Raw genomic sequence first — 56,458 nt, 5'->3', positions numbered from 1 at the left:
GCGAGCGCGACACCCGGGCCAGCGCCAGCGCCGTGCCCAGCGTGAAGCCGAACAGCGCGCCCAACACCGTGAGCAGCAGCGTGCGGCCCAGCCCAACGAGCACTGGCTCGGCGAAGAACCATTCGGCGAACACCCCCCAGCCCCAGCGCGGGTTGGTGAACACCGAGTACAGCACCAGCGCGATGACCACGGCGGCGAACGCCGTGCCCACCGCCCGTGCGCGGTAGCGCGCAGGTACCACCTTGTAGTGCGAGTAATCGCCTTTCACGGGGGGCGCCGCAGTTGGCACTGCCCCTGAGGGCGCAGGGTGGTGCTGCACGGCAGGTGCCGGGCCCGAAGGCAGCGCGTGCGATGCATCGAGCGTAGTGGTGTTGGACATGGTTGTTCTTGTGGGGCGAAGCGAAGAAGGAAGCCTCAGGCCGCGCGGGCCAGAGGTTCTAAAACGGCCGCGGCAAAGGCGGACGAAGTGGGCACGAGGGTTTTCTCGAACGGCAGCGAGCGGTAGGTGCCCTCGGGTGCCGAGCGGTCGAACAGCGCTGTATAGCCATGGCCCAGGTACAGCGCCACGGCCTCGGGCTGGCGAAAGCCCGTGGTCAGGTAGATGCGGGTGTAGCCCTGGCGCAGCGCCTGCGCCTCAAGCTCCTGCACCACCCGGCGTGCCAGGCCCTGGCGGCGCTCGGCCGAGTGCGTCCACACACGCTTGACCTCGGCCGTGCCGGGGTCCGGGTGGCGCTTGAAGGCGCCACCGCCGATGGCCACGCCATCGCGCAGCAGCAGCACGAAGTTGCCGCCCTCGGGCGGGGAGAACAGCTCGGCGGGGTATTTCTCCATCTCACGCGGGCCGCCCTCACGTTCGTAGAAGTCGCCATAGCGGCTTTCGTACTCGTAGCTCAGTTCCTCCACCAGCGGGCGCGCCAGCGGGTCCAGGGGGGTGGTGTAGACGAATAGTTCGCTCATGGTGTCGCGTCCATCAAGGCAACAGGAAAGAGGGTCATGCGGGCGCCAGGTAGCGCTCTGCCAGGCGCACCCAGTAGGTGGCCGAGGGCGCCAGGATGGCGTCATTGAAGTCGTAGTACGGGCTGTGCAGCGAGGCGCCGTCGCCATTGCCCACGAAGACATAGCTGCCAGGCCGCTGGAGCAGCATGAAGGCGAAGTCCTCGCTGGCCGTGCGCGGGCGAAAGCCGGCGTCCACGCGCGCGGCGCCGAAGGTGTCCACGGCCACGCTGCGCGCCAGCGCCGTCTCGGCATCGTGGTTCAGCACCGCGGGGTAGCCCGGGCGATACTGCACCTCGGCCGTGGCGCCAAAGCTCTCGGCCTGGGACCGCGCGATGGCCGGAATGCGCTCCTGCAGGGTCGCCCGCACCTCGGGCTTGAAGGCCCGCGCCGTGAGTTTCAGTTCCACGCTCTCGGGAATCACATTCGGGGCGGCACCGCCGTGGATCGAGCCCACGGTGACCACGCCCATGTCCAGCGGATCGACGTTGCGCGAGACCACCGTCTGCAGCGCCGTGATGATGTGCGCTGCGGCCACCACCGGGTCCACCGTCTCGTGCGGCGCAGCGCCGTGGCCGCCCTTGCCGCGCACGGTGATGGTGATCTGGTCCACCGAGGCCATCGCCGGCCCGGTGACGCAGCCGAAGTGCCCCGCGCCCACGCAGGGCCAGTTGTGCAGGCCGAACACCGCATCGCAGGGAAAGCGCTCGAACAGACCCTCGGCGATCATGCGGTTGGCGCCGCCGCCATGCTCCTCGGCGGGCTGGAAGATCAGGTTCAGCGCGCCGTCGAAGCGGCCCGACTCGGCCAGGAAGCGCGCCGCCGCGAGCAGCACCGTGGTGTGCCCGTCGTGCCCGCACGCATGCATCACGCCGGCGTTTTCGCTCGCATAGGGCAGGCCCGTGGCCTCGGTGATGGGCAGCGCGTCCATGTCGGCGCGGATGCCCAGCGACTTGCCACTGCTGCCACGAAGGAGCCGGCCCACGACGCCCGTGCCGGCAATGCCGGGGGTCACCTCGTAGCCCCAGGCCGCCAGGCGCTCGGCCACGATGGCGGCGGTGCGGTGCTCCTGGAAGGACAACTCCGGGTGGCGGTGCAGGTCCTGGCGCAGGGCCTTGAACTCGCCGATGAAGGCAGCGATGCCCTCCTCCACGCGCGCCACATCTTCAGCGCCGACCGCAGGCAGTGCGGCGCCCATCAGGCGACCTTCCTGTCGGTGGCGCCCAGCCCATCCACAGCCGTATACCGGCTGGCCTTGCGCGGCAGGCCCAGGTGGTCGCGCAGCGTGGCGCCGGGCAGCGTGCGCTCATAGCGGCCACGCGCCTCCAGCACGGGGATCACATGGGTCACGAAGTCTTCGAGCCCCTGCGACAACACCGGGAAGCCGAGGATGAAGCCATCGGCTGCACCCTCGTCCACCCAGCGGATGATCTCGTCGGCCACCCGCTCGCCCGTGCCCACGAACTGCGAGCGCGGCGTGGCCGCCTCCAGTGCCACCTGGCGCAGCGTGAGGCCGCGCTCCCTGGCATCGGCCTTGATGCGGTCGGTAGTGGAGCGGAAACTGTTGCGCCCGATCTCGCCCAGCTCGGGGAAGGGCTCGTCCAGCGGGTACTGGCTGAAATCGTGGTGGTCGAAATAGCGGCCCAGGTAGGCCAGTGCCTCTTCCACGGTGAGCAGTTCGCGGATGGCCTGGTACTTGGCCTCGGCTTCCTCCTGCGTGGCACCCACCACCGGGCCGATGCCCGGGAAGATCTTCACGTCGTCTCCCTGGCGGCCCTGCGCCACCGCGCTGGCCTTGACCTGGCGCAGGAAGGCGCGCGTGGCCTCCAGGTTGGGCGAATGCGTGAACACCGCGTCGGCGTACTTGCCCGCCAGGCCCACGCCCGCATCGGACGAGCCGGCCTGGAAGATCACCGGCTGGCCCTGCGGCGAGCGCCCGATGTTGAGGGGCCCCGCCACCTGGAAGAAGCGGCCCTTGTGGTTGAGCGTGTGCAGCTTGGCGGGGTCGAAGAACTGGCCGGTGGCACGGTTGCGCACCACGGCGTCCTCGTCCCAGCTGTCCCACAGGCCCTGGGTGACCTCCAGGTACTCGTCGGCGATCTCGTAGCGCAGCGCGTGGTCGGGGTGCTGGCGGCTGTAGTTGCTGGCCGTGCCTTCGAGCGGTGTGGTCACCACGTTCCAGCCCGCGCGGCCCTGGCTGATGAGGTCGAGCGATGCGAACTGGCGCGCCACCGTGAACGGGTCGCTGTACGAGGTGGAAATGGTGCCTGCCAGCCCGATCTTGCTCGTGGCCACGGCCAGTGCCGAGAGGATGGAGATGGGCTCGAAGCGGTTCAAAAAGTGCGGGATGGACTTCTCGTTGATGAACAGGCCATCGGCCACGAAGGCGAACGCGATGCCGTTGGCCTCGGCCTTGCGCGCGGTGTCGATGTAGAACTGCAGGTTCACGCTCGCGTCGGCCGGGCCGGCGGGGTGCTTCCATGAATTCATGTGGCCGCCTGCGCCGTGCAGCATCAGGCCGAAGCGGATGGGAGAGCGGACGGGGGTTGGGTTGCTCATGCTCTTTCCTTCTGGGGCGGGGGTCAGGCTTCTGAGGTCTGCAGGGCACCGGCGAGCAGTTCCACCGACGCGAGGCGCTCGGCAAAGCCCGTGACCGGGGTGTCAACCACGAACTCCTCGATGCCGTAGCGATCGGCCAGCGAATCGAGCGCATGGCGCACGAAGGTCTGCGAGCCCGCGATCACATGCGGGCGGGTTTCTTCGAGGCGGTAGTCGCTCACGCCGGCCTGGCGCGCGAATTCGGCAGCGGCTTTTTCATTGGACAGGTTCACACTCTGGCCGGTGGACAGGTGCAACTTGAACACGCGCAGCGCACCCACCAGGCGCTCGGCCTCCTCCTGCGTATCGGCCACAAAGGCATAGAGCGCCAGCAGCGGCGCACGGCCTGCGGCCTCGCGGTAAACCTGCACCGAGCGCTCGATGTTGACCGGGTCGCCATTGAAATGCCCGGCGTAGACGAACTGCCAGCCATGGCGCGCGGCCAGCGCGGCACTGTCGGGGCTGCCACCGAGCAGGAAGCGTTCGGGCAGGCTCGGTGGCTCGGGCAGGGCCACGGCGCCGGCCAGCGGGTGGTCGGCGGGAAGGGTGCTGGAGACAAAGGCATCGAGCTCGGCCAGTTGCACCGCAAAGTCGGCCTTGCGCACCGGGTCGCGTGCGGCCTGCAGCGCGCGGGTGGACAGCGGCAGGCCGCCGGGCGCTTTGCCCACACCCAGGTCCACACGGCCCGGTGCCAGCGCGGCCAGCAGCTTGAAGGCCTCGGCCACCTTGAAGGGACTGTAGTGCTGCAGCATGACGCCGCCTGAGCCCACGCGGATGCGCGAAGTGCGCGCCAGCAGGTGCGCGACCAGCACCTCGGGTGCCGAGCCCGCCAGGCCCGGGTTGCCATGGTGTTCGGCCACCCAAAAGCGGCGGTAGCCCAGTTGCTCGGCGCGCTGCGCCAGCGCTACGGTGCGCTGCAACGCCTGGGCCGCCGTGGCGCCTTCAGGAACAGGGCTCTTGTCGAGCAGGGACAGGGCATAGGACACGGTGGGGGCGATTCGCGCATGGATGAACAATGCTGCAAATTCTGTGGCCCCGGGCCGGCGCGCGTTGCGCTAACTTGTCATATCGATATGCGGACAAAAGGCGCCCCGGCCCTTTGCCCGCCTGGCGTGCGGAGCCGGCTGCGGGCCCGCGCACGCTGCCGTATCAAGGCCTCTGCATGGTGCAACTGTGGGGCTGCTGGGCCTTGGCTGGGGCGATCTGGCGCACCACGCGAAAGCCGTAGCCCGAGCCTTCGACGTCGAACTTGACGCCGGGCGCGCCCTTCTTGTCCATCACGCCCACCACCAATGCCTGCTGGAACTGGTGGTCCGCCGCGCGCATGCTGCCGCCCTGGCCCGAGAGCTGCACGCTGGCCTTTTCCATCTGCCGCGCCACGGCCACCGGATCGGTGCTGCCCGCGCGTTCGATGGACTGCGCCAGCGCCTCGACCATGAGCTGCATGCGCATGTGCACGTAGTCGTCCTGGGGCTTGGGAAAGCGCTCGCGGAAGGACTGGTAGAAGGCCTCGCTGGGCGCACCCGGCACGTTGGGCAGCCAGTCGGCCACGGCCACCACCTTGCCGATGCCTGCGTCGCCGATGGCGGCCGGTGCCCCGAGCGCGTTGCCGTAGAAGGTGTAGAAGCTGCCTTCGTAGCCCACCTCGCGCGCGGCCTTGACCAGCAGGGTGAGGTCGTTGCCCCAGTTGCCGGTGACGACGGCCTGCGCGCCGCTGGTCTTGATCTTCACGGCGTAGGGCGCGAAGTCCTTCACGCGGCCCACGGGGTGCAGCTCTTCGCCGACCACGGCCACGTCAGGGCGCTGGGCCGTCAGTTGCTTCTTGGCCTCGCGCAGCACGGCCTGGCCGAAGCTGTAGTCCTGGCCGATCAGGTAAACGCTCTTCAAAGCCTTGTCGTCGCGCATCACCTCCATGAGCGCGGCCATGCGCATGTCGGCATGGGCGTCGAAGCGGAAGTGCCAGAAGCTGCACTTCTCGTTGGTCAGGATGGGGTCCACCGCCGAGTAGTTGAGGAAGATCACGCGCTTGTTCGGCTCGCGCTCGTTGTGTTTGTTGATGGCCTCGATCAGCACTGCGGCCGTGGCCGAGGAGTTGCCCTGCAGGACGACCTGCGCGCCGTCATCGATGGCCGCGCGCAGGGCCGACAGGGCCTCTTCGTTCTGGCCCTTGCTGTCGTAGCGCTCCAGCGCCAGCGGGCGCGGACCGCCGGCGCTGGCCGGCAGTGCCACGCCGCCGCGCGCGTTGACGCGCTCCATGGCCCAGTAGATGTTGCGGTAGACGGCTTCGCCGGTGTTGGCAAAGGAGCCCGAGAGGCTTTCGATCAGCGCCATCTTCACGGGCTTGGCGGGTGCCGTGGCGGCAGCCGGGGCCGCTGCCTGTGCCCAGCTGCTGGAGGCCGGTTCCAGCGTGCAGGCCAGTGTGGCGGCGACGGCCAAAACGGAATGACGTAATGCCGCAGCGCCTGATTTCAAGCCCGCGAACCGCAATTTATTCATGCTCTTTTTCCCCTTGAAAACCCGCGCGGCCGTACACAAGTTCTGTCCATGCGGCGACCACGTCGAGAGCCGCGCAGTGTATAGGAGTCCTTTTCATGATCTTCGCCCCCGTCGCCCGCCGTTCCGCCTTCAACAACGCCCCCCGCTCTGCCGATGTGGCCTTGCAGCGCTTTTTGCTCGGCAGCTTTGCCAATGCAGCGCCCGCCCGCTCTGCCGGCGTGACCGTCACGCAGGACGACAAAGCCACCACCTTGCAACTCGACGTGCCCGGCCTGGCCCGTGAGCAACTGCAGATTGCCATCGAAGGCAATGTGGTGCGCCTGTCCAGCGTGGAAGGCGCCCCCCGCCAAGTGCAGCGCGCCTGGGAACTGGCCACTGACATCGATGCCGCGGCCAGCAGCGCCAAGCTCGAAAACGGCGTGCTCACGCTCACCCTGGTGCGTGTGGAACCCGTCAGCAAGGCCACCACGCTGAGCATCCAGTAAGTACACGGCGCAGTGGAGCGCGGCCTGACCGCCGCGCTCTGCCTGCCCGTGCCGGCTGTCCCCACGCGGCAAAGGCCTTCCCGGCCACAGGGCTGCATCGCCCCTCTCCTTTCTCGCGCGCCGAACCGCAACGGTTCATTCAGTTTCCGTAAGCGCGCATCCCCGACAGCACCAGCACCGCCAGCCCCAGAAGGCACGACACGGCCTGCCAGAACCGCACCGGATTGCGCTCTACCAGCGGTGGCGCGCGCAGGCGCTGGAACTGCGCGCCAGGCGATTGCAGGTCGTACAGGAACTCGGACACCGCCTCCTGGCGTTTGGATGCCTCGGGTTGCAGGGCTTTTTGCAGCACCCCATCGAGCCAGGCCGGCAGCCCGGGCCGCAGATGGCGCACGGGCACATAGCGCAATTGCTTGAGCTCTGTCGGTGAACGCAGGCGCACCACCTGCAGGCCATAGGGCAACTGGCCGGTGAGCATCTGGTAGGTCAGCACCGCCAGCGAGAACAGGTCCGAGCGCGCATCCCCCTCGCCACCCACGAAATACTCGGGCGCGGTGTACTGCAGCGTGCCGGCAATGCTGTCCGCGCGTGCGCCGGACGTGCCCTCGGCCAGGCCCGCCACGTGCGCCGATCCGAAATCGATGAGCTTCACGGTGCCGCTGCGGTCGATCATCAGGTTCTCGGGCCTGAGGTCCTGGTGCAGCATTTCGCGCGCATGGAAGGCGTGCAGCCCCTTGCCGATCTGGGCGACGAGGCTGCGCACGGCATCCAGGTCTGGCAAGGGGTGGTCGGTCATCCACTGGGTGAGGGTCTGCCCATCCACGAACTCCATGGCCACATAGACATGCTGGCGTGGCCGCTCGCTGCCGGCTGCGCGCAGCACGTGCGGGCTGTGGATGCGCCGCGCCACCCACTCCTCCAGCACAAAGCGGTCCAGGTAGTCCTTCTCGGTGGCCAGGTCCACTGAAGGGGTCTTGATCACCACCTGCTGGCCCGTGGCATCGTCCACGGCCAGGTGCACGTGGCTGCGCGAACTCGCATGCAGTTCGCGCACGATGGTGTAGCCCTCGAAGCCCATGCGCGGCGAGAGCGGCGGCGGCAGGGACAGCCCCTCGCGCTGCGGCGGCAGGTGTGCCAATGCCCGGTCCTCGGGCAGCGCGTCGATGCGCAGCAACTGCACCGTCAGGTCGTCGGTGGCCCCGCGCGCCTGGGCAGCGGCGACCAGCACCCGCGCCGCCGCATCGAAGTCATCCGCGCACTGCGCAATGGCCGCGTGCACAGCGGTCGCATCCAGGTGCATGTACGCCCCGTCGGTCGCCAGCAGGTAGACATCACCCACCTCGGCCGGCAGGCTGCGGTAGTCGATCTCCACGTTGGGCCCCATGCCGAGCGCCCGGCCCAGGAAGGATTCGACCGAGGACAGGTGCACGCGGTGGTCCTCGGTCAACTGCTCCAGGGCCGTGGCGTGCACGCGGTAGATGCGCGCATCGCCGACGTGCAGCAGATGCACCTCGCGGCCCTTGAGGATGAGCGCGCTGAAGGTGGTGACGTAGCCCCGGTCCTTGTCGAAGCGCGCATGGCTGCGCATGGTCTGCGCATGCAGCCAGGCATTGGTGGCGCCCAGCACGCGCTGGGCCGAACGGCGCACCGACCAGGCCTCGGAGGTGGCGTAGTAGTCTTCCAGGAAGCCGCGCACCGCCGCCGCACTGGCCTCCTGGCTCACGGCGCTGGAGCCTATGCCATCGGCCAGCGCCAGCGCAATGCCCTTGGTGCTGCGCAGCGGCCCCACGGGCAGCATGGCGCCATGGAAGTCCTGGTTAACGTGGTTGTCGCCCTTGCGCCCGGCCTGGGAATGCTGGCCGAGCGTGGCGCACAAGGCGCTGTTGGCCATGGCTTGGGGCTTATGCGATCTTGCGCTTGGGGCCGGTCTTGTAGTGCGTGGCGTACAGGGTCGCGCCCACGAAGGTCAGGCCGCCGACCAGGTTGCCGAGCACCGTGGGCAGCTCGTTCCAGATCAGGTAGTCCATCAGCGTGAACTTGCCGCCCAGCATCAGCCCCGTGGGGAACAGGAACATGTTGACGATGGAATGCTCGAAGCCCATGTAGAAGAAGATCATCACCGGCATCCACATGCCGATGGCCTTGCCCGAGACGGTGGTGGACATCATCGCGGCGACCACGCCGGTGGAGACCATCCAGTTGCACATCACTGCGCGCACGAACAGCGTGAGCATTCCGGCTGCGCCGTGGGCGGCGTAGCCCACCGTGCGGCCTTCGCCGATGTGGCCGAGCTTCTCGCCGACGGCATTGGGCGCCTCGCTGAAACCGAAGGTGAAGATGATGGCCATGAACACCGCCACCGTGAGCGCGCCCGCGAAGTTGCCCACGAACACCAGGCCCCAGTTGCGCAGCACGCCGGCCCAGGTGGCACCGGGGCGCTTGTCGAACACGGCCAGCGGCGCCAGCGTGAACACGCCGGTCAAAAGGTCGAAGCCCATCAGGTACAACATGATGAAGCCCACCGGGAACAGCATGGCGCCGATCAGCGGGTTGCCGGTGTTGACCGTGACGGTCACGGCGAACGCGGCCGCCAGCGCCAGGATGGCACCGGCCATGTAGGAGCGGATCAGCGTGTCGCGGGTGGACATCAGGAGCTTGGATTCACCGGAATCGACCATCTTGGTCACGAACTCGGCGGGGGCGAGGTAGGCCATTGCACTTCCTTTGGGACGGGGAGACTGGCATGCTTCCCAAGGGGTCCACCCGGGGAAGCGCGCAAGAAGAAGAGGAGGAGGAAAAAAGAAAACGGCGTCCGCTGCGCCCCCATACAGATGGGGAACGCAATGGACGCCGTTATCCTCGGATGCGCGATTCCTGGGCCTGCGGGCAACCGCAGGCGGTGGATGGCAGGCCGCCGTTAGCCCGCCATCCAGGCTATTCCATGCAAGTTCCGTACCCTCATTGGGGCAGTCCATGGCTGCCTTGTGTCCCGCATTCTGTGCACACCTGCCGCCGCGGCCAGCGGATGGCATCAAGCCGGTGCAGTCAAGGCACCAGCATGGATCAAACGGGCTTGTCGCCCTTGCGGTCGGGGTGGGCGAACGCCAGGTCGGGCAGGGACAGCGTGGCCTCAGCCACGTCGAGCAGGCGGCGGTTCTGGTCCATCGAGGTTTTTTGCAGCACGCGGAAGGCGACTTCCTCGTTCATGCCCAGGCGGGCCATCAGCACGCCCTTGGCGCGCTCGATCACCTTGCGCTCATTGAGCGTGCGGCGGGCGGCTTCGAGTTCGGCCTCCATGCTGGCCATGCGTGCCGACTGGGCCTGCAGCAGGTCCAGCAGCGATGCCGATTCACCCGCATGCGCGCTGGCGGCCTGCTCGGGCACGGCCTCGGGTGCGATGGCGATGTCGAAGAAGCGGTCCACCGCGTGCGTGCGCTGCGGCGGGTTGTCGCGCAGGCCGCGCAGCAGGCCCCTGGAATCCTGCAGGTCTTGCTGGGCTTCGAGGATGCGGGCCGCGCAATCTTCGCGCAGGCGCTGCACCAGCTCGACCTGCAGCTGCCACAACGCGTTGATGCGCTCGGTGGACACGTCGAACCAGGCGTCGCTCAGGTTGCTGTCCAGCGCCGCACCGGGGCGGGCCACGCACAGCGTGCGCCGCAGGCGCTCCAACTGGGCCATGCCCGGGGCCAGTTGCTGCTGCTCCCAGCGCGTGCGCAGGGCCGGGTCGGCAAATTCTGAAAACACGCGCAGGCTGCGCTCCTGCGCATCGATCAGGTGCAGCACCCGCTGCTGGTGCGCGTCGCTGCCCAGGCCGGACGCAAAGAGCAGCGCGCCCATGGCCCGCTCCTGGCCTGCTTCTTCCTGCGCCTGCACCAGGTGCAGCAGGGCCACGAGCTGGCGCGAGACACTGGGCAAAGCGGCCGCATCGGCCACGTGGAAGACCAGTTCGATCAGCCCGGCGATCAGGTGGCTGAACGCGGCAATCGAGTCGTGCGCCGCCATCGCCTGCTTGTCGATCTGGCTGCGCAGCGCGGGCAGCGAATCGAGCCCCAGCAGCGCCCACGCCATCAGCGACAAGGCCTTGGCCGTGGCGCCCTGGGCGGGCTCGACATGCTGGGCAAACTCCGCGCGCAGCTTGGCTTCGAGCAACACCACCTCCTGCACGATGCGGCCACGCAGGTCGGCAAAGCGCTGCGCCTTGGACGCCAGGTACACGCCCGATGCACCGCGCTCGCGCTGCAGGCCCTCGATCAGCTGGCCGACCACGTCCACCAGCGCGGCCCGGCTGGCCAGGTGGTGCACCGCATCGATCTCGAGCTGGCGCGAGCGCAGCACGAGGCTGGAAACGGACAGGGGCGCGGCGGCCAGATCGGGCATGCGGTGACTCCGGGATTCAGGATACGCAGATGCTAACCCCGCCAGACGCCGCCCAAAGCGTTCAAGCCACTGCCACGCTGATGCGACCGCCCTCAGCGCGCACGCCGTGCGCCTGCACCGAATGCTCGGGCGCCTCCAGGCATTCGCCGGTGCGCAGGTCGAAGTGGTTCTTGTACAGCGGCGAGGCGACCACGACACGCTCGCCCAGGTTGCCGATGAGCCCGCGCGACAGCACGCTGGCGCCCGACTTGGGGTCCACGTTGTCGATGGCAAAGAACTGGTCGCTGCCGGTGCGGAACACCGCCACATGGCGGTCGGCCACCAGCGCGCAGACGCCGGTGCTGGGCAGGATGTCGTCAACCGCGCAGATGTCGGTCCAGGCAAGGGGGTCGGTGCTGTTCATGGGAAGTGCGCTCATGTTCTTTGCCTTTCAGGCTGCCTGGCGGATGGGGATGACTTTGGCGCTGCGCTCGTCCGCCCGTGCCGGACGGATCTGGCCACGCTCCTCGACGAAGAGCACGTTTTCGTCGGCCTTGTCGCTGTTGACGAAGGAGCGAAAGCGCTTGCGCGTTTCGGGGTCGGTGATGGCCGTCTTCCACTCGCACTGGTAGGTGTCCGCCACGTGCTGCATCTGGGCTTCGAGCTCGGCGCACAGGCCCAGGCTGTCCTTGATCAGCACGTCGGTAAGGTAGGCCAGGCCGCCTTCGAGGTTCTCGCGCCAGGTGCTGGTGCGCTGCAGCCGATCGGCCGTGCGCACGTAGAACATCAGCACGCGGTCGATCATGCGCACCAGGTCTTCCTTGGTGAGGTCGGACGCGAACAGCTCGGCGTGGCGCGGCTTCATGCCGCCGTTGCCGCAGATGTAGAGGTTCCAGCCCTTTTCGGTGGCGATGATGCCGATGTCCTTGCCCTGCGCCTCGGCGCATTCGCGCGTGCAGCCCGACACGCCGAACTTGATCTTGTGCGGCGAGCGCAGGCCCTTGTAGCGGTGCTCCAACTCCACGGCCAGGCCCACGCTGTCGCCCACGCCATAGCGGCACCAGGTCGAACCCACGCAGCTCTTGACGGTGCGCAGCGATTTGCCGTAGGCATGGCCCGACTCGAAGCCGGCGGCGATCAGTTCCTCCCAGATGGTGGGCAGTTGCTCCACGCGCGCGCCGAACAGGTCCACGCGCTGGCCGCCCGTGACCTTGGTGTACAGGCCGTACTTCTTGGCCACCTGGCCCACGGCGATCAGGCCGTCGGGCGTGACCTCGCCGCCGGGCATGCGCGGCACCACCGAGTAGGTGCCGTCCTTCTGGATGTTGCCCAGGTAGTAGTCATTGCTGTCCTGCAGGCCGGCAAGCTCTTTTTTGAGCACGAACTCATTCCAGCAGGAGGCGAACACGCTGGCCGCCACGGGTTTGCAGATGTCACAGCCCATGCCCTTGCCGTGCTTTGCCATCAGGTCCTCGAAGCTCTTGATGTTGCCCACGCGCACCAGGTGGTAGATCTCCTGGCGCGAGTACGCAAAGTGCTCGCAGATGTGGTTGTTCACGGCCATGCCGCGGCGCGCCATCTCGGCCTTCATGACCTGGGTGACCAGGGGCACGCAGCCGCCGCAGGTGGCGCCGGCCTTGGTGCAGGCCTTCATCTCGGCGATGGTGCAGGCGCCGTTGCCCACGGCCTCGCAGATGCCGGCCTTGGTGACGTTGTTGCACGAGCAGATCTGCGCCGTGTCGGGCAGCGCGTCCACGCCGAGGCCGGGCTTGGCCTTGCCGTCGCTGGACGGGAAGATCAGGAACTCGGGGTCCTCGGGCAGCGTAATGCCGTTGAGCGCCATCTGCAACAGGGTGCCGTATTCGGTGGCGTCGCCAATCAGCACCGCGCCCAGCAGTTGCTTGCCGTCCTCGCTGATGACGATCTTCTTGTAGATCTGGCGGCGCTCGTCCACATACTGGCAGGTGCGGCTGTGCGGCGTTTTCGCATGCGCGTCGCCGATGCTGGCCACGTCCACGCCCATGAGCTTGAGCTTGGTGCTCATGTCTGCGCCGACAAAGGCGGCATCGGCATCGCCTGCGATGTGGCGGGCGGCCACACGGGCCATGTCGTAGCCGGGCGCCACCAGGCCGAAGGTCTGCTCGTTCCACGACGCGCATTCGCCGATGGCGTAGACGTCGTGGTCGCTGGTACGGCAGGCGCTGTCGATGGCCACGCCTCCGCGCGGGCCCACGGCCAGCAGGGACTGGCGCGCCAGGTCGTCGCGCGGGCGGATGCCGGCGGAGAAGACGATCATGTCGGTCTCCAGCCAGGTGCCGTCGGCAAACACCATGCGGTGGCGCGCGCGGGCGCCATCGGTGATCTCCTGGGTGTTGCGGCCGGTGTGCACCTGCACGCCCAGTTCCTCGATCTTGGCGCGCAGCACGCGGCCACCGCCTTCGTCGACCTGCACGGCCATGAGCCGCGGGGCGAACTCGACCACGTGGGTCTCAAGGCCCATGTCGCGCAGCGCCTTGGCGCATTCCAGGCCCAGCAAACCACCGCCCACGACCACGCCGGTCTTGGATTTGGCGCCTGAGGCCAGCATGGCCTCCAGGTCTTCGATGGTGCGGTAGACGAAGCAGTGCTCGCGGTCGCGCCCTGGCACCTGGGGCACGAAGGGGTTGGAGCCGGTGGCCAGCACCAGCTTGTCGTAGGGCAGGACCTCGCCCTCGGCCGTGGTCACGGTGCGCGTGCGGCGGTCCACCGAGGCGGCGCGCGCCGCGAGGCGCAGCGTGAAGCCGGTGCGCTCGAAGAAGCCGGGCTCGACCAGAGAGAGCTCATCGGCCGAGGTGCCGCTGAAGAATGCGGAGAGGTGCACCCGGTCGTAGGCAGGGCGTGGCTCTTCGCAGAGCACGGTGACTTCGACGCCGGTGATGCCGGTCTCGGCCAGGCTTTCGAGGAACTTGTGGCCGACCATGCCGTGGCCAATGAGAACGATTTTCATGCTTGCTCATCCTGCAAGGACCCGGGGAACCAGTTCGAGGGGTGCAGGATGTGCCATGCCTTGCGGCACAACGCACCCTCCGCGGAACCACGGGCGTGGGTTGGAACTACCAAGCAGCCAGCTGCGTAAGCCGCGGCTCGCTCGGGTGTTCCGCCATCATTAGCGGAGGGGTTGTTATCAGTGCGCGGGCAGCTTTACCGGCGGACAGCTCAGTTCAGCAATAAGCGTGCCGACTCTTTTTGCGGGTGCAACCCTGCCGCAGCGCTGGCGCGGCGCCGCGGGGCGCCTCGCTGCGGTGCAGCATGTCACCAATTTGGGGCGTAGATGGAGCAGTTCCCCGCCCTGCCCCGGTGCCACGGCACCGGGGAGGCACATCACTCGTGGCGCAGCGCGTCGATGGGGTCCATGCGCGCTGCCCGGCGCGCAGGGAAGTAGCCGAACACCACGCCGATGCCGGCCGAGAACACGAAGGACATCAGGTTCACGCCGGGGTTGAAGAGGTAGGGCACCCCCATCAGCACCGACAGGCCCAGCGAGGCCGCCGTGGCCAGCACGATGCCGATGAGCCCGCCCAGTGCGGCCAGCACCACCGCCTCGATCAGGAACTGCAGCAGCACCTCGCGCTCGAGCGCGCCGATGGCCAGGCGCAGCCCGATCTCGCGCGTGCGCTCGGTCACGCTCACCAGCATGATGTTCATGATGCCGATGCCGCCCACCAGCAGGCTCACGGCAGCCACCGCACCGAGCAGCGTCGTCAGGACCTTGGTGGTGCCCGAGAGCGTCTCGCCCAGCTGCTTGGTATCGAGCACGTTGAAATTGTCCTCGTCCGAATCCGAGAGCTTGCGCAGCTCGCGCAGCAGTTGGGTCAGGCTGGCCTTCACGCGTTCGGGCTCGCTGCCGTCCTTCATCGACACCAGCAGGGTGTTCACACGCGTGTTACCGGTCACGCGGCGCTGCAGGGTGCGCAGGGGCACCAGCACGGTGTCGTCCTGGTCGTTGCCGAAGGCGCCCTGGCCCTTGGAGGCCAGCACGCCCACCACCTCGCACGAGAAGGCCTTCACGCGCAGCTGCTCGCCCACGGCATCGCGCGTGCCGTAGAGCTCGCGGCGCACGGTCTCGCCGATCACGCAGACCGCAGCACCGGCACGCAGCTCATCGTCGGTGAATTCGCGGCCGATGCGCAAGGTCCAGTTGCCCGTCTGCAGCCAGGCATTGGTGCTGCCGATGATGCTGGTGGCCCAGTTGCGCCCGCCCGCCACCACGGTGGCTGCCGCGCGCGACTCGGGCGCCACGGCCAAAACGCCGCCGATCTGCTGCGCGATCGCATCGGCATCGGTGTCCTTGAACGCCGCCCCGCCCGCGCCGCCGCCCGGCCCCATGCGCTGGCCAGGGCGCACCTGCAGCAGGTTGGTGCCCAGGCCCGAGATCTGGTTCTGGATGGCCAAGGTGGCGCCGTTGCCCAGCGTGACCATGGTGATCACCGCGCTCACGCCGATCACAATGCCCAGGATGGTCAGGAACGAGCGCATGAGGTTGCGCCGTATGGAGCGCAGCGCCAGGAGAATGGTGCTCAGGAACATCAGTGCACCCCCACCAGAGGCTGCGCTGCGCCGGGCACGGCGGCCCCACCCTGCGTGCCCGTTTCACGCAACAGGCCGCGCGGATGCGGGTTGGGTACATCGCTGTCCACCACGCCATCGACGAAGCGCACGATGCGCCGCGCGTACTCGGCCATGTCGCTCTCGTGCGTGACCATGAGCACGGTGATGCCCTGGTCCACATTCAGGCGCCACAGCAGCTCCATGATCTCGTGGCTGCGCTGCGTATCGAGGTTGCCGGTGGGCTCGTCGGCCAGCAGCACGGCGGGCTCGGTGACGATGGCGCGCGCAATCGCCACGCGCTGCTGCTGCCCGCCCGACAGCTCGGCCGGCGTGTGGTGCTCCCAGCCCTTGAGGCCCACGGCAGCCAGCGCCCTGGCCGCCGCCACACGGCGCGACGCCGCAGGCTCGCCCCGGTACAGCAGGGGCAGCTCCACGTTCTCCTGTGCCGAGGTGCGTGCCAGCAGGTTGAAGCCCTGGAACACGAAGCCGAAATAGCGCCTGCGCAGCCGCGCACGCTCGTCGCGCTGCAGCGCCTCCACGTGCACACCCTTGAACAGGTAGTCACCCGTGGTGGGCCGGTCCAGGCAACCAAGGGTATTCATGGCCGTGGACTTGCCCGAGCCGCTGGGCCCCATGATGGCCACGAAGTCGCCCTGGGCGATGTCCAGGTCCACCCCCTTGAGCGCCTGAAAAGCCAGCGCGCCCTCACCGTACACCTTGGTGACGCCACGCAGGCGTATCAGCGGCATGCCGCCCGTGCCACCAGTGCTGCCTGCGGCCGTCATCGCGCCGCCCCGTTGCTGCGCTGGTCGGTGATCACGGCCATGCCGGGCGTGATGCCCTCGCCGGTCACCTCGGTCATGCGGCCGTCGCTTATGCCCACGCGCACCTGCAGCGGCTGCGCCGCGCCGTCCTTGAGCACCCACACCTGGCGCATCTTCGCTGCCGCGTCCTCACCGGGCGGCCCGCCCGCACCCGCGCCCGCACGGCGATTGCCCCCCTGGCGGGGCATGCGCGGCATGAGCTGCCCCAGGATGCCTCCACCCTGTGCCGACGCGGGCTTGGCGCCCGCCGCCGGGGGAGCGCCAGCGGCGCCGCCCGCCGCAGGGGCTGCCTGCGCCGGCGTGAAGCGCAGTGCCGTGTTGGGCACCAGCAGCACATCATTGCGCTCGGTGGACGTGATGGTGGCCGCCGCCGTCATGCCGGGGCGCAGGCTCATGTCGGTGTTGTTCACCTCCAGCCAGGTGATGTAGGTGACCACGTTGTCCGTCTTGGTCGAGCCGAAGGAAACGCGCGTGACCGTGGCTGGGTAGCGCCGCGAGGGGTAGGCGCTGACGGTGAAACTGGCCTTTTGCCCCACCTGCAGCGAGCCCACGTCGGCCTCGTCCACGCTCACGTCCAGGCGCAGCCGGGTAAGGTCTTCTGCCACGGTGAACAGCGTCACGGCCTGCAGCGAAGCGGCCACGGCATTGCCGGGTTCCACCGTGCGGGTGAGCACCACACCATCGATGGGCGAGCGGATCGAAGCCTTGGACAGGCTGGTCTCATCGGTGGACAGGGCCGCACGGGCATCGTCCACGGTGGCGCGGGCGCTGGCCTCGTCGGCGCGCGCACGCTCCAGCGTGGCGCGGCCCGTGTCCAGCTCGGCAGCCGAAGGCACCTTGCCGCCCGACAGGCGCGCCACTTCTTCCAGACGGCCCAGACTTGCCAGCGCCTCCTTGGTGGTGGCCGCGGCCTGTGCCTGCCGCGCCTGCGCGGAGGCCAGCGAGGCGCGCGAGCGCAGCACCTGCGCATCGAGCTTGGCGGTGTCCAGCTCCACCAGCACCTGGCCCTTCTTGACCTTGTCGTTCACGTCCACCATCACCTGGCGCACCGTGCCCGACAGCTCGCTGCCGATGGTCACCAGCCGCGTGGGCTGCAGCGTGCCATTTGCCGAAACGGACAGCGTGAGGTTGCCCTTCCTGACCTCCTCCGTCACATAGACCGGTGCTGCACTGGCCTGCTTTTGCACCTGCCAGGCGTAGATGCCGGCCCCCGCCAGCGCCAGCGCCGCAACGCCCAGCCACAGCGAGGTGCGCCGGTACCAGCGGCGCGGTGCATCCCCGCCCAGCAGGGCCTGCAGGTCGGCCGGGGCACTGGCCCCGGTGGTGGCAGCACGGGGCTGCGATTCCTTGGTGTTGTCGGTCATGGCAATCGGCTCGGGTGAAGACTGGAAAGAGGTCGCTGCCGGGTGTCCGTGCGCCTTGCGCAGGAACCTCCATGGGGCAGCAGGAAATGAAACGCGGTACGGCTAAGAGCGGATAACAAAACTCAGCGAAGCGGTTCCGGCTAGGCGCTACACGTCAGACACATTGCAGGCAGTACGGTAGTACGACAAGACGCAGCAACGACGCCAGAAGAGTTTTGTTAGCCGCTCTAAGGCGCTTGCCAGCCGCCGCCCAGCGCCTTGTACAGCCGCACATGGTCGGCGGACAGGTTGGCCACCGTGGTGGCCACGCCCTCCTGGGTGGACAGCAGCGTGCGCTGGGTCTCCAGTACCGACTGGAAGTCGATCAGCCCGCTGCTGTAGCGCTGGCGTGCCAGCAACTCGGCGTTGCCGGCGGCATCGGCAGCGGAGCGCAGGCGCACCAGGCGCTCGCGGTTGCCGCGCAGGGACACCAGCGCATCTTCCACATCCTTGAGCGCCGTGAGCACGGCCGCCTCGTAGGCGATGCGCGCCTGCTCCAGGCTGGCCTCCTGCGTCCGCACCTGGGCGCGCGCGGCACCGCCGTCGAGCAGCGGTACCGAGATGCTGCCCAGCAGCGAGGCGGCCACGGCACTACCGCCGCTCAAGGCCCCCAGCGTGAGGGCGCGCAGGCCCAGCGATCCACTGATGCCGAAATCCGGGTAGCGCGCCGCATCTGCCTGCGAGACGCGGGCCAGCGCGGCAGTGATGCGCTGCTCGGCGGCGCGCACGTCGGGCCGCTGGCGCAGGGTTTCGGCGGGGATCGCCATGGCCAGTTCATCGGCGGGCTGGGGCACGGCCACGCTGGCGGCCAGTTGCGCATCGAGCGCGGCCGGCGCCTGGCCCGTCAGCACGGCCAGGCTGTGGCGCGACTGGGCCAGGCTGGCTTCGAGCGCGGGGATCTGGGCTGCGGTCTGCTCCGACGCCGCACGCGCCTGCTCGGCCACGAGCGAGGTGGTCAGGCCCGCCTGCAGGCGCCACTGCGTGATCTGCAGCGTCTCACTCTGGCTGGCCAGGTTGCTGCGCGCGATCACCAGGCGCTGCTGCAGGCCGCGCAGCTCGATGTAGTTCACCGCCACCTCGGCCGCCAGCGACACCTGCACGTCGGCCAGGCTGGCCTCGGCAGCGCGGGCATCGGCCTCGCTAGCGTTGACCCCGGCGCGCACGCGGCCGAACACATCGGGCTCCCAGCTCGCATCGAAGCCCACCTGGAAGTTGTTGCCGGTACCGCTGTTGCCCGAGCGGCTGCGCTGCGCCGAGGCCGAGGCGCCCACCTGGGGCGACAGGCCGGCGGCCTGCACGTCCACCTGGGCGCGCGCCTGCCGCAGCGCGGCCTGGGCCGTGCGCACGCTGGTGTTGGCCGTGAGGGCCTGTTCGACCAGCGCGGTCAGTTGCGGGTCACCCAGGCGCTGCCACCACTGGGCCAACGAAGTGGCCGTGACGCCAGACGCAGCCGTTGTGCCGGCGGCCCATGCCGTGGGCACGGGTGTGTCGGGCAGGCGGGCGTCCTGCGGGGCCATGCTGGCGCAGCCGGACAGGGCCGCAGCCAGCGCCAGCATGGCAAAAGGCACGTCACGGCCCAGGGGCCGCGACGGCGCCCGGCCGGAGGCTGCAGGGAAAAGGAAGGACAGAAGTTTCATGGATGCTCAGGGTGCGCTCTCGCTGGTGCTGCCATTGTGCAAAACCGATCCGTCGCAATGACTGCCAACGTGTGAACCCCAGGTAAAGAATCGACACAAACCGGCGCCGCATGCATGCGCGCCCCGGCCTTCCACCCCCTATCAACCATCCCGTCGAAGCGTGCTTTTTTTGCACACAGGGGCACGCCAACAATTTTTGTACATAGACAATCAATGCACTCATTTGACAAATACAGGTGAAATCAAGAAACTGAATCACCTCAATGAACGACCTCTGAAGCCCATGCAGCGACTCACCGACTACACGCTCTACGCGGATGCCCAGGCCCATTTCTCGCCCGACCGGCTGTGGGAGCTTTTCGATGGAAATCGCGAGCGGTTCAACATCGCCCACGAGTGCGTGGACCGGCATGCGGGGGCCGGCCGCGATGCGCTGGTGGTGGTGCACGCGGGCGGGGAGGACGAGGTCATCACGTACGCGGAGCTCGCGGCGGACTCCTCGGCGTTTGCCCACTACCTGGAGTCGAGCGGCATACAGGCCGGGGACCGCGTGGCCATCATGCTGGAGCCCTCGCGCGCCTTCTACACGGCCATGTTCGGGGTGATCAAGCGCGGGGCCATCGCCGTGCCGCTGTTCACGCTGTTCGGCCCCGACGGCGTGCGACTTCGCGTCAACGACTGCAAGCCGGCCATGCTCGTCACCAACGAGCACAAGGAGGAAGTCGCCCGCTCCATCGACGGCCTGCAGGTGCTGGTCTTCGACGCGGGCTTCTTCAAGCGCCTGGCCGACTTTCCCACGGTGTACGAGGCCACATCCCGGGCCGACGACCTGGCCGTCTTCCAGTACACATCGGGTACCACGCGGGAGCTGCCCGAGGCCGTCGGGCACACACACAAGGCGCTCGTGACCCTGATGGTCGCGGCCCTCTATGGCACGGGGCTGCGGCCCGGGGACCGGTTCTTCTGCCCCTCGTCACCGGCCTGGGGCCATGGCCTGTGGCATGGCACGCTCGCGCCGCTGGCGCTGGGCCTCACGGTGGGGGCCTACAGCGGGCGCTTCAATCCCGAGCGGCTGCTGCAGGCCCTGTCGCAGCACCGCTTCACCAACATGTCGGCCGCCGCCACGCACTACCGCATGCTCAAGAACTGCGGCAAGGCGGAGCAGTACGCCTTCCATTTCGAGAAGCTGTCCTTCACGGGCGAGCCCATTGACGACGACACGGCGGACTACGTGCGCCAGAAGTTCGCCCTGGAAGTCTGCAGCATGTACGGCACCACCGAGATCGGGGTCGTGCTGGCCAGCTACCCCGGCGCTGCGGATTTCCCGGTCAAGCGTGGCTCGCTGGGCAAGGCCGTGCCCGGCACCCGGGTCGAGGTGCACGACGCACAGGGCCAGGTGTGCCCCGTGGACGTGACCGGCCAGCTGATGGTGCTGCGCCGCGGCGAATGGGTGCCCACCAAGGACCTGGGCCGCATCGACAGCGACGGCTACTTCCACCACGGCGGGCGTGCGGACGACGTGATCATCTCGGCCGGCTGGACCATGAGCGCGGTGGAGATCGAGAACGTGATCCTCATGCACGGCGACGTGCTGGAGGCCGCCGCCATCGGCGTGCCCGATGCCGTGCGCGGCCAGGTCGTCAAGGCCTTCGTGGTCAGCGCGCGGCCGGCCAGCGAGGCGTTTTCCCTGGAGATCCAGGAGCTCGTGAAGACCAAGCTGAGCCAGCACGAGTACCCGCGCCACGTCGAGTTTTCGCCCGAGCTACCCAAAACCCCCGCCGGCAAGGTGCACCGCAAGGTGCTGCGCGAGCGCGAGGCGGTAGCTGCGGCCGCTGCCCTTGCCTCTGCGGCATCCCTTTCCACAGCCCACTGATTTTTTACCACCCCAAGGAGACAACCCATGAGCAGTTCCAACCCCCGCAGTTTTCCCAAGATCACGGAGAGTGGCCTTGACGATCTGCGCCAGCGCATCGGCGTGAAGATCGGCCAGATGGCCGAGCCCTGGTGCTTCGAGGCCACGCGCGACAACATCCGCCACTATGCCCACGGCATCGGCGACGACAACCCGCTGTGGTGCGACCCCGAGTACGCCGCGAAGTCCCACTACCGCGGCATCGTCGCCCTGCCCAGCTTCCTGTTCTCCACCAGCCGCATAGTCTCGGGCTATGTCGGCGGGCTGCCTGGCGTGCATGCCATGTGGTCGGGTTCGGACTGGACCTGGCACAAGCCCCTGCACCGCAACGACGAGATCCGCACCGAGGCCTACCTCAAGGATCTGGTGGAGCACCAGACACGCTTTGCCGGGCGCGCCGTGCAGCAGATCTACCACGTCGATTTCTTCAACCAGCAGGGCGACAAGGTGGCCGAGGCCGACAGCTGGTGCTTTCGCACCGAGCGCGACCATGCGCGCGAACAGGGCACCAAGTACAAGGAGGTGCGCGCACGCGAGCCGCGCCGCTACACCGACGAAGAATTGAACGAGGCCTTCAAGCTCTACCGCAACGAAGAGATCCGCGGTGCCACGCCCCGCTACTGGGAGGACGTGAAAGAAGGCGAAGACCTGCCGGTGCTCTTCAAGGGCCCGATGACCGTGACCGGCTTCATCGCCTATGCCCAGGGCTGGGGCGGCCTGTACATCCGCGCGAACAAGCTCGCCTGGAAGCTCATCGACTCGCACCCTGGCGTGGGCATCAAGAACCGCTTCGGCATTCCCGACGTGCCAGAGCGCGTGCACTGGGAAGAAGACTTTGCGCTGGAAGTGGGCGCACCGGGTGCCTACGACTACGGCCCGGAGCGCACCTCCTGGCTCACCCACCAGTTGACCAACTGGATGGGCGACACCGGTTTCCTGCAAAAGGCGAGTTGCAAGATCCGCCGCCACAACCCCGAAGGCGACCTGCTGTTCATCAAGGGCAAGGTCAAGCGCAAGTACACCGAGAACGGCCAGCACCTGGTCGAGATCGAGCAGGAAGCGCACAACCAGGACGGCGAGCTCTCGGTGGTCGGAAGCGGCGTGGTGGCCCTGCCATCGCGGGGATGACATCCGATGCCTACGACCCCTACCGGCGCACTGCAGGGGCTGAAAGTCATCGACCTGACGCGTGTGCTCGCCGGGCCGCTGTGCACCCAGGTCCTCGCGGACCAGGGGGCCGACGTGGTGAAGATCGAGCCACCCACGGGCGATGAAACCCGCCGGCTCGGACCGCCCTTCGACAGCGCGGGCAGTGCAGCCTACTTTTCCGCACTCAACCGGGGCAAGCGGGCCATGAGCCTGGACCTGTCGATGCCGCAGGCGCAGGAGGTGCTGCACCGGCTGCTCGGCGATGCCGACGTGCTGGTGGAGAACTTCCTGCCGGGAACCATGGAGCGCTGGGGCCTGGGCTACGAACAGGCCCTGGCCGAGCGCTATCCGCGCCTGGTCTACTGCAACATCACGGGCTTCGGGGCGGACGGCCCGCTGGGCGGGCTGCCCGGGTACGACGCGGTGCTGCAGGCCCTGTGCGGGCTGATGAGCGTCAACGGCGACGAATCCTGCGGGGCCACCCGCATCGGGATTCCCGTGGTCGACCACCTGACCGGCTACGTGGCGCTCTCGGGCATCCTGATGGCGCTGCATGCACGGGCTGCGGATGGGCGCGGCCAGCGCGTGGAGGCGGCGCTCTATGACACGGCGCTCAGCCTGCTGCTGCCGCATGCCTCGAACTGGCTGGCGTCGCAGAAGGACCCCGAGCTGCTGGGCAGCGCGCACCCCAACATCGCGCCTTACGACAAGTTCAGGGCCCGTGACGGGGAACTGTTCATCGGGATCATGACCGACGTCCAGTTCCAGCGGTTCTGCAGCCACGTCGGCCTGCAGGCGCTGATCGCGGACGAGCGTTTCACCTCCAACGCCCAGCGGCTGGTGCACCGGGACGCGCTCAAGCAAGCCATCGAGACGGCCATTGCGTCCATGGACTGCGAGCCGCTGTGCGAGTCGCTGATGCGCGCGGGCGTGCCCGCCGGTGCGGTGAACTCGATCCCGCGGGCCTTGGCCCACGCGCACTGCGCGCACCGGCAGATGCTGGTGCAGCGGGACGGCTACACCGGCGTGCGCTCGCCGATGCGGCTGATGGGCACGCCGGGCGTGGCCGGGGCGAGCCCGCCCCGGTTTGCGCAGGACGCGGCGCAGATATTGGAAAGCCTGGGTTTCAGCGCCCAGGAGCGAGACCAGCTGCAGGGCAGCGGCGCAGCCCCCGCAACACGGCGATAGCGTTTCGATCAAGAATACACAAGGAGACAACAATGCGACTGATTGCTGCAGTGATGGCGGCCGCCTGTGCCATGGCGAGCCCGGCACCGGTGGGCGCCCAGACCTACCCCGCCAAGCCGATCAAGATCATCGTGGCCTACCCTGCCGGGCAGGGCACGGACATCGCCACCAGGTACCTGGCCGAGCAGATGTCCCGCGACCTGGGGCAGGCCATCGTGATCGACAACCGGCCGGGCGCCGGGGGCAACCTGGGCAAGGAGATCGCGGCCCAGGCCGCGCCCGACGGCTACACCCTGACCATGGGGACGAATGCGACCCATGCGCTCAACCAGTACCTGTATGCGCGGGTGCCGTTCGACGCGGAGCGGGACTTCGAGCCCGTCGTCCTGGTGGGCACCTTCCCCATGGTCGTGGCGGTCAACAGCCAGTCGCCCTTTCACACCCCCAAGGAACTGGTGGACACCGCCGCCCGCAGCACGCGGTCTGCCGACATCGCCATGCCCAGCACCAGTGCGCGCCTGGTGGTGGAACTGCTCAAGCAGCGCTCGGGGGCCCCGGTGTTTGGCGTGCCCTACAAGGGCTCGGGCAATGCCATGACCGATGTGCTGGGCGGGCAGTTGCCGGTGATCGTGGACACCCCCACCAGCCTCAGGCCCCACCTCGCCTCGGGCAAGGTGCGCGCGATCGCCGTCACGTCGAGCAAGCCCAGCACCCTGGTGCCGGGCGTCAAGACCATGGACGAGCAGGGCTACGCCGGCTTCGAGGTGATCGCCTGGAACGCCTTGTACGCGCCCAAGAACACCCCGGCGGCGGTGGTCGCCACACTCAACGCCGCCATGAACAAGGTGCTGCAGCGCCCCGAGGCACGGCACAAGCTGCTGGAGCTGGGCTTCGAGCCCGCGGGCGGCACCGCCGTCCATCTCCGGGAGTTCGCCCTGTCCGAGCGCAAGAAGTGGCAGCCGGTTATCCACGCGGCCGACATGAAGGTCGATTGAGCCCGACAGCCCGGCGCAGGCTCTCGTGCCAAGCCTGCAAAAGCTAGTCGGGCATGCCGCCGTCGGCGGGCAGCGGCACATACACCAGGCAGGTGCGCAGGACCTGCTCCTGCTCCAGGCCTTGAGCGCCCCGGGAGGTCCTCAGGGCCTGCACCTCCACCTTCGCGCGCTCGGCACCTGCGTCCAGCAGGCGGGCGCGAAAGGTGACGAAATCGCCCAGCCTGGGCATCGCCTCGACCTCGATGGCATCGAGCTGCACCAGCGCCACGTTGCGCCTGAAATGGCCGCCCGGCAGCACGGCGCCCGCCTGGTCGAGTTGCCCCAGCACCCAGCCGATGGGAATCTGCCCACCGATCCCCAGGTCTGCAGGCATGGGAATGGTGCGAAGAACCGTCTGGAGACCTTCGCCGGGAATGGGGTCGCTATCGAACGCCATGCCCTAACTCCGCGCCACCAGCAGGTTGCCGATGGCCTGGGCTTCGCGCAGCATCATCGCGGCCAGTTCAGTGGTTTCGGTGGCATTGAGCTGGCTGGACATGCCAGCCGCCACCAGGGTGTGCGTGAGGCTTCCGCCGGGCGAACAGATGGGCACGGCGACCACGGTGAGGCCACTCATGAAGTTGTCGCGGTCCAGGCTCCAGCCCTGCGCCCGGGCCAGCTCCACCTCGCGCCTCCAGGTGTCGAAGGCGGGCTTCTTGTCCCATTGCGTGGCATTGAACTTCTGGCGCAGCTGCGTCCAGTTCTCTCCGCTGTAGGCGGCGATCAGCCGGCCGGTGGCACTGGCCAGGTGGGAGAACTGGCTGCCCACGTCGGTGTGCAGGCGAAACGGCTGGTTCGAGCGCGACAGCGCGAGCACCACGACGGACTGCTTGGGCGTGATCTCCACACCCATGGCCGTGACCCCTCGGGTGGACGCGAGGCGGTCGAGCGCGGGCTGCACGAGCTGCGCGAAGCCGCTGCTCTCCAGCACGCTGCGGGCCAGGCTGATCATGCCGCTGCCCAGCAAGTAGCGCTTGGTGGCCGGGTCCACGCTGACCAGTTCCTCGCTGACCAGCACGCGCAGGATGTGCAGGCAGGTGCTGGGCACCAGGCCCAGCTCATCGGCGATGGCCTTGACACCCAGGCCCTGCTTGGCGTTTCCGAGGAAGCGAAGGATGGCAATGGACCGGCTGACGGCTGGCACGGGCCGCACGCGCACGGCGGGCTTTTGGGGGGTCGGCGGCGCCGGCTCGGACGTCGGTGTGCGCTTTGGAGGCATGAAAAGGGGCGAGGGCCAAATTTGCATGATAGTGCAGGGCTGCTGGGGCGAGCCCTTGGAACCCCGCGCCGTCCCTGGTGCCGGGAGGCCGGCCCTCATGCGAGTCGCTCCGCGGGCAGCACTTTTATGATCGCCTGCGCGCGCAGGACCATCTGGCCATCGACCGCCACACTGCCCTGCATGAACACCATCTGGTGGGTGCGGTGCGTGATTTGCGCCCGCGCCTGTGCAAACTGCCCCTGCCGCACGGCGGTCAAAAACTGCGAGTCGAGCTGCAGCGTGACACACGGCACCCGGCCGCTGGCCTCCCACGCCACGGTGCTGATCGCATGGTCCACCAGGGTGAGCAGCGCGCCGCCATGCACCACCCCGGCAGGATTGAGGTGCGCCGGTGCCATCAGGAAGCCATAGGCCCATCCGTCCCCTTCTCGCCGGGTCCACAGCGGTCCGGCCGTACCGGCGAAACCCGCCAGGGATCGCACCTGCCAACCACCCTCTTCCGGGGACGCGGGCGCTCCACCCGGTACTGCCTGCGCATCGGTCATGGCGATCACTCCATCTTTTGTACAAAACATCATTCAATTGTCTCCATACAATTTTATGACAAAGGCACCAACAATGGAAGGTATGGCGCTATCCGAGATCCGACCCCGCACCGCAGACAGCGCCCTGCGAAAGGGGGCATGCGGGAAGATGACGAAGTGCCGGGGATAGGGGGCGCTGCGCGCAGAAGTCCCAGGCCAGAAATGCAGCACAGTAGATGTGAGCAGCCCGGCGGGGTCGCCGGCAAGGCCCGGGAAGGCCAGGCGCACCAACGGAGCACGGCGTTGCGCCGCGCCCTCAGACCGCGTTCACCGGCTCAGTGCGTGTGCAGCGCGGGCGCGGGCAGCGATGCCCGCCCGCGGTACTCGCTCGGGCTGTAGCCCGTGTGGGCCTTGAACACGCGGCTGAAGTGGCCGCTGTTGCGAAAGCCCCAGGAGATGGCGATGTCCGTCACCGAGCGATGGGCGTGCGCCGGGTGGCGCAGCTCGCGCAGGCAAGCCTCGAGCCGGCGCTGCTGGATGGTGGCGGCCAGGGTATCGCCATCGTCGGTCATGGCGTTGTACAGGTGGCGCCGGCTGCAGTTGAGCGCCTGCGCGATGCGGTCGATGGTCAGTTCGGGGTCGGCCAGGTGGCGGTCGATGTACTGGCCGATGCGGTCGCGCAGGGCCTCGCGCTGCGATACGGCGCTGTGCTGGCCATTGCGTTCGAGCAGCGACAGCTGCACCAGGTGCGTGATCACGTCGGCCACGCCGTCCGCTGCCGCATCGGACATGCGGGGCAGCTCGGTGAAGGCGGCGCGCATGGTGTCCCAGGCCAAGCGCGAGACGCCGCTGGTGCCCGAAAAGCGCTGCACCATCAGGTCGTCGAGCTTGAGCTTGCGCTCTGGCATCTGCTCCTTGGGGATCATCAGCACCATCTGGCGCACGGCCTCGTGGTTGCTCACGGCGTAGGCGCGCGTGGTGTCGTACACGCTCCACTCGCCGGGCGAGAGCCAGACCTGGCGGCCGTTCTGCTCGAAGCAGGCGCGCCCTTCGAGCTGCGCTACCACCTTGATATAGGCCCGGTCGCTGCCGCGGATGAGGCTGGGGGTGCGCACCACGCGGTGGCGGCTCACGTCGAGCTGGCACAGGTTGACGTAGCCCGCCTGGCCCGAGGTGATGTGGCCGGCAAAGGCCTCATCGCCGAAGGCATCCGACTCCAGCCCGCCAATGAGCCGCCACACCGCGTCGCCCCACAGGTGCAGGCGGTCGCGCGGTGCCACGGTATCGGTGGATACCTCGGTCAGGGGGTGGGCCATGGTGTCTCCAGTACAGCGGCTGACGCCGCCGGTATGCCCCGGATTATCCGGCGGCTGCCTATTCCCCGGTGCAGCGCGGAAATCCGGGTAAACCCGCTGCGCCGTGCACGCTGGGACCAGCGTTTTGTGCACGCTCAGCACAGCACCCCGAAGCCCTCCTGCCTACGATCGGTCAACGGCTTGCACCATGCGGGCCGCCCCTACCAGGAGACACAAGAATGGTTCAACAATCCAAACGCCAATGGATCAAGGGCGTGGCCGCCACCGTGGGCGCCATGTCGGTCGCCCCGCACCTGCTGGCCCAGTCCGGCCCCGTGCGCGTGGGCTATGCCATCGCCCGCACGGGCCCCTGGGCTGCGGGCGCCCAGGTCAGCCAGGAGCCCAACTACCTGCTGTGGGCCGAGCAGGTGAACGCCGCTGGGGGCCTGAACATCAAGGGCGCGAAACGCCCCATCGAACTCATCGGCTACGACGACCGCAGCGAGACCGAGACCTGCGTGCGCACTTTCGAGAAGCTCATGGGCAGCGACAAGGTGGACCTGATCCTGCCGCCCTGGGGCTCGGGCGCCAACTTCGCCATTGCCCCGCTGGCCAACCGCTTCGGCTACCCGCTGCTGGCGCCCACGGCGCTGTCGCGCAAGCTGATCGACATGAACCTGCCGTACTTCTTCTCGCTGCTGCAGCAGCCCGACAAGATGATGGGCGCGCTGGTGGACATGCTGGTGGCCAACGGCGTCAAATCGATCGCTATCGTCTACATGGACGACCTGTTCGGCCTGGAAAACTTCGCCGCGCTGAACAGCGCACTCAAGAAGACCAGCATCCAGGTGGTGGAGAGGAAGAGCTACCCCCTGGGCGTGAAGGATCTGGCACCCGTGCTGCGCGGCATCAAGGACCTGAACCCCGATGCCTTCATCGGCATCACCTACCCGCCCGACACCATCCTGGCCAGCCGCCAGGCGCGCGAGGTGGGGCTGAACCCCAAGTTCTTCTACGCCTCGGTGGGCACGGCCTTCCAGCTGTACAAGAACGTGATGCAGGCCAACACCGAGGGCGTGATCGGCATGGGCTCGTGGAGCGTGAAGACCAGCCCCGATGCCAAGGCCTACTTCGACGCCCACGTGAAGAAATTCAACAAGGAGCCCGACCGCTGGGCCAGCGGCCACGCCTGGGCGGGCCTGCAGATACTGCAGCAGGCGGTGGAGAAGGCGGGGCTGGACCGCAAGGCGCTGCGCGAGCACATCGCCAAGAACGAGTTCAAGACCATCCTGGGCGGCATCCGCTTTGCGGGCAGCGAGAACGCATCCATCCCCGGCACCGTGAGCCAGTGGCAGGGCGGCGACTTCGAGGTGGTCTGGCCCAAGGACCGCGCGACGGCACAGCTGAACACCAGCAAACCTGCCTGGAAGTAAAAAGTGTCCTTGCTTTCCTGGGCCGAACTGGTCGCCAGTGGCCTCATTACCGGCGGTATCTATGCGCTGGTGGCCATGGGCCTGAACCTGCAATACGGGCTGATGCGCATCATGAACATCTCGCATGGCGAGTTTCTGATGCTCGGCGCCTTCCTGACCTGGTGGGCGCATACCGCCTGGGGCTGGTCACCGCTGGCGCTGATGCCGCTGGCCTTCATCGCGCTGTTCGTGCTGGGCGTGGCGGTGCATGCACTGTGCTTCAAACGCCTGGCGGCGCGCGCACCGAACGTGGACGTGTTCGAGGCACGCAGCCTGATGGTGGGCTTTGGCCTGATGTTCCTGGTGCAGAACACCGCCCTGCTGATCTGGGGCGGCGACCTGCGCGGCTATGAATACCTGGCCGACCCGGTGCAGGTGGCGGGCATGCGTTTCACCGAGAACAAGCTGGTGCTGTTCGGCGTGGCGCTGGCGCTGTCGGCCGCGCTGATCGCGCTGCTCAAGCTCACCTTGCTGGGCAAGGCCGTGCGGGCGCTGATGCAGTCGCCCACCGGGGCGCAGCTGGTGGGCATCAACACCCGGCGCCTGCACCCGATGATGTTCGGCATTGGCCTGGGCCTCTCGGGCGTGGCCGGTGCGCTGCTGTCGATGACCTACGAGATCTCTCCCTCGATGGGCGAGCCCTACACCGTGACCGCGCTGATCGTGATCACGCTGGGCGGTTTCGGCAGCCTGGCGGGCAGCCTGGCCGGCGGCCTGCTGCTCGGTGTGGTCGAAGCCCTGGGCATGCATTTCAGCAGCCCGTCTCTCAAGATGCTGCTGAGCTATGCGGTGTTCATCGGCGTGCTGATCTGGCGCCCCAACGGTCTATTCAGCAAAAAATGAAACTCCATTCCAACAAACCCTGGCTCGCGCTCGCAGCGGGCACGGCCGTGGTCGGCACCCTGCCCTGGCTGGTGTCCGAGTTCATGGCATCGGTGCTGCTCAGCTGCCTGATGTACATCGCGCTGGCCACCAGTTGGTCGCTGTTCTGCGGTGCCACGCGCTACCTGTCGCTGGCCACCTCGGCCTTCTTCGGCGTCGGGGCCTATGCCAGCGCCACGCTGCTGAATGTGCTGCCCTGGCCGCTGGTGGTACTGGCCGGTGCGCTGATCGCGGCCGTGGTGGCCATCGTGATGGGTGCGGCGGTGCTGCACCTGCGCGGCACCTATTTCGCGGTGCTCACCTTCGGCATGACGGAGCTGATCCGCCACGCCGTGACCTTTGTCGAAAAGCAGGTGTCGGGCACGGTGGGCCGCGTGCTCACGGTGGTGCCCAGCAACGAGACGGTGTACCTCACGGTGCTGCTGATCGCGGCGGCGGCCATTGCCACGTCGATTGCGGTAAAGCGCAGCCGCTTCGGCCTGGCGCTTGCAGGCATCGGTGCCGACGAGCAGCGCGCACAGACGCTGGGGGTGGACACGCGGCTGGCCAAGATCGCGGGCTTCGGCATCACCGCAGCGTTTGCGGGCGCCGTGGGTGCGGCCATGGCCGTGCGCTGGACCTACATCGAGCCGGCGGCCGTGTTCAGCCCCTTCATCGGCTTCCAGACGGTGCTGATCGCGCTGATCGGCGGTGCGGCCAGTATCGGCGGACCGGTGCTCGCGGCCATCGTCTTCAGCCTGCTGGCCGAGACGCTGCGGCTGCAGCTGCCCTATGGCTACATGATGGTGCTGGGCCTGCTGCTCATCCTGTGCGTGATGTATCTGCCCAACGGGCTGGCCACGCTGTGGCAGCGCAAGCGGGCGGCCACGCCTGCAGCGGAGGCGGGCCATGTCTGAGGCATTGTTGACCATCGACGCCGTGACCGTGCGCTTCGGCGGCCTGACCGCCGTGGACGGCGTAAGCGCCACGCTGCATGCGGGCGAGCTCATCGGCATCATCGGCCCCAACGGCGCGGGCAAGACCACCTTTTTCAACGCGATCTCGGGCGTGCAGCCACCGACCTCGGGCACTTTGCACTGCGGGGGCGACGACCTTACCGGCAAGGGGCCGCACCACTACGCGGCCCACGGCATTGCGCGCACCTTTCAGACGCCGCGTGTGTTCCCGGACATGACAGTGCGCGACAACGTGCGCTTCGGCATGCAGTTCGCGGGCCGCCATCGCCAGGGCCCCGTGGGCCTGCGCAATGAGGACGAGATCCTGGCCATGCTGGGCCTGTCGGCCCTGGCCGACCGGCCTGCCGCCGACGTGACGCCTTCGCAGCAGCGCCTGCTGGAGATCGGCATGGCACTGGGCACGCGCCCGCGCCTGCTGCTGCTCGACGAAGTGGCCGCCGGCCTGACCGAGGCCGAGGTGGACGCCATGGCCCAGCGCATCCGTCGCCTGCGCGACGACTGGGGGCTGACCGTGGTGTGGATCGAGCATGCGGTGACCACCCTGCTCAAGTACGTGGAGCGCGTGCTGGTGTTGCACCAGGGCCGCAAGATCGCCGACGGCACACCCGCCGAGGTGGTGCGCGACCCGCAGGTAATCGAGGCCTATCTGGGAGATGAAATGGCCACACCAGCAACGCACGAAGGAGCCACGGCATGAGCGGCACACAGCTATCGGTGCAGGGGCTGACCACGGGCTACGCGGGGTTCCAGGTGCTGCAGGACCTGTCGCTCCAGGCCCAGCCCGGCATCACCGTGATCGTGGGCCCCAACGGAGCGGGCAAGACCACGCTGCTCAAGGCGCTGGCCGGCCTGCTGCCACGCCAGGGCACGGTGCTGCTCGACGGCCAACCGGTGCCCGCGATGAATGCCACGGCCTGCGTTCAGCGCGGCCTGGCCCTGGTGGCCGAGGGCCGCCAGCTGTTTCCGCAGATGACGGTGACCGAGAACCTGGAACTCGGCGGCTGGCTGGTGCCTTCGCGCATGCGCGCCGTGCGACTGGCCCAGGCCTTCGAAGACTTTCCGCGCCTCAAGGAGCGTGCGCAGCAGCTTGCCGGCACCATGAGCGGCGGCGAGCAGCAGATGGTGGCCGTGGCCCGCGCCATGATGAGCGGCCCGCGCCTGCTGATGCTGGACGAGCCCTCGCTCGGCCTGGCGCCGCGCATGGTGGACGAGCTGCTGGCCATCGTGCAGCGCATTGCGTCGCAGGGGGTCACGGTGCTCATGGTGGAGCAGAACGTGCGCAAGGCGCTGCAGGTGGCGCAACGCGGCTATGTGCTTGAGCGCGGGCGCATCGTCGCCACGGGTGATGCATCCACCTTGTTGCAATCCGATGCGGTTCGCCAGGCTTACCTCGGCGTCGCCTGACCTCTCTTCTTCTTGTTTTTTCTTTCCTTGTTGTCCAGGAGCTATTCATGACTGCCATTTCCATGCTGATCAACGGCGAACGCGTTCAGTCCTCCGGCGGTGCCACCTTCGAGCGCCGCAACCCGCTCGACGGGTCTGTGGCCACCACGGCCCCAGCCGCCACCGTGGCCGATGCCAAGGCCGCCGCCGATGCTGCAGCCAAGGCCTTCCCCGCCTGGTCGGCCCTGGGCCCGAATGCGCGCCGTGCGCTGCTGCTCAAGGCCGCCCACGCGCTCGAAGCCAAAGGCGATGCCTTTGCCGCCGCCATGGCCGCAGAGACCGGTGCCTCGGGCCTGTGGGCCGGCTTCAACGTGCACCTGGCCGCCGGCCTGCTGCAGGAAGCCGCGGCCCTGACCACGCAGATCGCGGGTGAGGTGATCCCGTCGGACGTGCCCGGCAGCCTGGCCATGGGCGTGCGCCAGGCCGCAGGCGTGGTGCTGGGCATCGCGCCGTGGAACGCGCCCATCATCCTCGGCGTGCGCGCCATCGCCACGCCGCTGGCCTGCGGCAACACGGTGATCCTGAAAGGCTCGGAGCTGAGCCCCGCCACGCACGGCCTGATCATCGAGGCCCTGCAGGAGGCCGGCCTGCCCCCGGGCGTGGTGAACTTCGTGACCAATGCACCCGCCGACGCGGGTGCGGTCGTCGAGGCCATCGTGGCCCACCCGGCCGTGCGCCGCGTGAACTTCACGGGCTCAACCAAGGTCGGCCGCATCGTCGCGCAGACCTGCGCCAAGTACCTCAAGCCCACGGTGCTGGAGCTCGGCGGCAAGGCCCCGCTGGTGGTGCTGGACGATGCGGACGTGGACGCGGCGGTGGACGCCGCCGTGTTCGGCTCGTTCGCCAACTCGGGTCAGATCTGCATGTCCACCGAGCGCATCGTGGTCGACGCCTCCATCGCCAACGACTTCGTCGCCCGCTTCGCGGCGCGCGCGCAGGCGCTGCCGCTGGGCGACCCGCGCAAGGGCCCGGTGGTGCTCGGCTCGGTGGTGGACATGGCCACCGTGCAGCGCTGCAACGCGCTGATCGAGGACGCCCTGGCCAAGGGCGCCAAGCTGGTGTGCGGCGGCAAGAGCGAGAACACGCTGATGGCCGCGACCATCATTGACCACGTGACGCCCGAGATGGACATCTACCGCGAGGAATCCTTCGGCCCGCTCAAGCCCATCGTACGCGTGAACGGCGTGGAGGAAGCGATTGCCTGCGCCAACGACAACGAGTTCGGTCTGTCCGCCGCCGTCTTCGGCCGCGACATCGCCCGCGCCTGGAACGTGGCTGCGCGCATCGAATCGGGGATCTGCCATGTCAACGGGCCTACCGTGCATGACGAGGGGCAGATGCCGTTTGGCGGGGTGAAGAATTCTGGGTGGGGGCGGTTTGGGGGGATGGCGGGGGTGCGGGAGTTCACGGAGCTGCGCTGGATTACGGTGCAGACTACTGCGCGGCACTATCCGTTCTGAGGGCCTTTGGCTGCCTGGGCCGTCCATGGTGCATGGCCAGGCACGGTGCCATGAAGTCCCTTCCATGGCACCTGCACAACGTGCCCCAGGTCATTTCATGCTGCAGCCCACTACGTAGGGTCCACCACTGCCACTCCAGTCAGCGTGACATTGTTGCCAACGGGCGGACCGTACACATTGGCGGGATTGGACGAGTAGGCGTAAGCATCAACTACCTCCTTGTTCCATGCCACGGCGGCTGCGCTGAACGCAGCCTGATCGCCCGAGGCATTCTCCAGGCCTGACAGAAGCTGCCCCAGTTGCAGAGCAACGATACCCACATTGGCTTTGCCCACCAGCACCAGATAATTCTTCAACGTGGCTTGCAGCCCCTGATTGGGTAACAACCCCAAGTTCCCCATGAGCTTGGTGGACAGCATATCCTCCGTCAAGTGAGTGAAAGCCGCGCCAAACTGCAAGGCGTAGGCGGTGCTCCCGACCGACGTCGCCATCTCCACCTGTCTGGCATATACAGGATGCACAGGGGACTGATCGTTGAACGCCTGATTCAGGATCGTCGTGACAACGTAAGGCTCATCAAGAAAGTTCTGTGCCATCAAAAAACTCCAGAGAAAGGGCCGATCAGGCCGAGGTCCATGAGGCGTCTGCCAATGCCGACACACCGACCAGCTTGACGAGACTGTCGTTGGCGTTCAGGGTTGCCACAGCATCGTTGACCAGGATGTAGGTGTCGGCACCGTAGCGGAAGGCAATGGCTTTGTTGGCGCCTGCGGTGGTGGCGGCCAATGCCACGGCATCCAGCAGCGAGGACGCCGCCGCAATGCCGGCCAGTTGCGCAGAGGCAGGGGCTGCCTTGGCCGTTGAGTCAGAACCGAACAGACGGATCACATCGACCCCGCTTTCGAAATCCGTGACGCGAATGAACGACCGGCCCAGCGCAGCGTCCGAACTGGTGTCCAGATCGCGCGCCGTGGCGCCCGCCAAACCCACGATCGTCAACGTGTCGCTTCCACGGCCCAGGGTGACCTCGTGCGCATTGGCGGCTCCGACGATGACGGTATCGTCACCAGCACCGGCATCAATGGCCACTCTGCCACCGGAAGCCTCGTTAACGTTGATCCGGTCGCCCGCCGTGCCACCGATGATGCCCACCGGCGTGCTTCCCGTGGTGGTGAACGCCAGGTCCAGGGCCCCTGTCAGCCCGGTTGCATTGATGACCTCCACATGGGCGCCGGTCACGGTGGTGGTCAGCGCCTGGTCACCCCAGATCCGGATTTCCTCGGCAGCATCGGCCGTGATCCTGGCGGTGTTATTGGTGGTGGTTTCCACATTGCCGGCAGAGCTACGGACCAACAGTAGCTCGATGCCCGGCGCGATCACCTCGTCGAGTCCCGTCGCATCGGCCAGCAAGATGTTGGCGGAGTCCAGCGTGCCGGAGGCGCCCGCGAACTTCACGGTCAGCGGTCCGCCGGACAGGGAGTTCTGCACGCCCACGGTGGTCTTCAGGCTGACGTCTGCAAACGTGGCCGGGCGCGTGGCCCCATTCCCCCACAACATCCTGATGTCTGTCGCATTGGCAGAACTGAACTTAGCGGATTCTCCTGCGGTGATGATGACCGTTTCAATGCCATACAGCTTGGGCGCCACGGATTCACCCCCACCCAGCGTGGCCATGAGCATGTCCCCGCGTCCGCCATCCCCCCCACCGTTGAGTAGGTCCGGAGAGCCCAGCAGCCCAGGTGCAGGAGCCAGAAAAACGTCGTCATACAAGGTGCCGCTCAGGACATCCACGCTGCTGGTCAATGTCAGCGTGGTCCCTGTACCCACATTGAAGTAGGAATTTCCTACAGGTCCCATTCCGTTTGCAGGGTTGCTGGAATAGGCATGCGAGGCGGTCACCTCATTGTTCCAACGCACCGCAGCAGCCGAGTAGATGGCCAGGTCACCGGTGGCGTTTTCAAGCCCTGACAGTATCTGGCCCAGTTGCAATGCAACCGTTCCGACATTGATCTTGCCGATGGCGATCAGGTAGTCCTTCAACGCCACTTGCAGATCTGCATTGGGCAACAAGCCAAGATTGGTTAGCACCATGGTAGACAATGCGTCCTCGGACATACCCCCATGGCTGGCGCTGTACTGTCGCGCCAGTTCGTTGATACCTATCGAGGGAATGGCGGCCAACTGGTTGGTGTAGATCTCGTAAGTGCGCGACTCGTTGGAGATCGCCCGATGCAGCATCGAGAGGTCTGCATGGATACCGGATACTTGTGCGGGCATGGGTGGTTTCGCTGTTCGGTTGAAGGACTGCTTGTCACGCAATGGACCATGACGCATCGGCCAGCGCGTCCACGCCGGTGAGCTTGACCAGGCTGTCATTGACGCCCAATGCTGCGACGCCATCGTTCACGAAAATGTAGGTATCGGCACCATGGCGGAAGGCGATTGCCTTGTTGGCGCCTGCCGTGGTTGCCGCCAATGACACGGCATCCGGCAGGGAAGTTGCTGCAGCCATACTGGCCAGTTGCGCATCGCTCGGGGCTACCTTGGCCGTCGAGGAGGCGCCATGCAGCCGTATCACATCGGTGCCGCTCGAAAAGCCCCGCACCTCGATGGCCGATGCGGCAAGAGTGGCTGCCGATCCCAGGTCCATGTCCTTGGCCAGAGCGCCTGCCAGGCCTGTGATGGTCAGCGTATCCGCCCCATCGCCCAGGGTGAGCTTGTGGCGGGCCTGGGCGTTGGCGGTGATGGCAACGCCCCCTGCGGTGCCGGCCAGCGCCAGGTCCAGCGCCGACTTGAATGCCGAGGCGTCGACAACGGACACCCTGGCACCGGTCACGGTGCTAACCAGGGCCTGGTCACCCAGGATGACGATTTTTTCCGCCTGGGCCGCACTGATTTTGGCGCTGTTGACCGTGGTGGCGGCGACCGTGCCGGCCTTACTCCAGACGTTCAGGTGCTCAATATTGGCAACGACGATTTCGTCACGGCCCACTGCATCGGCGAACACAATGTTGGCCGAATCCATCGGACCGGAGACATCGCTGAAATTCACGGTCAGGACACCACCCGTGACGGAGTTCTGGATGCCGACGGAGGTGGCCAATTTCACGTCCGAGAATGTGGCCGCACCCTCTGCGGCATAGACCCACAGTTCCTGCAGACCGGCGGTATCCCCGGCACCCAATTCGGCCCCTGCGCCTGCGGTGATGTAAACCTTCTCGACGCTGCGCAACCCAGGGGTGACCTTGCTTGCGGCTGCAAGGGTCGCCCTGAGGGTATCGAGACCCTCGGCGCCATCGATCACATCCGCCGTCGAGAGAAAGCCCGCGGTGCTTGCCAGGATCGTGTCCTTGTCGGCCGTGGTCTTGAACCTGGCATCTGCCGCGGCAGGCGATACCGCATCATTGCCAGAGGTCAGCGAAAGGGTGACGCCCATGGCAGGGATAGGGGGCCCCGCGCTGGGGTTGTAAGGGTCGCTGGAATATTTATAGGAATCCGCCAGCTCTTGATTCCATGCCACAGCGGCCGCATTGAACGCCGATTGGGCGCCCGTGGCGTGTTCCAGCCCCGAGAGGATCTGGCCCAACTGCAGGGCCACGACGCCGACATTGGCTTTGCCCACGGACACCAGGTAGTCCCGCAGCGCGGTCTGCAGACCCGCATTCGGAAGCACACCTAGACTGCCCAAGAGCTTGGTAGACAACTGGTCTTCCGTCATGCTGGTAAAGCCGGAGCCAAACGACAACGCAAACGCATGGATGCCGCTCGATGTGACCATTGCGACCTGGTTGTTGTACACCGTGTAGGTAGGCGATTGGTCGTTGAACACCCGGTTCAGGATCGTCGTGACAACGAGGGGATCATCAAGAAAGTTCTGTGCCATCAAGTGCTCCGCAAACGGCCCATCAGGCCGAGGTCCAAGAGGCATCGGCCAGCGCCGTCACACCGGTCAGCTTGACCAGGCTGTCGTTCTCCCCCAAGGCCGCAGTGCCATCGTTCACGAGGATGTAGGTGTCCGCTCCATAGCGGAAGGCAATGGCCTTGTTGGCACCTGCCGTGGTCGCGGCCAGGGCTGTTGCGTCCAGCAGCGAAGCCGATGCTGCGATGCTGGCCAGCTCCGCAGCGCCGGGTACCGCCTTCGCCGTTCCCTTGGCAGCGTCCAGCTGGATCGAGTCGATGCCACCGGCAAAGCCGGCTACTTCGATGGCCGAAGCAGCCAGCGTGGACGATGTGCCGAGGTTGATGTCCTTGGCCGCATCGCCTGCCAGGCCCGTGATTTTCAGTGTGTCAGCGCCGTCACTCAAGGTGATCTTGTGGGCGGCCTGCGCATTGACCGCCACTGCAACGCCGCTGGTGCCAGCGAGCGTCAGGCCCAGGGCCTTTGTCAGCGCCGTGGCATCGACCACGGCCACCCGGGCGCCAGCCACCGTGGTGGTCAGGGCCTGGTCGCCCCAGATGACAATTTTTTCAGCCTGGGCGGCGGTGATTCGGGCGCTGTTGACCGTGGTGCCCGCAATCGTACCGGCCGTGCTTTTCACGCTCAGGGTTTCGATATTCGCAATGATGACTTCGTGGTTGCCCGTGGCATCGGCCAGCACAATGGTGGACGCGTTCATTGGGCCAGAGGCATTCGTGAAGTTCACGGTCAAAGCGCCGCCCGCGACGGAGTTCTGGATGCCTACGATGGTCCCCAGGGCCACGCCAGAAAACGTCGCGGAGGCCTCTGCGGCATTGATCCACAACTCGGTCAGGCCCGTGGTGCCAGCGGCGCTGAATTCAGCACCGGCCCCTGCGGTGATGTAGACCTTTTCGATACTGCGCAGTACCGGCGCCACCGAAACGCCATTTGCCAGGGTCGCCCGCAGGATATCGATCCCCCCAGCGCCGTCGATGTCGTCGGCGCTGGAAAGGAAACCCGCAGGCGTTGCAAGAATGGTGTCGTTGTTGGCAGTGCTCTTGAACTTGGCATGCGGCGCAGTCGGGGATATTGCGTCGTCCCCGGACGTGAGTGCCAGAGTCACGCCGGTGACGGCGTTTGGGCCCTCCTCGGGGACTCCGGCAGATGTATTGGCCGGGTTGTTTGAGAACGTGTACGAGTCCACCAGTTCCTTGTTCCACGCCACAGCGGCCACATTGAACACCGCCTGGTCCCCCTTGGCTTGCTCCAGCCCCGACAGGATCACGCCCAGTTGCAGGGCCACGATGCCCACATTGGCTTTGCCCACGGACTCCAAGTAGTCCCGCAGCGCGGTCTGCAGGCCCGCATTGGGCAGCACGCCCAGGTTGCCAAGCAGTTTGGTGGACAGCTGGTCTTCCGTCAGGCCGGCAAAGGCCGCGCCAAATGACAGGGCAAAAGCGTTGATGCCTACCGACACGGACATGGCCACCTGGTTGTTGTAGACCGCGTTGGACGGCGATTGGTTGGTGAAAGCACGATTCAAAATCGTCGGGATGATTTCAATGTCAAAAGGAGACAAGGTTGATGGCATCGAAGGCTCCAGAATCCAAGGGGTGCAAACCGGCGGGCGAATCACCGAAGATATGCGCTTGTGCTATCGCATCAAAAGACACATCCACCCGCCCTACGACGGCCGTGGCGGCCCAATCAGGCCGAGGTCCATGACGCATCGGCCAGCGCCGTCACGCCGGTGAGCTTGACCAAGCTGTCGTTGGCGCCCAGAGCAACCACGCTGTCGTTGACCAGGATGTAGCTGTCGGCCCCGTAGCGGAAGGCAATGGCCTTGTTGGCGCCGGCCGTGGTAGCGGCCAGGGCCGTTGCATCGAGCAGCGAGGCCGATGCGGCGATGCTGGCCAGTTCGGCGGCAGCAGCGGCGGCCTTCACCGTACCCTTGGCGCCATCCAGTTGGATCGAGTCGGTGCCGCTGGCAAAGCCGGCCACTTCGATGGCCGAAGCCGCCAGCGTGGCCGATGTGCTGAGATTGATGTCCTTGGCCTCGGCGCCCGCCAGGCCCATGATTTTCACGGTGTCGGCACCGGCACCCAGGTTGATCTTGTGCGCAGCCTGGGCGTTGAGCGACACGACAACGCCATTCGTGCCTGCGAGCGTCAGCCCCAGGGCTTTCGTCAGTGCCGTTGCATCGACCCCTGCCACCTGGGCGCCGGTCACCGTGGTGGTCAAGGCCTGGTCACCGAGGATGACGATGCCTTGCGCCTGGGCCGCACTGATCTTGGCCTGGTTGGCCGTGGTTGCGGCCACCGTGCCGGCAGTGCTTCTCACAGTCAGGAACTCGATGTTCGCCACGATGATCTCGTCATGGCCCGTGGCATCGGCCAGCACGATATGGGCGGAATCCGCCGGACCTGAGGCGCCGGTGAAGTTCACGGCCAAGGTGCCGCCTGCGACAGAGTTCTGGATACCGACCATGGTCTCCAGCGAGACCCCAGAGAAGGTGGTGGAGGCCTCTGCAGCATTGACCCACAGCTCGGTCAGGCCGGTAGTGCCTGCGGCACTGAATTGCGCACCCGCTCCTGCGGTGATGTAGACCTTTTCGATACTGTGCAGCACAGGCGCCACCGAAGCGCCAGTTGCCAGGGTCGCCCGCAGGATGTCCATGCCCCCAGCGCCGTCAACCACATCGGAGGAAGACAGCAAGCCTGAAGTGGGCGCCAGAATGGTGTCGTTGTTGCCCGTGGACTTGAACTTGGCTTCGGGCGCCGTGAGGGATATGGCGTCGTCACCGGATGTCAGGACCAAGGTGACGCCGGTGACGAAATCGTCGTCCAGCACAGGCGGCCCGATCCCTGTATTGGCGGGATTGCTGGAGAAATTGTAGGAAGCCACCAGTTCCTTGTTCCAAGCTACCGCTGCCGCATTGAACACGGCCTGGTCGCCCGTAGCATGTTCCAGCCCAGAGAGGATCTGGCCCAATTGCAGGGCAACGATGCCGACATTGGCCTTACCCACCATTTCGAGGTAGTCCCGCAAGGCGGTCTGCAGGCCCGCATTGGGAAGCAGGCCCAGGTTGTTCAGGAGCCCGGTGGAGAGTTGCTCTTCCGTCCTGCCGGCATGGGCCGCTCCGAAAGACAGGGCAAACGCCTGGACGCCATTCGCCGCGGCCATTGCGATCTGGTTGTTGTACACCGCGTAGGAAGGCGACTGGTCATTGAACACCCGGTTCAGGATCGTCGTGACGACGTAGGGCTCATCGAGAAAATTCTGTGCCATCAAAAGCTCCGTAAAAGACCGATCAGACCGAGGTCCACGAGGCGTCGGTCAAGGCCGTCACGCCGGTCAGCTTGACCAGGCTGTCGTTCTCGCCCAAGGCCGCAGCGCCGTCGTTCACCAGGATGTAGGTGTCCGCTCCATAGCGGAAGGCGATGGCCTTGTTGGCGCCGGCCGTGGTGGCGGCCAAGGTCGCAGCAGCAAGCAGCGAGGAGGATGCGGCGATGCTGGCCAGTTCGCTGCTGCTGGGTGCGGCCTTGGCCGCCGGGTTGGCGCTGGTCAGCTGGATCGCATCCGTACCGCTCACGAAGCCGGCCACTTCGATGGCCGAAGCGGCCAGCGTGGCCGCCGTGCTGATGTCCATGTTCTGGGCCGCCATGCCCGCCAGGCCGGCGATGTACACCGTATCGGCGCCGGCGCCCAGGGTGACTTTGTGTGCAGCCTGGGCGTTCAGGGCGATGGAAACACCCTGGGTACCTGCAAGCGTCAGGTCCAGTTTCGCCCTGAAGATGGCCGATGCGTCGATCACGGACAGCTTGTCGCCCGTCACGGTGGTGGTCAGGGCCTGAACGCCGCTAATGACGATCTTCTCGGCCTGGGCAGCGGTGATGCGGGCATGGTTGACCGTGGTGGCAGCCACGGTGCCCGGCGCGCTTTGCACGACCAGGGTTTCGACACCTGCGACGATGATTTCGTCATCGCCTGCGGCGTCCGCGAACACCAGGTTGGCGGAGTCGGCGGGCCCGCCGGCACCGGCAAACTTCACGGTCAGGGCGCCCCCTGCGCCGGAGTTCTGGATACCGACGGTGGTGGCCAAACCCACCCCGGAGAATGTGGCGGGACCTGCCGCTGCATCGACCCGCAAGTCCGCCAGGCCAGTCGCGCCGGCCGCGCTGAACTCGGCCCCCGAACCTGCGGTAATGAGCACCTTTTCGACGCTCTTGAGCGTGGGCGCCACCGCCGCACCTGCCGCCAGAGTCGCCTTGAGGGTGTCGATGCCCAAACCGCCGTCGATGGCGTCGGCACTGGACAGCATGCCGCTGACGGGGGCCAGGATCGTGTCACCCCAGTTGCTGGTTTGCGCGGAAGATATGGCGTCATCACCCGCCGTCAGCGGCAAGGTCAGGCCAAAATCGCCGAGGGGGCCAGCGGGTGAAGGAACGGTGTTGGCGGGATTGGCTGAATACAGGAATGAAGCGTTCAACTCGGCATTCCACGCCACCGCCGCGGCCTTGTACACGGCCATGTCGCCCGTGGCGTTCTCAAGGCCCGACAGTATCTCGCCCAGTTGCACGGCAACGATGCCGACATTGGCTTTGCCCACTGACACCAGGTAGTCCTTCAACGCGGCTTGCAGGCCTGCATTGGGCAGCACCCCCAGGTTGCCCAGGATCTTGGTGGACAGCTCATCCTCTGTCAGACCGGCGAAGCTGGCGCCGAACTGCAGCGCAAACGCCTTCATTCCAATCGAGGTGTGCTCCATTACCTGGTTGTTGTACGACGCGTTGGACGGAGACGCATCGTAGAAAGCGCGGTTCAGCATGTCTACGACTTCGTACAGATACGTTCCGACGACTTTTGGCATCACCAACTCCACAACAGTAATGGTGCATTGAGCGTATCTGTTCTACCCGGCCAACCCATGTGCCAGCCGTCACAAGAAAACATTTTGAAACCCGCTGTACGCCTGCGCGCGCAAAACAGCGCGGAATTGCCTGCTAGCACCGTGCGCCCATCGGTGGGGCATACGATGGGACGCGCCGTTGAACACTTGGCGCAGGATAGTGAGGTTGCAACTCACACGAGGAGAGATCTGGGCGGCCGACGCTACCTCCAGCAGCGAGACTGCAAAACTCGCAATACAAAGTATTTCAGCCCACCGCCCACGATGCGTCGGCCAGCGCCGCCACGCCAGTCAGCTTGACCAGGCTGTCGTTTTCACCCAGTGCCGCGGCGCCGTCGTTCACGAGGATGTAGGTGTCGGCACCGTAGCGGAAGGCGATGGCCTTGTTGGCGCCCGCCGTGGTGGCGGCCAAGGTTGCAGCGGCCAGCAGCGAGGAGGATGCGGCGATGCTGGCCAGCTCGCTGCTGCCGGGCGCGGCCTTGGCCACTGGGTTGGCGCTGCTCAGCTGGATCGCATCCGTACCGCTCACGAAGCCAACGACCTCGATGGCCGATGCTTCCAGCGAGGTGGCGGTACGGATGTCCAGGTCCCGTGCCGCAACGCCTGCCAGTCCGGCGATGAGCACCTTGTCGGCACCATCCCCCAGGGCAACGGTGTGTGCTGCCAGGGCATTGAGCGAAATGGAGACCCCTGAAGTACCGGCAAGCGCCAGGTCCAGGGCAGCCGTGAGCCCCGACGCGTCGATGACGGACAGCTTGGCTGCCACCACCGTGGTGGTCAGCGCCTGGCCGCCAGAGAGGGTGATCTTTTCTGCATGGGCGGCGGTGATCCGGGCCTGGTTGGTGGTGGTCCCCGCCACCAGACCCGCAGCGCTGTACACATTCAGGGTTTCGATGTCCGCAACCATGATTTCGTCGTGGCCCGTGGCGTCGGCAAACACCAGGTTCGCCGAGTCGGTGGGGCCCGAAGCGCTGGCGAACTTCACGGTCAGGGCGCCCCCTGCGCCAGAGTTCTGGATGCCGACAGTGGTGGCCAGGTTCACGCCCGAGAACGTGGCAGGGCCTGCCGCTGCCTCCATCCGCAGGGCCATCAGGCCGGTCGCGCCCGAGGCGCTGAATTGCGCCCCCGCACCCGCCTTGATGAAGACGTTTTCGACGCTTTTCAGCGTGGGAGACACCACCGCTGAGGCATCCAGCGTCGCTCTCAGGGTGTCGATACCCGCAGCACCATCGATTACATCCGCCGTCGAAAGGAAGCCCGCGGTGGGAGCAAGGATGGTGTCGCTGAAGGCCGTGGTCTTGAATTTGGCTTCTGCGGCTGCAGGCGACATCGCATCATCGCCCGAGGTCAGCAAAACCGTCACGCCTGGCAAGCTGGGGCCGATGGGGCCGATGGGCGAGGGCCAGATGTTGGCGGGGTTGGCAGAGTAGTTGTACGAGGCCGCCAGCTCGATGTTCCATGCAATGGCAGCCCCACTGTAGGCTGCCTGATCGCCCGTGGCATTCTCAAGGCCCGACAGGATCGTCCCCAGCTGCAGTGCGACGATGCCCACATTGGCCTTACCCACTTCAACCAAATAATTCTTGACTGCGGTTTGCAGGCCTGCATTCGGCAGCACGCCCAGATTGCCCAAGATCTTGGTGGAGAGTTCTTCCTCCGTCAGGTTGGCAAAGCTGGCACCGAACTGGAGTGCAAAGGCTGCGTTGCTTTCAGGGGTCGTGCCAGCAGCGACCAGTTGGCTATTAAATGACGCGTTCGACGGAACTTGGTTGTTGAACGCACGGTTCAACATGAGGACAGGCTCGTAAAAAGGCCAGATGGTCTTGGGCATCGCGAACTCCGTGGCAACAAGGATGCGCGAAGCGTAGGGGCAGGCCTGAGCAACCGGTGTGTCAGCCGTCACAAACAAACATTTTGAAACCTGCGCGTGCCCACACGCCCAAAACTGGAGGAACGAGGAACTGCCCTCTCAGGCTACCGTCGGCGCAATCGAATCCAGCGGCCAGCGCGGCTTCACGTCGAACGCGTACTCGGTGCTGGCTTGCTGCTGCCCAGACTCCAGGCGCATGGCAGCCGCCATGGCGATCATGGCGCCGTTGTCGGTGCACAGGTGCAGCTCGGGGTAGTGCACGCGCACCTTGTTTTTGGCGCAGGCTTCGTTGAGCTGGTTGCGCAGATGGCGGTTGGCGCCCACGCCGCCGGCCACGACCACGCGCTTCATGCCCGTCTGCTTCAAGGCAGCGAGGGTCTTCTTCACCAGCACCTCGACGATGGCTGCCTCGGTGCTCGCGGCCAGGTCGGCCTTGCGGGGCTCCAGTTCTTCGCCGAGCTTCTTGGCCTGCGTGAGCACGGCGGTCTTGAGGCCGGCGAACGAAAAATCCAGGTTGCCACTGTGCAGCAATGGCCGCGGCAGCTTGAAAGCCGTGGCATCGCCCTGCTCGGCCAATTTGGAGAGCGCGGGGCCGCCCGGGTAGCCCAGGCCCATGAGCTTGGCCGATTTGTCAAAGGCCTCGCCGGCCGCGTCGTCGATGGTTTCGCCCAGGATTTCGTAGCGGCCCACGCCGTCCACGCGCATGAGCTGGGTGTGGCCGCCGGACACCAGCAGTGCGACGAAGGGGAACTCGGGTGGGTCGGCGCTCAAAAAGGGCGAGAGCAGGTGCCCCTCCAGGTGGTGCACGCCCAGCACGGGCTTGCCCAAAGCGGCGCCCAGGGCACATGCCACACCGGCACCCACCAGCAGCGCGCCGGCCAGGCCCGGGCCACGGGTGTAGGCCACCACGTCCACGTCGGCCAGGCTCTTGCCGGATTCGGCCAACACCTGGCTGGCCAGGGGCAGCACGCGGCGGATGTGGTCGCGGCTGGCCAGCTCGGGCACCACGCCGCCATAGGCCTTGTGCATTTCGATCTGGCTGTGCAGCGCGTGGGAAAGCAGTGCGGGCACCTGGCCCTCCACGCGCGTTTCCACCAGGGCCACGCCGGTTTCATCGCAGGAAGACTCAATGCCCAGTATCAACAACGTCATGGCCCCGAGTGTAGAGCGCCGGCCATGGTGGCAAGGCGCCACAATCGGACAACCCCACGCAGAGCAAGCCTCACCCCCCCATGGCCGACGCCCTCCACTTCCATTCGCCCCAGGTGGCGCAGATGCTGCTTCTGGCCCAGCAGGTGCGCGCCTGGGAGCGCGTGGCACCTGCGGAGTACCAGGCCCTGCAGCAGCGCCAGTTGCACACGTTGATGCGCCATGCCCACCAGCACTCGCCCTTCTGGCGCGAGCGCCTGGGGGCGGCCGGGTGGCCCGCTGAGGCATCACCCGGCGCGGTGCTGGCACGCCTGCCGCTGCTCACCCGCGCCGACCTGCAGACGCATTTTGCCGAGGCGCGCGCACGTTGGCCCGGCCTGGAGGAAGCGGGCATCGCCACGTCCACCACCTCGGGCTCCACCGGCGAGCCCGTGCGTGTGGAAAAGGCCAGCGCCATGTACTCGCCCCTGTATGCCGCCATCTCCTGGATGGAGGCCCAATGGCACCAGCGCGATGCGGCGCGCAAGATTGCCGTGCTGGGCACCGGCCTCACCGACGGCACGCGCGACAGCTGGGGCGACATGTACGCCGCACTGGGCCTGCGCGGCCCCTGCGTGGTGCGCAACATCACGCAGCACGGCATGGATTCGCACCTGGACTGGCTGCTGGAGCACCGGCCCGACTACCTCAAGTGCAGCCCGTTGGCTGCGGCCGAGCTGGCGCGCCTGGCGCTGGCGAGGGGCGTGCAGTTGCCCATCCAGCAGGTGATCTCGCAGTCAGAGCGGGTCACGCCCGGCCAGCGGGCTCTGTGCCTGCAGGCTTTTGGCGCGAAGATCATCGACCGCTATTCGTGCGAGGAAACCGGCTGGATCGCGCTGCAGTGCCCGGTGCACGACCACCTGCACCTGCTGGGCGCCACCACGCTGATGGAGATCGTGGATGGTGCGGGCCAGCCCTGCCCCGTGGGCGTACCGGGCAGGGTGCTGGTGACCAGCCTGCACAGCTTTGCCATGCCCATCCTGCGCTACGAGCTGGGCGATATCGCCGAGTGGGGTGCGCCCTGCAACTGCGGCATGGCGCTGCCCGTGATCGCGCGCATGGCGGGCCGCACCCGGCACCAGGTACAGACCGGCAAGGGCCTGCTGCCCATGCCCTTTCTGGGCGATGAGCTGGGCCGCATCGAGCCCATCCGCGCCTTCCGCATGCGCCAGTACGCGGACGGCACGCTGCAGTTGCAGATCGAGGCGCCCCGTGCGCTCACGGCAGACGAGCAGGCCACCGTGCGTGCGGTGTTCGCCGCCAATGGCCTGGCCGACCTGCCCTTGCATGTGGAGCACCTGGCCCGCATCGACTGGCCGCCGGGGCGCAAGCGCGAGGAGTTCGAGCGCGTGGACCGCGCCTTCGAACCGCCCCCTTCAACCCGTTGAAAGGGCTATTGCGGCCAGATCTTGCCCTTGCTCACGAACGCGCCCGCGCTGGTCTTGTAGCCGAAATGGACGTCGGCATTGACCGCTCGCATTTCCGCTTCCGTGAAGTCGAGCGACGGCTTGAACTGCAGCGTGGCGGCGTTGGTCACCTGGCTCGCGAAGGCAATGCCCTCGGCGTCTGCCGGCACCTGGCTGGTCCAGCTGCCATCACCCTTGCGGAAGAACCACAGGTCCGGGGCAGAGCCCTGGGCCGGAATGCGCGCCGCCACCCAGGCGCTAATCTTCGGGTTGGCAGCCACATCCGCCGCCGTCTGCGCCAGGGTGATGCCCAGTTGCAGCGGCTGACCGGCCGTGGACAGCACCGCAGTGGAAACCGTTGCCGTCGCCACCGTGGCGGCCGCCGCCTGCTGATCGGCGGTGCTCACGGTGCCCACGGCAGGGCCCGGGCCCTCCACCGGGTCGGGGTAGGTCGTGGCGGTCCAGGTGATCGCTGCGTACCCGGCAGCGTACCTGGCCATGTCCACGTCGATCGCGCCCTGCACGTCGTACAGCGGGCTCCCGTTGATCTGGCGGATGTAGAGCCAGTTGCCCTGGCTGGTGCTGCCCTTGCTGGCGTCGAGCTGCCCTCCCACGAAGCGCACCGTGCCACCGCCATCGTGCACCACGAGGTGGTCGGCAGCGGGCTCGTTGACCAACCGCGAGAACGTGGTGTCGATGTGCTCGGTGGCCTGGACGTTGGCGTACTCGGCAGCACTCAGGGCCCCCTCTCGGGCCGGTGCCGAGCCGTAGCGCAGGGCAAAGGCGGATTCGGTGCGCTGGGGCGCATAGCCCGAGAACATGAACGAACGGGTGCCCGCAGGGATGTAGATCTTGAATTCCTTGTACTGCAGCTGGTAGCCGGTGAACTCGGGCAAGGCCAGCGATCCGCCGCCCGGGAAGGCACAGCCCCCGGTGGAGTAACCGATGGCGCAGCCCGTGACGCCTTCAGGCGCGTACTGCTGCTTAAAGCCAGTCTTGGTATTGAAGGTGTAGTCGTAAGTGCCGGTAGCAGGGGGCAGCGCGATGCGCAGCGGCGACTGGTGAAGCGAAACGAAATTGGCAGCTTGGGCCAGAGACACCACAGCAGAAAGACACAAAACAACCAGAAACCGCATCGAAACCACTCCAGGCAAAACCAAACAGCCAGCAAAAAGCGCCCAGCGGGCGCCCACCCATTCGGTTATCAACAATAACCTTCAACCCCCACGCCGTGTAGGACATGCCGCACACCAAGACGCGGCCCCGTCCCGCCATACGGGCGTGGCGAGGCTCAGAGGGGCAATCGGCAGGGAAGTTCCTGTAAAGATTCGTGCAACGTCTACGGCCCGCCTGGGCGGGATACGCCGCCTGGGTCAGGACCGCGCAGTGCGCGCCGCCAACAGTTGCTGCACCATGGCCGCCACCGGGGTGGTCTGGGTGTCGTATTGCGACTCGGGGGCGAGCGGGGCCTCATAGGCGCTGTCCCAGCCGGTCAGCCCCGTGATCTGCCCCGCCTTGGCGCGCGCATACAAGCCCTTGGGATCGCGCCTGGCGCACTCCTCCACCGAGGTGCTCAGGTGGATCTCATGGAACTCGCCGGGGGCAAACAGGGCGCGCACCCGCTGGCGGTCGGCCCCGAAGGGGGAAACAAAGGCGCACACCACGGTCATGCCGTTGTGCGCCATCAGCCGCGCGACCTCGCCTGCGCGCCGGATGTTCTCGGCCCGGTCGGCGGCAGACAGCCCCAGGTCGGAGCACAGGCCCTTGCGCAGCTCGTCGCCATCGAGCACGCAGGCCCGGCCACCGGCCTGGTTGAGGGCCTGGGCCAGCGCGGTGGCCAAGGTGGTCTTGCCTGCGGCGGGCAGGCCGGTGATCCAGTAGACGAGGGGGTTCAAACAGGGCTCCAGGCTGGATAGGTCGGTAAATGGTCCACCTCCTACTATGCCAGCCACGGCACCGTCCAACACCCAAAAAAAAGGAGCACGTGTCTCCCTGGCCTGCGTTCTTACCAGCGGTCCGAGCGCATGCGCAGTTCCCACCCGCCGCCGCGCAGCTCGTACACGCCCACGGCGCCGTAGCGCTGCTCGCCCTTGTCGTCCCAGGTCATGGTGCCGATCACTGGTGCATAGCCGTTGATGCTGTGCATGGCCTTGGTGATGTCCTTGGGGTTGGCGGACTTGGCCTTCTGGATAGCGGCGGACAGCACGTAGGTGCTGTCGTAGCTGTAGTGGCCGCCATAGGCCGGGGCCTTCTTGAACTCGGCCACGTACTTTTCGAGGAAGGGCTTGCCGGTGGTGAACTCCTTGGCCTCCAGCACGGGCGAGGTGGCGTAGATGCCTTCCACGATGCCGGCGCCCTTGGCCATGTCGGTGGTCTTGATGGTGTCGCCACCCAAGAGGCGCACCTTGGTGTGGTCGACCTTCTTGAGCGCCTCCAGCAGGGCAATCGCCTGGAAGTCATTCAGGGTGGAGACGATCACCTCGACCTTGGCCGCCTTGAGTTCGCCAGCCAGGGCGTCGAAGGCCGTGGTCTTGTCGTCGAAGGACTTGCGCACCACGACCTCCTTCTTCTCGGCCTTGAGCTGCTCGGCCGCGCCGTCGGCCAGGCCCTTGCCGTAGGGGGTGCCGTCGTCCAGCGCTGCGTAGCGGCTGGCGCCCAGCTGCGTGGCGGCGAACGAGCCGATGGCGCGCGCCTGCAGGGTGTCGTTGGCCACCATGCGGAAGGTGGTGGGAAAGCCCAGCTGCGTGAACTTGGGGTTGGTGGAGATGGCGATCTGCGGGATGTCCTTGGCGGCGTAGATGGGGGCGGTCTCGATGCTCACACCCGAATTAAGGTGGCCGATCACCGCCACCACACCGGCATCCACCAGTTGCTGCGCCACGGTCTTGCCGGTGGCGGCGTCGGCCTTGTCGTCCACGGACACCACCTCCAGCGTCACGCGCTTGCCGTCCACGGTGTAGCCGCCCTTGTTGAGCTCGGCCACGGCCAGGTTCACCCCGTTGAGCAAGTCCTGCCCCAGGGCGGCCAGGGGCCCGCTCAGGGGCTGGGCGACCCCGATCTTGATGGTGTCGGGCACTTTGCCGCAGCCCGCCAACAAGGCGGTGGTGGCCACGGCGGTGAGGGCCAGGCTGGCCGAAAATCGGCGCCGGTCGATGGGCTGGTTCATGCAGGAAACTCCATATCTGTATGTCAATGTGACCGGATGTATATGCGACGCCGCCAAGAGGCGCTATCGGGTATGCCCTCCCAATACACAATCTATTAGCAAGTTTCAGGCCCCGAAAGAGGCTCAGCCGCGCAAGCAAGGGTAGACACCCTCCGCGCACCAGCCCGGCGCACCAATTTGTGGCGTAAATCTTGCTATGCTGACAGCATGAATGAGGCCTTGCGCATAGTGGTGGTTGCCCCCGATCTGGCGGTCGCCGACCCCGACGACGAGCACGCCCTGCTGCAGGCAGAGCGCTCGCGGGCGCTGCGCATCGGCCTGCTGGAAAACAACTTCAACCTGGTAGCCACGCTGCCCGCCGACGTGTTTTTGAGCGAGCGCCTGGCGCAATTGCAGCCGGACCTCATCATCGTGGACGCCGAGAGCGAGGCCCGCGACGCGCTCGAACACGTGGTCATGGCCACGCGCAACGAGCGCCGCCCCATTGTCATGTTCACCAATGACGAGGACACCTCGCACGTGAAGGCGGCCGTGGCCGCCGGTGTTTCGGCCTACATCGTGGCGGGCCTGGCGCCCCAGCGCATCCGCCCCATTCTGGACGTGGCGATGGCGCGCTTTCAGCACGAGCAGGCGCTGCGCGCCGAACTGGCCGATGCCAAGACCGAACTCAAGGACCGCAAGACCATCGACCGCGCCAAGGGCCTGCTGATGGAGCGCCAGGGCCTGACCGAGCAGGCCGCCTATGAAAAGCTGCGCAAGACGGCCATGGACAAAGGCCTCAAGCTCGCCGACGTGGCCCAGCGCATGCTCGACGTGGCCGATCTGCTGGGCTGACCGCCTGCGGCGCACCCTGCGCCGACGCCCCACTGCGCAGCACGCCACCCATTTTCGGAGCTGGGATGGTGCACCGCACAAGATGCGTGCAGCCTGCGCCACTGCCATCGGCCTGCCACCTTGTGGTGCAGGCACGCAAAGCTCCTTTACCGCATTCACCAGAACGCTATTGAATGAATAGCAGGCAGGGGCACTGAGAAGCTGGCACAGGGCTTGCATGAACTGGTCAAGACCAACGACGGTCTTCGATGAGCGGCACCTACCCAATGGCGGGCAGGTACCTCTCGCCACCGGACACAGGCGTCCCACCCGCGCTCGGCGCTGCGTGACTTTATTCGTGAAGTTGCAGCAGCCCGAGCGCCGGGGGGACGCCTTTTTTGTTTTTCACGCCACCAGGGGAGCCCCATGACCGATCTGCTCAAAACCAGTCTCAACCGCCGCACCGTGCTGCAGGCCGCCACCGTGGGCGCCGTGGGCGTGAGCCCAGCGCTGCGCGCCCTCGTACACGCACAGGGCTCCGACGCGCCCGAGAAGAAGGAAGTGAAGATCGGCTTCATCCCGCTGACCGACTGCGCCAGTGTGGTGATGGCCTCGGTGCTGGGCATCGACAAGAAGTACGGCGTGACCATCATCCCCACCAAGGAAGCGAGCTGGGCCGGCGTGCGCGACAAGCTGGTCAACGGCGAGCTCGACTTTGCCCACGTGCTCTACGGCCTGGTCTACGGCGTGCACCTGGGCCTGGCCGGCCCCAAGAAGGACATGGCCGTGCTGATGAACCTGAACCAGAACGGCCAGGCCATCACGCTGTCCAAGAAGCTGGCCGACAAGGGCGCCGTCAACGGTGCAGGCCTGGCCAAGCTCATGGCGAGCGAAAAGCGCGAGTACACCTTCGCCCAGACCTTCCCCACCGGCACCCACGCCATGTGGCTGTACTACTGGCTGGCGGCCCACGGCATCGATCCCATGAAGGATGCCAAGGTCATCACCGTGCCGCCACCGCAGATGGTGGCCAACATGCGCGTGGGCAACATGGACGGCTTCTGCGTGGGCGAGCCCTGGAACCACCGCGCCATCATGGACGGCATCGGCGTGACCGCGACCACTACCCAGGACATCTGGAAGGACCACCCCGAAAAGGTGCTGGGCACCACCTCGGAGTTCGTGCAGAAGTACCCCAACACGGCCCGCGCCGTGACGGCCGCCATCCTGGAAGCCGGCCGCTGGATCGACGAGAGCCTGGGCAACAAGAACAAGATGGCCGAGACCATTGCCGGCAAGGCCTACGTGAACACCGGCGTGGACGCCATCAACCAGCGCATCCTGGGCCGCTACCAGGACGGCATGGGCAAGACCTGGGACGACCCCAACCACATGAAGTTCTACAACGACGGTACGGTGAACTTCCCCTACCTGTCGGACGGCATGTGGTTCCTCACCCAGCACAAGCGCTGGGGCCTGCTCAAGGACCACCCCGACTATGCCGGCGTGGCCAAGGCCATCAACCGCATCGACGTCTACAAGCAGGCGGCCACGGCCTCCAAGACCCCGCTGCCCAAGAGCGACATGCGCACGCACAAGCTCGTGGACGGTGTCGTCTGGGACGGCAAGGATCCCAAGAAATACGCCGACGGGTTCAAGATCAAGGCCTGAGAGCCCATAGCCCATATAGCCCATCGCCCCCGGTCGCCCCACGTTCCCACCCGCACAGGAGATCCACCATGGTCAGTGCCGTTTTCCACTCCCCTCCCGCCGCGCTGCCGGCCGAGCCCGGCGCCACGCCTGCGCGCCCTGCGGCAGCGGGCGTTGCCAGCCCTGCCGAGGTGCGCAAGCAGGCCGCTGCCGAGCCCGCAGCCGCCAAGCGCCCGCCGCGCGACTGGGCGGCCGTGTCGCGCAACTTCTGGATGGCCGTGCTGCCGCCGCTGTGCGGCCTGGGCCTGCTGATCGGGGCCTGGTCGCTGGTGTCGGCCGCCACCGGCAAGAGCATCCCGACGCCACTGGAAACCTGGGCACAGGCCCTGGACATCTTCAGCAACCCCTTCTACCGCAACGGCCCCAATGACCAGGGCGTGGGCTGGAACGTGCTGATGTCGCTGGAGCGCGTGGCGGTGGGCTTCGGCTTGGCGGCGCTGGTCGGCATCCCCGCGGGCTTCGTGATCGGGCGCTTCAATTTTCTCTCGCGCATGTTCAACCCGCTGATCAGCCTGCTGCGCCCGGTGTCGCCGCTGGCCTGGCTGCCCATTGGCCTGCTGGTGTTCAAGGGCGCCAACCCGGCCGCCATCTGGACCATCTTCATCTGCTCCATCTGGCCCATGATCATCAACACCGCCGTGGGCGTGCAGCGCGTGCCGCAGGACTACATGAACGTGGCCCGCGTGCTCAACCTGTCGGAGTGGAAGATCGCCACCAAGATCCTGTTCCCCGCCGTGCTGCCCTACATGCTGACGGGCGTGCGCCTGGCCGTGGGCACGGCCTGGCTGGTGATCGTGGCCGCCGAGATGCTGACCGGCGGCGTAGGCATCGGCTTCTGGGTCTGGGACGAGTGGAACAACCTGAACGTCAAGAACATCATCATCGCGATCTTCGTGATCGGCATCGTGGGGCTGGCGCTGGAGTTCGCGCTCATCAAGCTGGCCACCGCATTCACATTCGAAGAGGTGAAAGCATGAACACCGCAACCACGGCACACGCATCCCACGGCGCCAAGTTCATCGAGGTGCAAGGGGTCGAGCAGACCTTCAAGACCGCCAAGGGCCTGTTCCCGGCGCTCAAGGGGATCGACCTGACCATCGCCAAGGGCGAGTTCGTGGCGCTGATCGGCCACTCGGGCTGCGGCAAGTCCACGCTCCTGAACCTGATCGCCGGCCTGACCACGCCCACGGCCGGCGTCCTGCTGTGCGCCAACAAGGAGATCAAGGGCCCCGGCCCCGAGCGCGCGGTGGTGTTCCAGAACCACTCGCTGCTGCCCTGGCTGACCTGCTTCGACAACGTCTACCTGGCGGTGGAGCGTGTGTTCAGCGGCCGCGAGAGCAAGGCCGAACTCAAGGCGCGCACCGATGCGGCGCTGGCCCTGGTGGGCCTGACGCACGCGGGCCAGAAGCGCCCCGGCGAGATCTCGGGCGGCATGAAGCAGCGCGTGGGCATTGCCCGCGCCCTGTCGATGGAACCCCAGGTGCTGCTGATGGACGAGCCCTTCGGCGCCCTGGATGCCCTGACCCGCGCCAAGCTGCAGGACGAACTGCTGGAGATCGTGGCGCGCACGCAAAGCACCGTGGTGATGGTCACGCACGACGTGGACGAAGCCGTGCTGCTGTCCGACAAGATCGTGATGATGACCAATGGCCCGGCCGCCACCATCGGCGAGGTGCTGCAGGTCGACCTGGCCCGCCCGCGCAAGCGCGTGGAGCTGGCCGAGGACGCGCAGTACGTGCACTACCGCAAGGCGGTCATCGATTTTCTCTACACGCGCCAGGGGCACGTGGAAAAGGCGGCCTGAGCTACCGCGCCGGACAGCCGGCGCGAGAGGTGCGCAAAGGCGCTGGCCGAATGGCCAGCGCCTTTTTTCTCAGTGCGTCCCTGTGATGTATTGCTCCAGCTGCTCGATGATGAATTTCTGCTCGGAGATGATGTCCTTGACCAGGTCACCGATGGAGATCATGCCCACGAGCTTGCCGCCGTCCACCACGGGCAGGTGGCGCAGGCGCCCGGTGCTCATGATCTGCATGCACTGCTCGCTGGTCTGGTCGGGTCGCACGAAGCGCACGGCGCTGGTCATCACGTCGCGCGCCAGCGTGGCGGCCGAGGTGCGGCCCAGCAAGGCGATCTTTCGCGCATAGTCGCGCTCGGTGAAGATGCCCACGATGGCATCCCCCTCGGTGACCACCAGGGCGCCGATGCCCTTGTCGGCCATGAGCTGCAGGGCAGAGAGCACGGAATCGGTGGGCCGGATGGTGTGCACGGTGGAGTCAGGCTTGGACTGGAGAATCTTGGCTACAACGGTCATGGAAACCTCCCTCTGAAAGACGTGGAACGGGTCACAGGGTCATTTCAGCCCATCTGCTCCACGAGCGCAAGCCGAAGCACTCCACGCCGATGTTTCTGCGCTGTTGCACTGCGCTGCGGTCGAAACAAACCGAAAAGAAACGAAACCGTTGCGAGACCCTGCACCAGGGTTAACCCGGCACGATACACCCATGTTCAACGCGCTGCCTCCCCCGGGAACCGGCCTGTTGAGCACCGCAGGAACTCTGTGGATTGTTTCTGATACCGGAACAGTTAGTTTGCGACTAAGTGGTTTTTCTCTGAACACCGCAGGCGTACAGTTCAACCCATCGATGAGCCGAACCCGCAAGGCGACTCACCGAACCCGGTTCAGCAGCTTCATTTGTTTCGCAGCCGTTCCGGTTTTTTTGAGACGCTTTTACCTTCAAGGACTTTCATCATGAACACGACCGCACGCTTCCTCTCCATCGCCGCTGTTGCCGCTTTCGCTTCTTTCGGTGCCCAGGCCGACGAAGCCGACGCTTCGCAATTTGCCACCAAGTTCGAAACCAACCGCACCCGCGCCGAAGTGGCCGCTGAAGCCGCCACCGTGGCCCAGACCCGCAGCATCGAACCCGCTGGCTCGCGCGTGGTGACCTACAAGTCCACCGCCGACCGCGCTGCCGTGCGTGCCCAGGCCGCTGATGCCGTGCGCACCGGCCAGATCTCTGCTGGCGAAATCGGCGCACTGTAATTCGCATCCAGTTGGCGTATTGCCCCGTATTCCCCAGTACCTCGTCCCTATTTTTTGAATTTCACAGGAGTTTCACCATGAACACCACCGCACGTTTCCTCTCCATCGCCGCTGTTGCCGCTTTCGCTTCCTTCGGTGCCCAGGCTGACGAAGCCGATGCTTCGCAGTTCGCCACCAAGTTCGAGACCAGCCGCACCCGTGTCGAAGTGATGGCCGACGCCGCCACCGTGGCCAAGACCCGCAGCACCGAGCCCGCTGGTTCGCGCGTGGTGTCTTACCAATCGACCGCCGACCGCGCTGCCGTGCAAGCCCAGGCTGCCGACGCCGTGCGCATGGGCAAGATCTCTTCGGGCGAACTCGGCTCGATGTAATTTCCCCAGGCTGCAGACCGCACTGCAGCCAGCAGGAAAAAAGGCCGGGGCCCTTCACGGGGCCCCGGCCTTTGCCATTGCAGGCCGCGCACGTCGGCCACGACCTGCCCTGGCTTTTTACTTGCGCGTCGCAGCCACCGCGCCCTGCACTTCCTTCCACAGGTCTTCGCC

Annotated in this window: 50 protein-coding genes (2 of these 50 running past the window's edge); 18 read left to right on the top strand and 32 right to left on the bottom strand. The window is 66.7% G+C overall.

Annotation, left to right across the window (positions count from 1 at the left end):
* From QYL93_RS25630 to QYL93_RS25605, 6 genes are all read right to left on the bottom strand, one after another.
* Window positions 1–379 carry the beginning of an amino acid ABC transporter permease/ATP-binding protein gene (locus tag QYL93_RS25630; RefSeq protein WP_305746311.1) on the bottom strand. Its footprint begins 1,481 nt before the window's first position, so only the first 379 of its 1,860 coding nucleotides appear in the window; it begins with the start codon at window positions 377–379; its stop codon lies beyond the left edge, outside the window.
* A 35-nt stretch (window positions 380–414) separates the two neighbouring features.
* A complete protein-coding gene (locus QYL93_RS25625; RefSeq protein ID WP_305746310.1) occupies window positions 415–957 on the bottom strand; it encodes a GNAT family N-acetyltransferase in 543 nt (180 codons plus the stop codon).
* Between the two features lie 34 nt (window positions 958–991).
* Window positions 992–2,191, bottom strand: coding sequence for a M20 aminoacylase family protein (locus tag QYL93_RS25620; RefSeq protein WP_305746309.1), 1,200 nt, complete (start codon window positions 2,189–2,191; stop codon window positions 992–994).
* A complete protein-coding gene (locus tag QYL93_RS25615) occupies window positions 2,191–3,552 on the bottom strand; it encodes an LLM class flavin-dependent oxidoreductase (RefSeq protein ID WP_305746308.1) in 1,362 nt (453 codons plus the stop codon). Before QYL93_RS25615 ends, QYL93_RS25620 begins: the two co-directional genes overlap by 1 nt.
* A 23-nt stretch (window positions 3,553–3,575) precedes the next feature.
* Window positions 3,576–4,577, bottom strand: a complete 1,002-nt coding sequence (locus tag QYL93_RS25610; protein WP_305746307.1) for an LLM class flavin-dependent oxidoreductase — start codon at window positions 4,575–4,577, stop codon at window positions 3,576–3,578.
* 163 nt (window positions 4,578–4,740) lie between these two features.
* Window positions 4,741–6,087, bottom strand: coding sequence for a branched-chain amino acid ABC transporter substrate-binding protein (locus QYL93_RS25605; RefSeq protein WP_305746306.1), 1,347 nt, complete (start codon window positions 6,085–6,087; stop codon window positions 4,741–4,743).
* Window positions 6,088–6,182: 95 nt separating this feature from the next.
* On the opposite strand from QYL93_RS25605, the gene QYL93_RS25600 reads away from it, so the two are divergent.
* The gene (locus QYL93_RS25600; protein ID WP_305746305.1) at window positions 6,183–6,572 is read left to right on the top strand and encodes an Hsp20/alpha crystallin family protein; all 390 of its coding nucleotides are present in this window, start codon (window positions 6,183–6,185) and stop codon (window positions 6,570–6,572) included.
* Between the two features lie 139 nt (window positions 6,573–6,711).
* On the opposite strand, the gene QYL93_RS25595 is transcribed toward QYL93_RS25600, so the two are convergent.
* From QYL93_RS25595 to QYL93_RS25555, 9 genes are all read right to left on the bottom strand, one after another.
* Window positions 6,712–8,463 (bottom strand): bifunctional protein-serine/threonine kinase/phosphatase, encoded by a 1,752-nt coding sequence (locus tag QYL93_RS25595; protein WP_305746304.1) that lies wholly within the window; start codon window positions 8,461–8,463, stop codon window positions 6,712–6,714.
* A gap of 10 nt (window positions 8,464–8,473) precedes the next feature.
* Window positions 8,474–9,286, bottom strand: a complete 813-nt coding sequence (locus QYL93_RS25590; RefSeq protein WP_305746303.1) for a formate/nitrite transporter family protein — start codon at window positions 9,284–9,286, stop codon at window positions 8,474–8,476.
* A 349-nt stretch (window positions 9,287–9,635) separates the two neighbouring features.
* Complete coding sequence (locus QYL93_RS25585; RefSeq protein ID WP_305746302.1) at window positions 9,636–10,949, bottom strand: nitrate regulatory protein; 1,314 nt, start codon at window positions 10,947–10,949, stop codon at window positions 9,636–9,638.
* Between the two features lie 61 nt (window positions 10,950–11,010).
* Window positions 11,011–11,367: a nitrite reductase small subunit NirD gene (gene nirD / locus QYL93_RS25580; RefSeq protein ID WP_305746301.1), complete on the bottom strand. Its 357-nt coding sequence runs from the start codon at window positions 11,365–11,367 to the stop codon at window positions 11,011–11,013.
* Between the two features lie 12 nt (window positions 11,368–11,379).
* Window positions 11,380–13,914 carry a nitrite reductase large subunit NirB gene (gene nirB / locus QYL93_RS25575; protein WP_305746300.1) on the bottom strand — a complete coding sequence of 845 codons (2,535 nt, stop codon included), beginning with the start codon at window positions 13,912–13,914 and terminating at the stop codon, window positions 11,380–11,382.
* Window positions 13,915–14,288: 374 nt separating this feature from the next.
* Complete coding sequence (locus tag QYL93_RS25570; protein WP_305746299.1) at window positions 14,289–15,494, bottom strand: ABC transporter permease; 1,206 nt, start codon at window positions 15,492–15,494, stop codon at window positions 14,289–14,291.
* Complete coding sequence (locus QYL93_RS25565) at window positions 15,494–16,300, bottom strand: ABC transporter ATP-binding protein (protein ID WP_305746298.1); 807 nt, start codon at window positions 16,298–16,300, stop codon at window positions 15,494–15,496. The genes QYL93_RS25570 and QYL93_RS25565 overlap by 1 nt, the downstream gene beginning before the upstream one ends.
* Window positions 16,297–17,703, bottom strand: a complete 1,407-nt coding sequence (locus tag QYL93_RS25560; protein WP_305746297.1) for an efflux RND transporter periplasmic adaptor subunit — start codon at window positions 17,701–17,703, stop codon at window positions 16,297–16,299. The genes QYL93_RS25565 and QYL93_RS25560 overlap by 4 nt, the downstream gene beginning before the upstream one ends.
* Before the next feature lie 227 nt (window positions 17,704–17,930).
* The gene (locus QYL93_RS25555; RefSeq protein ID WP_305746321.1) at window positions 17,931–19,298 is read right to left on the bottom strand and encodes an efflux transporter outer membrane subunit; all 1,368 of its coding nucleotides are present in this window, start codon (window positions 19,296–19,298) and stop codon (window positions 17,931–17,933) included.
* A gap of 364 nt (window positions 19,299–19,662) precedes the next feature.
* Here QYL93_RS25555 and QYL93_RS25550 point away from each other — a divergent pair, with 364 nt between their 5' ends.
* The 4 genes from QYL93_RS25550 to QYL93_RS25535 are packed head-to-tail and all read left to right on the top strand — an operon-like array spanning window position 19,663 to window position 24,623.
* Window positions 19,663–21,252, top strand: coding sequence for an acyl-CoA synthetase (locus tag QYL93_RS25550; protein ID WP_305746296.1), 1,590 nt, complete (start codon window positions 19,663–19,665; stop codon window positions 21,250–21,252).
* Window positions 21,253–21,279: 27 nt separating this feature from the next.
* Entirely contained in the window at window positions 21,280–22,419 is a 1,140-nt protein-coding gene (locus QYL93_RS25545; protein ID WP_305746295.1) for a MaoC family dehydratase N-terminal domain-containing protein, read from the top strand.
* A 6-nt stretch (window positions 22,420–22,425) separates the two neighbouring features.
* The gene (locus QYL93_RS25540) at window positions 22,426–23,628 is read left to right on the top strand and encodes a CaiB/BaiF CoA-transferase family protein (RefSeq protein WP_305746294.1); all 1,203 of its coding nucleotides are present in this window, start codon (window positions 22,426–22,428) and stop codon (window positions 23,626–23,628) included.
* Between the two features lie 32 nt (window positions 23,629–23,660).
* The gene (locus tag QYL93_RS25535; protein ID WP_305746293.1) at window positions 23,661–24,623 is read left to right on the top strand and encodes a tripartite tricarboxylate transporter substrate binding protein; all 963 of its coding nucleotides are present in this window, start codon (window positions 23,661–23,663) and stop codon (window positions 24,621–24,623) included.
* 43 nt (window positions 24,624–24,666) lie between these two features.
* Here the strand turns inward: QYL93_RS25535 and QYL93_RS25530 are convergent, their stop codons facing one another.
* The 4 genes from QYL93_RS25530 to QYL93_RS25515 form a co-directional block, all read right to left on the bottom strand.
* Window positions 24,667–24,996: a hypothetical protein gene (locus QYL93_RS25530; protein ID WP_305746292.1), complete on the bottom strand. Its 330-nt coding sequence runs from the start codon at window positions 24,994–24,996 to the stop codon at window positions 24,667–24,669.
* 66 nt (window positions 24,997–25,062) lie between these two features.
* On the bottom strand, window positions 25,063–25,881 hold the full coding sequence (locus QYL93_RS25525; RefSeq protein WP_305746291.1) for an IclR family transcriptional regulator: 819 nt from the start codon (window positions 25,879–25,881) through the stop codon (window positions 25,063–25,065).
* A gap of 95 nt (window positions 25,882–25,976) precedes the next feature.
* A complete protein-coding gene (locus QYL93_RS25520; protein WP_305746290.1) occupies window positions 25,977–26,426 on the bottom strand; it encodes a PaaI family thioesterase in 450 nt (149 codons plus the stop codon).
* A gap of 314 nt (window positions 26,427–26,740) precedes the next feature.
* Window positions 26,741–27,721, bottom strand: a complete 981-nt coding sequence (locus tag QYL93_RS25515; RefSeq protein ID WP_305746289.1) for a helix-turn-helix domain-containing protein — start codon at window positions 27,719–27,721, stop codon at window positions 26,741–26,743.
* A gap of 218 nt (window positions 27,722–27,939) precedes the next feature.
* Here QYL93_RS25515 and QYL93_RS25510 point away from each other — a divergent pair, with 218 nt between their 5' ends.
* From QYL93_RS25510 to QYL93_RS25485, 6 genes are read left to right on the top strand one after another with little or no spacing between them, the layout of a single operon-like run.
* Window positions 27,940–29,133, top strand: coding sequence for an amino acid ABC transporter substrate-binding protein (locus tag QYL93_RS25510; protein WP_305746288.1), 1,194 nt, complete (start codon window positions 27,940–27,942; stop codon window positions 29,131–29,133).
* Window positions 29,134–29,136: 3 nt separating this feature from the next.
* Window positions 29,137–30,015: a branched-chain amino acid ABC transporter permease gene (locus QYL93_RS25505; protein WP_305746287.1), complete on the top strand. Its 879-nt coding sequence runs from the start codon at window positions 29,137–29,139 to the stop codon at window positions 30,013–30,015.
* Window positions 30,012–30,950, top strand: coding sequence for a branched-chain amino acid ABC transporter permease (locus QYL93_RS25500; RefSeq protein WP_305746286.1), 939 nt, complete (start codon window positions 30,012–30,014; stop codon window positions 30,948–30,950). The genes QYL93_RS25505 and QYL93_RS25500 overlap by 4 nt, the downstream gene beginning before the upstream one ends.
* On the top strand, window positions 30,943–31,707 hold the full coding sequence (locus QYL93_RS25495) for an ABC transporter ATP-binding protein (protein WP_305746285.1): 765 nt from the start codon (window positions 30,943–30,945) through the stop codon (window positions 31,705–31,707). The genes QYL93_RS25500 and QYL93_RS25495 overlap by 8 nt, the downstream gene beginning before the upstream one ends.
* Window positions 31,704–32,414 (top strand): ABC transporter ATP-binding protein, encoded by a 711-nt coding sequence (locus QYL93_RS25490; protein WP_305746284.1) that lies wholly within the window; start codon window positions 31,704–31,706, stop codon window positions 32,412–32,414. Before QYL93_RS25495 ends, QYL93_RS25490 begins: the two co-directional genes overlap by 4 nt.
* A gap of 47 nt (window positions 32,415–32,461) precedes the next feature.
* A complete protein-coding gene (locus QYL93_RS25485) occupies window positions 32,462–33,913 on the top strand; it encodes an aldehyde dehydrogenase (RefSeq protein ID WP_305746283.1) in 1,452 nt (483 codons plus the stop codon).
* Window positions 33,914–34,023: 110 nt separating this feature from the next.
* On the opposite strand, the gene QYL93_RS25480 is transcribed toward QYL93_RS25485, so the two are convergent.
* From QYL93_RS25480 to tsaD, 8 genes are all read right to left on the bottom strand, one after another.
* On the bottom strand, window positions 34,024–34,509 hold the full coding sequence (locus QYL93_RS25480) for a hypothetical protein (protein WP_305746282.1): 486 nt from the start codon (window positions 34,507–34,509) through the stop codon (window positions 34,024–34,026).
* Between the two features lie 25 nt (window positions 34,510–34,534).
* The gene (locus tag QYL93_RS25475; protein ID WP_305746281.1) at window positions 34,535–36,190 is read right to left on the bottom strand and encodes a bluetail domain-containing putative surface protein; all 1,656 of its coding nucleotides are present in this window, start codon (window positions 36,188–36,190) and stop codon (window positions 34,535–34,537) included.
* A 34-nt stretch (window positions 36,191–36,224) separates the two neighbouring features.
* Window positions 36,225–37,796: a bluetail domain-containing putative surface protein gene (locus QYL93_RS25470; RefSeq protein ID WP_305746280.1), complete on the bottom strand. Its 1,572-nt coding sequence runs from the start codon at window positions 37,794–37,796 to the stop codon at window positions 36,225–36,227.
* A 22-nt stretch (window positions 37,797–37,818) separates the two neighbouring features.
* The gene (locus tag QYL93_RS25465; protein ID WP_305746279.1) at window positions 37,819–39,402 is read right to left on the bottom strand and encodes a bluetail domain-containing putative surface protein; all 1,584 of its coding nucleotides are present in this window, start codon (window positions 39,400–39,402) and stop codon (window positions 37,819–37,821) included.
* Window positions 39,403–39,518: 116 nt separating this feature from the next.
* Complete coding sequence (locus QYL93_RS25460; protein WP_305746278.1) at window positions 39,519–41,099, bottom strand: bluetail domain-containing putative surface protein; 1,581 nt, start codon at window positions 41,097–41,099, stop codon at window positions 39,519–39,521.
* A gap of 22 nt (window positions 41,100–41,121) precedes the next feature.
* Complete coding sequence (locus tag QYL93_RS25455; RefSeq protein ID WP_305746277.1) at window positions 41,122–42,681, bottom strand: bluetail domain-containing putative surface protein; 1,560 nt, start codon at window positions 42,679–42,681, stop codon at window positions 41,122–41,124.
* 286 nt (window positions 42,682–42,967) lie between these two features.
* Complete coding sequence (locus QYL93_RS25450; RefSeq protein WP_305746276.1) at window positions 42,968–44,551, bottom strand: bluetail domain-containing putative surface protein; 1,584 nt, start codon at window positions 44,549–44,551, stop codon at window positions 42,968–42,970.
* A 138-nt stretch (window positions 44,552–44,689) separates the two neighbouring features.
* Entirely contained in the window at window positions 44,690–45,742 is a 1,053-nt protein-coding gene (gene tsaD / locus QYL93_RS25445; RefSeq protein ID WP_305746275.1) for a tRNA (adenosine(37)-N6)-threonylcarbamoyltransferase complex transferase subunit TsaD, read from the bottom strand.
* Between the two features lie 80 nt (window positions 45,743–45,822).
* Between tsaD and QYL93_RS25440 the strand changes: the two genes are divergently transcribed.
* Window positions 45,823–47,166 carry a phenylacetate--CoA ligase family protein gene (locus QYL93_RS25440; RefSeq protein WP_305746274.1) on the top strand — a complete coding sequence of 448 codons (1,344 nt, stop codon included), beginning with the start codon at window positions 45,823–45,825 and terminating at the stop codon, window positions 47,164–47,166.
* A 5-nt stretch (window positions 47,167–47,171) separates the two neighbouring features.
* Here QYL93_RS25440 and QYL93_RS25435 read toward each other — a convergent pair whose 3' ends face one another.
* The 3 genes from QYL93_RS25435 to QYL93_RS25425 all read right to left on the bottom strand — a co-directional run bounded on the left by QYL93_RS25435 (window position 47,172) and on the right by QYL93_RS25425 (window position 50,350).
* Window positions 47,172–48,284: a hypothetical protein gene (locus QYL93_RS25435; protein WP_305746273.1), complete on the bottom strand. Its 1,113-nt coding sequence runs from the start codon at window positions 48,282–48,284 to the stop codon at window positions 47,172–47,174.
* Between the two features lie 273 nt (window positions 48,285–48,557).
* A complete protein-coding gene (cysC, locus tag QYL93_RS25430) occupies window positions 48,558–49,079 on the bottom strand; it encodes an adenylyl-sulfate kinase (protein ID WP_305746272.1) in 522 nt (173 codons plus the stop codon).
* A gap of 110 nt (window positions 49,080–49,189) precedes the next feature.
* A complete protein-coding gene (locus QYL93_RS25425) occupies window positions 49,190–50,350 on the bottom strand; it encodes a branched-chain amino acid ABC transporter substrate-binding protein (RefSeq protein WP_305746271.1) in 1,161 nt (386 codons plus the stop codon).
* A 207-nt stretch (window positions 50,351–50,557) separates the two neighbouring features.
* Here QYL93_RS25425 and QYL93_RS25420 point away from each other — a divergent pair, with 207 nt between their 5' ends.
* The 4 genes from QYL93_RS25420 to QYL93_RS25405 all read left to right on the top strand — a co-directional run bounded on the left by QYL93_RS25420 (window position 50,558) and on the right by QYL93_RS25405 (window position 54,677).
* A complete protein-coding gene (locus tag QYL93_RS25420; protein WP_305746270.1) occupies window positions 50,558–51,184 on the top strand; it encodes an ANTAR domain-containing response regulator in 627 nt (208 codons plus the stop codon).
* A 405-nt stretch (window positions 51,185–51,589) separates the two neighbouring features.
* Window positions 51,590–52,834, top strand: a complete 1,245-nt coding sequence (locus tag QYL93_RS25415) for a CmpA/NrtA family ABC transporter substrate-binding protein (protein WP_305746269.1) — start codon at window positions 51,590–51,592, stop codon at window positions 52,832–52,834.
* A gap of 68 nt (window positions 52,835–52,902) precedes the next feature.
* Window positions 52,903–53,850: a nitrate ABC transporter permease gene (gene ntrB, locus QYL93_RS25410; RefSeq protein WP_305746268.1), complete on the top strand. Its 948-nt coding sequence runs from the start codon at window positions 52,903–52,905 to the stop codon at window positions 53,848–53,850.
* Entirely contained in the window at window positions 53,847–54,677 is an 831-nt protein-coding gene (locus QYL93_RS25405; RefSeq protein WP_305746267.1) for an ABC transporter ATP-binding protein, read from the top strand. Before ntrB ends, QYL93_RS25405 begins: the two co-directional genes overlap by 4 nt.
* A gap of 69 nt (window positions 54,678–54,746) precedes the next feature.
* On the opposite strand, the gene QYL93_RS25400 is transcribed toward QYL93_RS25405, so the two are convergent.
* Entirely contained in the window at window positions 54,747–55,184 is a 438-nt protein-coding gene (locus QYL93_RS25400) for a CBS domain-containing protein (protein ID WP_305746266.1), read from the bottom strand.
* Between the two features lie 438 nt (window positions 55,185–55,622).
* Between QYL93_RS25400 and QYL93_RS25395 the strand changes: the two genes are divergently transcribed.
* Window positions 55,623–55,916, top strand: coding sequence for a DUF4148 domain-containing protein (locus QYL93_RS25395; protein WP_179681350.1), 294 nt, complete (start codon window positions 55,623–55,625; stop codon window positions 55,914–55,916).
* A gap of 77 nt (window positions 55,917–55,993) precedes the next feature.
* The gene (locus QYL93_RS25390) at window positions 55,994–56,287 is read left to right on the top strand and encodes a DUF4148 domain-containing protein (RefSeq protein WP_305746265.1); all 294 of its coding nucleotides are present in this window, start codon (window positions 55,994–55,996) and stop codon (window positions 56,285–56,287) included.
* Window positions 56,288–56,404: 117 nt separating this feature from the next.
* On the opposite strand, the gene QYL93_RS25385 is transcribed toward QYL93_RS25390, so the two are convergent.
* A protein-coding gene (locus tag QYL93_RS25385) for a TRAP transporter substrate-binding protein (RefSeq protein ID WP_305746264.1) crosses the window boundary here: on the bottom strand, window positions 56,405–56,458 show its final stretch. The gene runs 960 nt beyond the window's last position; only the last 54 of its 1,014 coding nucleotides appear in the window; the start codon falls outside the window, past its right edge — the gene reads right to left on this strand; it ends in the stop codon at window positions 56,405–56,407.

This window comes from Acidovorax sp. A1169, assembly GCF_030704685.1.
GTDB lineage: Bacteria > Pseudomonadota > Gammaproteobacteria > Burkholderiales > Burkholderiaceae_C > Acidovorax.
Note: the sequence above shows the minus strand (reverse complement) of the source record. Positions and strands in the feature narration are given on the sequence as shown.

Excerpts from the sequence above, each read along its gene's own strand:
- QYL93_RS25585 (WP_305746302.1), bottom strand. The coding sequence starts at position 10,949 with ATGCCCGATCTGGCCGCCGCGCCCCTGTCCGTTTCCAGCCTCGTGCTG.
- QYL93_RS25455 (WP_305746277.1), bottom strand. The coding sequence starts at position 42,681 with ATGCCAAAAGTCGTCGGAACGTATCTGTACGAAGTCGTAGACATGCTG.
- QYL93_RS25415 (WP_305746269.1), top strand. The coding sequence starts at position 51,590 with ATGACCGATCTGCTCAAAACCAGTCTCAACCGCCGCACCGTGCTGCAG.
- QYL93_RS25520 (WP_305746290.1), bottom strand. The coding sequence starts at position 26,426 with ATGACCGATGCGCAGGCAGTACCGGGTGGAGCGCCCGCGTCCCCGGAA.
- QYL93_RS25515 (WP_305746289.1), bottom strand. The coding sequence starts at position 27,721 with ATGGCCCACCCCCTGACCGAGGTATCCACCGATACCGTGGCACCGCGC.
- QYL93_RS25470 (WP_305746280.1), bottom strand. The coding sequence starts at position 37,796 with ATGGCACAGAACTTTCTTGATGATCCCCTCGTTGTCACGACGATCCTG.
- QYL93_RS25625 (WP_305746310.1), bottom strand. The coding sequence starts at position 957 with ATGAGCGAACTATTCGTCTACACCACCCCCCTGGACCCGCTGGCGCGC.
- QYL93_RS25490 (WP_305746284.1), top strand. The coding sequence starts at position 31,704 with ATGAGCGGCACACAGCTATCGGTGCAGGGGCTGACCACGGGCTACGCG.
- QYL93_RS25495 (WP_305746285.1), top strand. The coding sequence starts at position 30,943 with ATGTCTGAGGCATTGTTGACCATCGACGCCGTGACCGTGCGCTTCGGC.
- QYL93_RS25485 (WP_305746283.1), top strand. The coding sequence starts at position 32,462 with ATGACTGCCATTTCCATGCTGATCAACGGCGAACGCGTTCAGTCCTCC.
- QYL93_RS25390 (WP_305746265.1), top strand. The coding sequence starts at position 55,994 with ATGAACACCACCGCACGTTTCCTCTCCATCGCCGCTGTTGCCGCTTTC.
- QYL93_RS25400 (WP_305746266.1), bottom strand. The coding sequence starts at position 55,184 with ATGACCGTTGTAGCCAAGATTCTCCAGTCCAAGCCTGACTCCACCGTG.
- QYL93_RS25565 (WP_305746298.1), bottom strand. The coding sequence starts at position 16,300 with ATGACGGCCGCAGGCAGCACTGGTGGCACGGGCGGCATGCCGCTGATA.
- nirB (WP_305746300.1), bottom strand. The coding sequence starts at position 13,914 with ATGAAAATCGTTCTCATTGGCCACGGCATGGTCGGCCACAAGTTCCTC.
- ntrB (WP_305746268.1), top strand. The coding sequence starts at position 52,903 with ATGGTCAGTGCCGTTTTCCACTCCCCTCCCGCCGCGCTGCCGGCCGAG.
- QYL93_RS25595 (WP_305746304.1), bottom strand. The coding sequence starts at position 8,463 with ATGGCCAACAGCGCCTTGTGCGCCACGCTCGGCCAGCATTCCCAGGCC.
- QYL93_RS25480 (WP_305746282.1), bottom strand. The coding sequence starts at position 34,509 with ATGGCACAGAACTTTCTTGATGAGCCTTACGTTGTCACGACGATCCTG.
- QYL93_RS25535 (WP_305746293.1), top strand. The coding sequence starts at position 23,661 with ATGCGACTGATTGCTGCAGTGATGGCGGCCGCCTGTGCCATGGCGAGC.
- tsaD (WP_305746275.1), bottom strand. The coding sequence starts at position 45,742 with ATGACGTTGTTGATACTGGGCATTGAGTCTTCCTGCGATGAAACCGGC.
- QYL93_RS25620 (WP_305746309.1), bottom strand. The coding sequence starts at position 2,191 with ATGGGCGCCGCACTGCCTGCGGTCGGCGCTGAAGATGTGGCGCGCGTG.
- QYL93_RS25425 (WP_305746271.1), bottom strand. The coding sequence starts at position 50,350 with ATGAACCAGCCCATCGACCGGCGCCGATTTTCGGCCAGCCTGGCCCTC.
- QYL93_RS25570 (WP_305746299.1), bottom strand. The coding sequence starts at position 15,494 with ATGTTCCTGAGCACCATTCTCCTGGCGCTGCGCTCCATACGGCGCAAC.
- QYL93_RS25465 (WP_305746279.1), bottom strand. The coding sequence starts at position 39,402 with ATGCCATCAACCTTGTCTCCTTTTGACATTGAAATCATCCCGACGATT.
- QYL93_RS25530 (WP_305746292.1), bottom strand. The coding sequence starts at position 24,996 with ATGCCTGCAGACCTGGGGATCGGTGGGCAGATTCCCATCGGCTGGGTG.
- QYL93_RS25440 (WP_305746274.1), top strand. The coding sequence starts at position 45,823 with ATGGCCGACGCCCTCCACTTCCATTCGCCCCAGGTGGCGCAGATGCTG.
- QYL93_RS25600 (WP_305746305.1), top strand. The coding sequence starts at position 6,183 with ATGATCTTCGCCCCCGTCGCCCGCCGTTCCGCCTTCAACAACGCCCCC.
- QYL93_RS25615 (WP_305746308.1), bottom strand. The coding sequence starts at position 3,552 with ATGAGCAACCCAACCCCCGTCCGCTCTCCCATCCGCTTCGGCCTGATG.
- QYL93_RS25545 (WP_305746295.1), top strand. The coding sequence starts at position 21,280 with ATGAGCAGTTCCAACCCCCGCAGTTTTCCCAAGATCACGGAGAGTGGC.
- QYL93_RS25420 (WP_305746270.1), top strand. The coding sequence starts at position 50,558 with ATGAATGAGGCCTTGCGCATAGTGGTGGTTGCCCCCGATCTGGCGGTC.
- QYL93_RS25550 (WP_305746296.1), top strand. The coding sequence starts at position 19,663 with ATGCAGCGACTCACCGACTACACGCTCTACGCGGATGCCCAGGCCCAT.
- QYL93_RS25500 (WP_305746286.1), top strand. The coding sequence starts at position 30,012 with ATGAAACTCCATTCCAACAAACCCTGGCTCGCGCTCGCAGCGGGCACG.
- QYL93_RS25510 (WP_305746288.1), top strand. The coding sequence starts at position 27,940 with ATGGTTCAACAATCCAAACGCCAATGGATCAAGGGCGTGGCCGCCACC.
- QYL93_RS25605 (WP_305746306.1), bottom strand. The coding sequence starts at position 6,087 with ATGAATAAATTGCGGTTCGCGGGCTTGAAATCAGGCGCTGCGGCATTA.
- QYL93_RS25555 (WP_305746321.1), bottom strand. The coding sequence starts at position 19,298 with ATGCTGGCGCTGGCTGCGGCCCTGTCCGGCTGCGCCAGCATGGCCCCG.
- QYL93_RS25525 (WP_305746291.1), bottom strand. The coding sequence starts at position 25,881 with ATGCCTCCAAAGCGCACACCGACGTCCGAGCCGGCGCCGCCGACCCCC.
- QYL93_RS25590 (WP_305746303.1), bottom strand. The coding sequence starts at position 9,286 with ATGGCCTACCTCGCCCCCGCCGAGTTCGTGACCAAGATGGTCGATTCC.
- QYL93_RS25540 (WP_305746294.1), top strand. The coding sequence starts at position 22,426 with ATGCCTACGACCCCTACCGGCGCACTGCAGGGGCTGAAAGTCATCGAC.
- QYL93_RS25405 (WP_305746267.1), top strand. The coding sequence starts at position 53,847 with ATGAACACCGCAACCACGGCACACGCATCCCACGGCGCCAAGTTCATC.
- QYL93_RS25475 (WP_305746281.1), bottom strand. The coding sequence starts at position 36,190 with ATGCCCGCACAAGTATCCGGTATCCATGCAGACCTCTCGATGCTGCAT.
- QYL93_RS25460 (WP_305746278.1), bottom strand. The coding sequence starts at position 41,099 with ATGGCACAGAATTTTCTCGATGAGCCCTACGTCGTCACGACGATCCTG.
- QYL93_RS25450 (WP_305746276.1), bottom strand. The coding sequence starts at position 44,551 with ATGCCCAAGACCATCTGGCCTTTTTACGAGCCTGTCCTCATGTTGAAC.
- nirD (WP_305746301.1), bottom strand. The coding sequence starts at position 11,367 with ATGAGCGCACTTCCCATGAACAGCACCGACCCCCTTGCCTGGACCGAC.
- QYL93_RS25395 (WP_179681350.1), top strand. The coding sequence starts at position 55,623 with ATGAACACGACCGCACGCTTCCTCTCCATCGCCGCTGTTGCCGCTTTC.
- QYL93_RS25560 (WP_305746297.1), bottom strand. The coding sequence starts at position 17,703 with ATGACCGACAACACCAAGGAATCGCAGCCCCGTGCTGCCACCACCGGG.